Below are 56,448 nucleotides of genomic sequence, written 5' to 3'. Positions count from 1 at the left end.
CGTGTTTGGAGGGTTGTGGCTGGTTTGGCGCTCCAAACGAGGGGAAATTATCTCGCGTTTGGAGGGTTTACGGTTGTGCTGCGCTCCAAACGTGGGGAATTTGTCTCGCGTTTGGAGGGTTATTGCCTGTGCTGCGCTCCAAACGTGGGGAATTTGTCTCGCGTTTGGATGGTTGTGGCTGGTTTGGTGCTCCAAACGCGGGGAATTCATCTCGCGTTTGGAGGGTTTCTTAGCTTTTATCCACAATTGATATTTTTTCTTTTATCTCATTTTTTTGCACGTTAGTATCTTAGCTATGCCAAATTCTAACGATAAATCAGATCTTGCAAATAAAGACTTAAGTAGTAACTTAAGTACTAGCTTAAGCAGTAACTTAAGTAGCACTTTGCACAACAATCCAAGCGCTGGCTTGAGTTCGCTTGATATTGCGCTAAATGATGCCGAGCGCGAGGGTTCATGCCTAATGGCTTCGCAACTTTTGTGTCGCAATTCTATTCGCCATAATCTAAATGCTGGTGTTCTTGTTGAACCTTATTTTGGCTTGTATGCGCGCCGAGATTTTTGGCTTAATTTACCGCACAAAAAGCGCGTTACGCATATTGCTACGCGACTTGCCAAGAAGATAAAAATACGAGCGTGGAAGTTTACTGGCGAATCCGCCGCTGCTTTGTTGAATTTTGAGACGGTTGGTGTGAAAAGCCATGCTGAACCAATAAAAATATATGTTTCATGCCCGTATGCGGATAAGCATATTGCCAAGCATAATAATTACGTTCGCAGATTCTCAAAAAATCAGCTTTGCCGTGTGCATTTGCCAGATATTATTGAGGATGATTCTGGTATTTGCCTTGAGGAATATGATTACAAATGTGATGCTGTTAGTAAGAGCGCTCCTGCTGCTTCTGCTGCTGCTTCTTCTTCTGCTTCTTCTTCTGCTGCTTCTTCTTCCACAAAATCGAATAATGATCAGCTTTCAAAGATGCCTAAAACGAATTTCGGTCACATTCCAACTTTGCACGAAGAGGCTCTACAGCATGTTGCGAGCATTTATAACGTTTTGTTTGTTTGTGCTTGGAAGCTTTCTTTCCGACGCGCGTTGCCAATTTTTGATTCTGCAGCGCGGAATGGTATAGATCTTAAGAAAGTTTACCGAGTTTGTAGTGAGTTTTACGCGGATTTTCGTGAGCAGTTTGATGCAGCAGATTTTCAGGATGTTCCGTACATGAAGCAGAAAAATTCGTGTCTTAAATATGTTAATGAATGTGATGTTTTGTCTAGGCTTTGTTTGCTTTGTCAGCTTGCTGACGGTAAGAGTGAGAATGGCGGCGAGTCATTGGCGCGTGCGGCTATGATTGAGCTTGGGTTTGTGCGGCCGCAATTGCAGCGGGAGTTTCCTAATTTCAATAATTCCAAATGGCCTTATAGGGTTGATTTTGCATGGGAGACTGGCGGAAAGCTGATTGTTGCTGAATTCGATGGTGCTGATAAGTATTTGGTTAATTCTGGGCGTGGTTTGGAACATACTGCTTCAAGTCTGGGTGATTATGGTTCGTTGGGCGATGATGGCAGTGCTGATTATGATGAATCTATTTTGCTGCATTATGATAGATCATCTGTGCTTCGTGAGCGTGACAGAGAGCGTCATTTGCTAAACTGTGGAGTTGATAAAATAGTGCGTTTTGATTTTTCGCATGTAGTTGACCCACCTGCGCTTGAGAAGCGTTTGCTGGATTCTGGAGTTCCAAAGGCTTTTATTTGAGTTTCGTAAGCGAGCTTTTAAGTGCTAGCGTTTTCTCGCGTTTGGATGGTTGTGGCTGGTTTTGTGCTCCAAACGCGGGGAGTTTGTCTCGTGTTTGGAGGGTTTGGTGTGGTGTTTTGCTCCAAACGTGCGCAACTTATCTCGCGTTTGGAGGGTTATTGCCTGTGCTGCGCTCCAAATGTGCGCGACGACCTGCCGAAGCGCTTAAAGCGTAGCGCGCGAAGGCAACTCGGAGCGGAAACTCGCTTGAGTTGGAAGTCCAGTGGACTTCCAACGCGAGTTTCGTAAGCGAGCGCTTATAGCGCGAGTGTTGTCTCGTGTTTGGAGGGTTTGTGGTTGTGTGGCGCTCCAAACGCGGGGAGTTTGTCTCGCGTTTGGAGGGTTCTGTCTGGCGTTTTGCTCCAAACGCGGGGAAATTTTCCGGCGTTTGTTGTCGATTTGCTGTTGCACGCGCATATAAAACTTGGCGCATCCTCACGTTAGGCTTGAGATTATGACTGACGCTTTATTTTTGCTAGATACTGACCACGATAATGCTCCCGTGCTTGCAGACGGGATTGAGGAAGGATGGACGCTTACGCTTCCTTCCAGCGTAAAACGCCACGCAATATCCGCTATGCGATTGGCAGAAGGCGACGCTTTGCAGCTTTCTGACGGCAAAGGCTTGCGAATTCACGCAACTGTTACGGATGCGGAAAATGGTTTAGTTCGAGTTGATGCGTTCACTCGAGAAGCGCGTCGCACTACGCGTCTTGCGCTGGTGCAGGCTTTAGCAAAAACCGGTCATGATGAGCAAGCAATCGACATGGCTACGCAAATTGGCGTGGATGAAGTGATTCCTTGGTGTGCGGATCGTTCGATTGCGAAGTGGAAACCTGGCCGCACGGATAAGCGTTGGAATCAGGTGTTGCAGGCTGCTACAGAGCAGTCTCGAAGGGCGTGGATGCCTGAGCTTCAAGAATGCGTGTCCAGTAAGCAGATTGTTGCAATATGTAGGCGTGCGTGCGTTTATGGAAACCTAGTAGTGGTATTGCATCAGGATGCAACCGACTGCTGGAGCCAAATCGAGCAAGCTGTAAACACTCTTACTGAGCGCTGCTTGGATGATGGCAAGGAGCGCACTGTTTACGTGCTTGTTGGCCCAGAAGGCGGAATTAGTGACGACGAGGTTTCGATGTTTGTTGACGCTGGAGCTAAAAGCTGCGTTTTGGGTAGCAATATTTTGCGCGCATCTACCGCAGGGCCTGTGGCGCTTTCGCTTCTTTCGCGCGCTTTAGGCCGATACGAATAATCGCATAAATCGTATCTAAAAGTGCTAATAATTGTGTAAAATAGTAAGAAGCATGTCGATTGCTTTTGGCTTAAGGCATTGATTTTATTTAGTAGCAAATAGGGGAGAAACCATGAGTGATATCACTTACCATACTGATCCAGATTGCATTTTCTGCAAGATTATTGCCGGCGAAATCCCAAGCAGCAAAGTTTATGAGGATGATTCGGTAGTTGCGTTTAAGGATATTAATCCGCAAGCAAAAGTGCATGTGCTGATTGTGCCGCGAAATCACTATAAGAATGTTGCTGAGCTTGCTAGCAAATCTCCTGAAACTTTAGCTCATATTGCTGGAGTCGCGCAAAATATTGCTAACGACGCGTTTAATGGAGATTACAGGCTTGTTTTTAACACGGGTCTTGGCGCTGGTCAAACAGTATTCCATGTTCACGCGCATGTGCTTACTGGCGAAAAGCTTGTAGAAGGCAGCTTGTAAATCGTGCAAAGTTACGTGTTTTGCGCAAAATCTAAAGTAAGTGCATCGCTGCAAGAATAAAATTGCGAGAGGAATAACAAATAATCATGAGCATTGAAGTCATGAACGAAACCGTGTGGCAAATCGACGCTAAAATCTTCTCCGATCTTGGCATGTGGGTGTTGCAGCAAATGAAAGTAAGCACGCACTCCGATTTGTCAATCACTTTCGTTGACCCGGAGCCGATTGCTTGCTTGCATGAGCGTTGGATGAATTTGGAAGGCCCAACTGACGTTATGAGTTTTCCAATGGACGAGCTTACTCCTGGAAGCGATGAGAAGGTTTCCGAAGGCATGCTTGGCGACTTGGTGATTTGCCCGTGGGTTGCGCAGCAGCAGGCGCTTGCTGCAGGGCATAGCACTATGGAAGAAATGCTTCTGCTTAGTATTCACGGAATTTTGCATTTGCTTGGCTACGATCACACAACTCCGGAAGAAGAAAAGCAAATGTTTGGTTTGCAACGCCAGCTTTTGCTTACTTTCTTTGCGGCGCGTTCTGGAGAATTGTATGACGCAACTCTTCCGGAAGATGCTGTGAACGAGCTTGAAAAATACGAAGCTGAGCATGATGAAAAAAGCAAAAATAAAAAGTAAGTAGCGAAATAAAATTTAAGTAGCGAAAACAAAAGTAAGTAGCAAAAATTGCATCATCTACAAACCAACTATCAGCTAGTAAAAGTGCGCTAAGAGCATAATTATGGAATATATTAAAGAGTTCTTTACAAATATCTTTACAAATATATCAGTACCAGCATTGCCATTGCATGTGTGGCTGGGATTGTTCGCATTAATCGTGCTTGCAATACTGCTGGTGTGGTTGTCTCTTGCAATGGCTGCCGCAGAAGGCGCGGTTCCTAGAGTTACGCGCGCAAGCTTGAACAATCTTATGATTGAAGCGCAAACTCACGACGACGAAATAAGCGCAATAGTGCGTATGCGCAAAATCGCAAGAATCCACCGCGTAAAAAAGCTTATTGCCGACCGTTACGCAACTTCTGGAGCTTGTGCGTTTGTGCGAGTGCTTTGCAATGTGCTAGATGGTGTGCTTGTGGCTGCTTTGGTTGCATTTTTTGGCGCTCCTCTTTTGGTAACTCTTATTGTTGGAGTTGTGGTTTCGGTAATTGTTGCTGTTATTTCTATGCTTGTGCGTCCGCGCTCTGTGGGTGCAGCGCAGCCTGTGGCAAAGTTGATGCGACTTTCGAGAATTGTGTCGATTGTTGTTGCGATTAATCCTTTGGTGCGTTTTGCTAGCGATGCGGACGTTACTTCTAGAAAAAAGCATGTTGATCTTTCTGACGATGAGGCTTTGGAAGATATTCAGCTTGATCAAGCGAAGGCAAGTATTGATCGTCTTGTGGAAGCAAACGATTTTGATCCGGAAGTTTCGGAAATGATGCGCAATGTGCTTACGCTTTCCGACACTTTGACTCGCGAAATCATGGTTCCTAGAACCGACATGATTTGCGTAAAAAGCGACGAAACGCTGGAAAATTTCTTGAAATTATGCTCTCGTTCCGGATTTTCTCGCGTTCCGGTTATTGGCGATTCCGTTGACGATTTAGTTGGCGTTGCTTATTTAAAAGACGCAGTGCGCGCTACCGTGTTTAATCCTGCGGCTTCTTCTAGAGCTGTTGACACGATTAGCCGCGACCCTATGCTTGTACCTGAGTCGAAGCCGGTTGATGATTTGTTCCACGAAATGCAACGCATTCGCCAGCATGTTGCCGTTGTTGTTGACGAATACGGCGGTATTGCGGGCTTGGTGACGATTGAGGATGCTATTGAGCAGATTGTGGGCGAGTTGGAAGATGAGCACGATCGCACGCAGCACGCGGATCCGGAAGAAGTTAGCGAGGGCGTGTGGAAGATGCCTGCTAGAACGCCGATTGCTGATTTGGAAGATATTTTTGAAGTCCATATTGACGAAGACGATGTGGACACTGTGTTTGGCTTGCTTACGAAGCTTCTTGGTAACGTGCCGATTGTTGGCTCTAGTGCTGTTACTAGAGGCTTAAAATTAACTGCTGTGGATTCAGCCGGTAGGCGAAAGAAAGTTTCAACTATTTTGGTTGAGCGCGATGTTAAGGGTCTTGAGGAGCCTAAAGATGAGCAGGATGAAAATAGTTCTGCGCAAAAGACTTCCACGAGTAAGCAAACGAACGCGCTTATGCAAGCTAGTACTATGAAACAAACGAATTTATTGAAATAAAGAATTGGACGGTAAAAGTGAACGATATCGACGATATGAACGATATGAACGATATTGACGAAGTAAACGATATGAACGAAGTCGATATGAACGAAGAAAACGAAGTCGACAACGCAGCAGATTTCGACGACGAGATGTTTGCGAATCTCGATTCATCAACACACGCAACAATCCAAGCTCCCGATTTTCACGGCTATCGCTCCGGTTTCGTAGCAGTAGTAGGCAGGCCAAACGTTGGAAAATCAACGCTTATGAACGCTCTTATTGGCACGCAAATCGCCATAGCGTCATCTCGCCCAGAAACTACGCGCAAGGCAATTCGCGGAATTGTCACAACCGAAAATGCGCAAATGGTGCTGGTTGATACGCCTGGCATTCACCGTCCGCGAACTCTTCTTGGCCAGCGCTTGAATGACATTGTTGACGAGTCTCTTTCGGATGTTGACGCAATAGCATTTTTGCTTCCAGCAGACCAGGAGATAGGTCCTGGAGATAGGCGAATTTTAAGCCGACTTCGCTCCGATTTTGCTAAAAAGGACGCGTCTGGAAACTGGATTTGGAAAGTTCCGCTTATAGGTATTGTTACGAAAATTGACACGCTTAGCCGAGATGAGTTAGTTGCGCATTTGCTTGAAATTCAGCAATTTGCTGATTTTACGGATATTGTGCCAGTTAGTGCGTTGGAGCGCGACAATGTTGACGAGGTTAAAAAAGTTTTGATTCAAAACTTGCCGGAAGGCCCTCAAATGTATCCTGAAGATCAGCTTAGTGAGGAAAGCCCGTCAGATATGATTGCGGAGCTTATTCGCGGCGCATTTTTGGAAGAGTTGGACGATGAGCTTCCGCATTCTTTGGCAGTAGTTGTTGACGATATTTGCTACCCGAATGAAGATGAGGAAACGCAGTATGATGACAACAAAGCGCACGTGCTTGTGTCGGTTTATGTTGAGCGAGATTCTCAAAAGCCGATTATTATTGGGCATCGTGCGGAGCATTTAGTTCGCGTAAAGAAGCGTTTGCGCACTGCGGTGAATCGCATTACTGGCACAAAAGCAGTGCTTGAATTGCACGTGAAGGTTGCTAAGGGTTGGCAGAGCGATCCGAAGAAGCTTGAGCGTTTAGGATTCTAAAAAATTAGTTTTCTAAAAAATACTGTTTTAAAAATTACTGTTTTAAAAATTACTGTTCTAAAAAAATGGGCGAAATGGATATTTACCACTTCGCCCATTTTGGTATTTATTTATAATCTATTACTTATTGTCTGGCGTAACGTCGTTAAGATCGATGTCAGACAAATCGAGGCTATCCCAATCGATTCCATCTAAGTCGAAGTCGTCCAAGTTGGAGTCATCAACATTAGTTTCGGCAGCAGCTGGTGTTTGCTTCTCGCTCGTTTGATCTGATGGAGTGTTATCCGTCAAATCAAGACCGCTAAAGTCGAAGTCGTCCAAGTTGAAGTCATCAACATTAGTGTTATCGGTTGTTGCATCCGGCTTAGCTGGGGTAGTAGCGTTCGCGTCGGAGTCATTCAAGTCGATTCCACTAAAGTCGAAGTCGTCCAAGTTGAAGTCATCAACATTAGTGTTATCGGTTGTTGCATCCGGCTTAGCTGGGGTAGTAGTATCCGCGTCGGAGTCATTCAAGTCGATTCCACTAAAGTCGAAGTCGTCCAAGTTGAAGTCATCAACATTAGTGTTATCGGTTGCATCCGGCTTAGCTGGGGTAGTAGTGTCCGCGTCAAGGTCGCTCAAGTCGAAGTCGTCCAAGTTGAAGTCATCAACATTGGTGTTATCGCCAGACTCGCTTCCGCCTTCATCACCGCCAGCGCCTGCGCCACCGGATGGCACATCTTCATCTGGCACAACTGGTGCAGGTGGTACAACAGGAGGCACTACTGGTGGCACAACAGGAGGCTTTACTGTTTCTGGTGCAACTTGTGCAAGAGTATTAGAAAGATTGCTTGCAGACGTGCTAAGCTTTGAAGCGGTAGAAGCAAGAGTGCTAGACTTCGTGCCTAGTTCGCCAGCGAAAGTAGTAAGACCACTAATTGCGCCGCTAAACTTCGTAGCGTATGCATTCTTAACTGCTTCATCCGTAACTGATGCATTAAACTTAATTTGTGCATCAGTTACAGTCTTCTGAATGTTTGCAATAGTAGTCTTTGCTTTTGCTACAACTTCCTGAGCAGTCTTAACCTTAGCTTGAGCAGTTGCTACAGCAGTTTGAGCAAGCTTAATCTTCTCAACAACAGCGTCTTTCGCAGCTGTAACAGCTTTCGTTGCCTTTGTTAAGGTTTCGCCAGCAGTCGTGGCTACTCCTCGCAATCTGATAAGTTCAGTTTCTGCTGTTTGCTTAGTTGACTTGGCAGTTTCAAGCTTGCCCTTTGCATCGCTAACCTTGTTAGTAGCTTTGTTAACTTCCTCAGTTTCAGTTTGAAGCTGAGTTGTAAGCTTACCAATCTTTGTATTCAGATCACGTACCTTATCTTCAGCTGTTTGAAGGTCAGTATCAGCCTGTTTCTTTGCGGCTTCAGCACGTGCAACAGCCTTAGTTGCTTTATCAAAATTGGCTTGAGCGGTTTCAACAGCCTTAGTAAATTCGCCATCAACTTTCTTTTGCTGTTGTTCGGCAGCCTTGCGAGCTTCTTCAGCATCCTTCTTGGCTTGTGCAGCCTTTGTACTCAACTCTGTTGCGGCTGTTTGCAAGGCTTGAAGCTCGCCCTGAAGCTTACTAATCTTCTGATTGCGCTCATTTTCGCCTAGCTTGGCAGCTTGTTGAGCCGCCTGCTTAGCCGCTTCGTACGCATTCTTAGCAGCAGTCCAAGCTTTCCTCAGCTCCTCAGCCTTCTTAGCAGTATCATCCTTTGCTTTATTCGCAGCAGCAGAATCCTTCATCGCTTTCTTAAAGTTCTTCGATGCTTTGGCAATATTATTTTCCAAAGCGTCAATAGCTGCGCGTTCAGTAGAAGACATATTAGACTTTGCTTTCAAAGCATCATACTTAGCGTCGAACACTGCCATATTTGCGATGTTTGCCTCAGCGTTTAGATGATTCAGCTTATCAGCTGCGTCGCCATCTAGTGCATGAGTGGTGCTTTTAACCGTGCCGGCATATGCATTGAGGAGATTAGTGTACTCATCTATGCTAATTGAGCTTTCGCTATTCCCATGCCACACAGCAACATCCTGATAAGCGTCGTTGTCTTTCCTTTTAGCAATATCTGCTTTAGCAAAACCTGAAGCAAAGTTATCGTCTTGGGAGAAGTTAGTGTAGTGGCCAACTGCAGACCCAAACACATCTGTTACGTGTCCATCTGTGTCTCCCTCAAACAGCTTTGTGTTAGGATGATCATTAAAATACTGACCAAGATCTGTGCGATGCTCTTTGAGTATTTGCAAGCCTGTAGCAGTAAGCTTGTAATCTTTATCTTGCAACTTCCACTTGCCAGCAGATATGGCGCCATCATAGATTTTCTTTTCCAGGTCATACCATCCGTCAACAGCATTGTGCAACTCGCCGCTGTCATAACTGCATGTAAGATGACCAGTATCTGTCTTGCATTTTCCAAGATCCTGCTTCTTCCTATGAGGATCATAGTTGTTATAATCTGCATCCCAAGCAAGATTTTCTGCAGAATGACGATACGGATGCGTATTCAACTCTTTCTTGCCATTAGCACCATGTTCAGCGTCGTGGTAAGCAGCATGATCCATAGTTGCTGCAGAGTAGAAGGAGTGAACGATGCTTTCCGCAATAAGAGTTAGACGCACTTTAACGGTTTTAAGGCCTTTAACGTCATTCTGACGATGATCGTCAAGAGCCTTGTAGTAGGTTGCTGCCTGCTTCATATTCTCCAAAGAGTCAGCGCTACCAACGCGACCCAAACCAGGCTTTACCAAGTCGTTATACCAAGTTGGGGCTTCATCGGTGTATGCTGGCCATTCATATCCTTCCATTCCTTGCACAGGCCTACTAGGAACGTTAACTGTTTCACCCTTCATAATCTTTTGAGCGCGCTGAGCATCCGCAATAAGATCAGCGTTCTTGTTTGCTTTCTTGCTTTCAGTATCAATCACATACTGCAAGAACTTGTAGAAGTCAGACTTCTGCTCCACTGGAGTATCATCCTTAGGAGCGTTCTTATCTGCTGCATTATAAGCTGCTGCTTTCTTAGCAGCTTCACCTTCAGCAGTATCTATAACTTTATAATGATTTGTATAATAGACAGAATTCTTATTTTGCAGCGCTTGCTCTGCATTGGTGAGTTCTTGTCCTCTAGGAGTGATTGCATCATGAGCTCTTTGAGCTTCATTAGCTTTTGCATCTGCTTCGCCTTGAGCTGTATTATAAGCCTGTTCAGCTTCATTTGCTTTCTTCTCTAGGTCTTTTACTTCGGGATTTGTTGCTCCGGAGCCAGCAGCGTTCAGATTAGCTATGTCTTTTTGAATCTTTTCCTGCTGTTGTGTATTTTCTTTTACCTTTTGATCAGCTTCTTTTTGTTTTTGCTTTTTTTGATCAGCCTCGCCAGAAAGCCTATCTGCTTCTCCCTGAGCATCCTGCTTATCTTTCTTAGCTTTTTCAAGATTGGTATTGAAGGTATCTAGCTTGCCTTGTTCGGTAGTTACATTTCCTTCAGCTTTAGTCTGTTCTGTTGTTTTAGTTTGAACGTCTTTGTTTGCAGTTCCAAGCTCGCCTTCAGCTTTGCCTTTTTCTTCTTTAGTTGCTTTCAGCTTATTTTCAGCAGTCGTCTGATTTTCTGTTTCTTGATCAAATACAGTTTGCTTAGCTTTAACATCTTTGTCAGCATTATCTACCACAGTCTGTTGATCGCTAACTTTTTTATCGGCATCTTTTTTCTGTTCTTCATCAGTTTTAGCTTCAGCCTTCTTACCCTCTAACTCACCCTGCGCAGTGGTTACAGCATTATTAGCTTTTTCAGCCTCGCCATTAGCAGTATTAGCTTCGCTTACAGCCTTATTAACTTCATTAGTAACTGTTTCTTTCTGCTCGTTAGCATCATTGATAACTTTATCAGCCTCTTTTTTGGCTTTATCTACGGTGCTTTCTCCCTGCTGCACTGCAGGAGGATTTGCGCCAGAAGCTGGCGGATTAGATGGTGGAACAGTTGCGGCGTTTGCTACATTTGCCATTCCGAAAAATGCAAGGGAGCTGGCACCTAAGGAAATTGCGACTGCAAGTTTTGCGTTCATAATTAACCCTTCTCTCGAGCTTGAGGAACTTAACTATTTTTTACGCGAACTGCAGGTCAAGCATTAATGCGAGTCTTACAATCCGCACTTAAATTACATCATACAGTATATTCTTAACTGGGGGGGGGGGTTCAAGTTTCTTAATGCGTTTTTCTTTTAATGTGGCGCGAGTTTCTTTTTATTTTTGCGCAAGTTTTGGCGACTTTTCTTTGGCGTGTCGGTGCGGTAGCAGTGTGCGGAAATAATAAAAAAGCTGTGCAAAGCAGAAACCTTGCACAGCTTAATTTTTTATTTATTAACTAAATAATTAATCAGATAATGAAAGCGTCGAGTCCATCTGCATTAGAAGTTGTTACTGCAGGTGCAGGAGAAGCAGTTGGAGCTTTTGCTGTTGCTGCTTCTGGAGCGCTCGTATCATAATCCTGCAAATCAATGCCTGAAAGGTCAATGTCATCTGCGTTGGTGTCTTTGCTGGAAGAATCAGCGCTTGTGGCATCGCCTAAAAGATCAACTTCTTTTGACTTGCTTTGAGTGTTTTCGTTTGGAACGTCTTCAAGAACTGACCAGTCGAAGTCGGAGAAGTCATATGCGTCTGGTTTTACTTCAGGTGTTACTTCTGGAGTTACTTCAGGAGTTATAGCTGGAGTCAACTCTGGAACGTCTTCAAGAGCTGACCAGTCGAAGTCGGAGAAGTCATATGCGTCTGGTTTTACTTCTGGAGTTACCTCTGGAGTTACCTCAGGAGTTACTTCTGGGGTTATAGCTGGAGTCAACTCTGGCACGTCTTCAAGAACTGACCAGTCGAAGTCGGAGAAGTCATAGTCTTCAGGAGTTACCTCTGGGGTTACATCTGGGGTTACCTCTGGTGTTACTTCAGGGGTTACTTCAGGTGTCACTTCTGGGGTTGTTCCCGGAACGTCTTCAAGAACCGACCAGTTGAAGTCGGAGAAGTCATAGTCTTCAGGGGTTACATCAGGAGTTACCTCAGGAGTTACCTCTGGAGTCACCTCAGGAGTTGCAGGCTCAGGAGTTGCAGGCTCTGGGTTTGCAGGCTCTGGGTTTGCAGGCTCTGGATTTGGAGTTACTGAACCAGCTTTGCCGCTTAAGTAGTTGTTAATAAGCTGTTCGTACTCGTCAACGGTGAAAGGAGCGTCATCCATCCTAGCATTCCATGTAGCAATGCTACGGTATGCTGTGCTAATGTTTCCGGTTGTGAAGCCCATTGACTTAAGCGAATCATCGATGAAGTTCGTATAATGTCCAACTTCTTCTGCTGGTGGCTCCTCACCTCTTGCCTTGTACTCGTCGTAAATCTTCTTTTCATTAGTAATCCACTGCTTCATTGCGCCGGTCATAGTTTCAGGAGTTGTGCCACCGTTGTATGTGCCGTCGCCGTAATCAGCCCAAGCCAAGTTTTCGAAAGACTGATAGTGCATGGCGTGAGCGCGTTGGTTTGCAGAGAAGAAGGAGTCATTAATTGACCAAGCTGTCAGCTTAAGGCTTACGCCCAGAGGATTTAATCCGCGGCTTTGGCGGTAAGTGTTAAGCGCGCGCATATACGATATAGCATTCTTTAAGCGAGTAGTGGAATCAGGGTATTCTTCGCCCTTTCCAAGCGTCACTTTTGAATCATACCAGTCTGGCTTATCCATTTTGCCGGTCAAAGTTTCGTATGCGTCACGAGCATCGTTGCGCTGTTCTTGCGTAAGAGAAGAATCGTTCATTGCGCTCTTAAAAAGCCCAGCAGCTGTTTGTTCTACGCTACTTTGTTGAGTTGTATTAGTTTTACCTGGTGTAGCTAAGCCGGTAGGATAGTCATCTCTATTGTCTGGTCCAAAATTTACGTTCTTGTTAAACCCAGTTGATGTTTTATCGTATTCACTTGCGTATGCGCTATTTGCTGCAAATCCAAACATTGAAATAGATGCGCCAGCAAGAATTGTAGCTATGCTTGCAGCAGTAAGCTTTTTGGAAAAAGCATTCATAGATTTTGTAGTTTTTTTAACCATAATTATATTCTTTCTCTTTGTAGGATTACACCCATACTCGCAATATTTTAATCAGACTATGGAACAGTGTAAACGAATTTGATTTTATAGGTTATTTTACATTTTGTTTGCTTCGTCATTCATTCATGTGGATACTCGTGTGGTAGAGATTTGAGATTTTTCGCACTGAACGAAGGCGGACGTCAGAGCCGAAGGCTGCTGACAAGCCGAGCGAAGAAGAAAAATCGAAAAATCTCTGCGATAAAACACGGTTATTAAAGATTAAACACGCAGAGTTTGGGGAATTTCTCTACGAGCAATAAAAGAGGACTGAGGAAGCAACGTTCTTTTAAGAACAAAGCAGACAGTAAACTCTTTAACAGCTAGAGCGACGAAGGACGGGAACTTGCGAGGAGAGAAATTCCCCAAAACTCGCGCCACATTAAACAAAATATAAAGCAAACTATAAAATTTACCCCGCGTTTGAAGAGCTTAAAATTTTAAAACTTTCCAAAAGCGGGGTAAAGCTTAGATTCTAATTTAATAACTATTTTTTGCGCGAAGTATACATTTGCGTATTAAGAAGCGTTGCGTAACGCTTGATAACGCGCGGTCGAATAATCTTCATAGACGCTGTCATTAAGCCATTTTCTTGAGTAAATTCTTCCGGCAAAATAATGAACTTTCGCACAGATTCAGCTCTAGACACGCCTTCATTAGCAATATCAACAAACTTTTGTACTTCGGAACGAACCACAGCGTTACGAGCGGCTTCTTCCATACTCATGTTTGCGTCTAATCCCTTTACTTTAAGCCAGTTACGCAAGGTTTCTTCGTCTAAAGCAATAAGAGCGGAAATAAACGGACGCTTATCTCCAAGCACAAGAGCTTGAGAAACTATTTCGCAACGCTTAATAATCTCTTCAATAGGGCCAGGAGCAACGTTTTTACCGCCGGCTGTAATAATCAAATCCTTCTTACGGCCGGTAATATAAAGCATGCCTTCGTCGTCAATTCGGCCTAAATCACCAGTAGCATACCATCCATCTTCTGTAAACGAAGTTTCGGTTGCTTCATCATTCTTGTGATACTTCTTGAATACGCAATTTCCTTTAATCTGCACTTCGCCGTCGGATGCAATTCGCAACGTAAAAGCTGGGAATGCAATACCAACAGAGCCTTCGCGGAAAGGAACTCCAATAGGAGTGAATGCGCATGGGGCAGTGGTTTCTGTAAGACCGTAGCCTTCGTAAACAGGAACGCCTGCGCCGCGGAAGAATGCAAGAAGTTCCGGATCAAGTGGAGCGCCTCCCGCAACAATCCAACGCGCGCGCCCGCCAAGAGCTTGGCGAAGAGGACGGTAAACAAGAGGATCGTAAGCTGTGCGACGAGCTTTTGTAAGAGCTTTTGCGTCGCCAAAATCTTGAACTTCCTTCATGTACTGCTGTGCTGTAACAACAGCGCCTTGGAATGCTAAGCCTTTAGCGCCATGTCCTGCTTTTTGCGAAGCAGCATTATAAACTTTTTCAAGCACGCGAGGGACCACAATCATAACCGTAGGTTTTGCAATTTGCAAATCGGAAATTAATGTAGAAATGCCTTGAGCAATGTAAATTCGCAAATTACTTGCAACAACAATGTAGTTGATTGCGCGAGCAAAAGAGTGCGCTTGAGGAAGGAACAAAAGCACGGAACCATCTTTTTCACTAAGCAATTCTGGCAAATAAACAGGAAGATTTAATGCCGTGGTGCAGTAGTGTTCGTGCGTCATTTCCACGCCCTTTGGTGCGGCAGTAGAGCCGGAAGTGTACACAATAGAGCACAAATCGGTTTTCTTTACGGAGTCAATTCGAGCATCCAATTCGTCGTCGCTAACTGAGTATCCGAATGCTTGAAGTTCAGCTAATCCGCCTGTTTCAATGCAAATAATTCGTTCCAAGCTTGGGCATTCTTCAATAGCGCCTTCTGCTTTATCTCGCATGTCGGTAGTGCCAACAATAAGGAATCTGGAATCGGAATTATTAACAATATTTCGAATTTGCTCTGCTGAATCAGTGTCGTAAATAGTAGCGAGCACGCCGCCGCAAGCCATAACCGCAGCATCCGCAACATCCCACTCGTAGGATGTTTTGCACATAAGTGCTATGGAATCTCCCTTATTTAAGCCGTAGTGCATTAAGCCTTTTGCGGTGTCTCGCACTTCTTTAAGGAACTGGTTTGCGGTTTTTGTGACCCACTCATTGTTTTCTTTGTAAGTGTAAAGAGGCTCGTCGCCCATTCTTGCTGCACGATCTGCATACAAGTCGTAAATGCTTGTGCCTTCGTCTAAAGGCGCGCCGCTTTCTGTTTTAGTAGTAAGTAAGCCAGTTTCCGGGTCAATAAACGTGGTTGTTGGCATTTGCGCACCCCACTCGTCTACGCGTGGAAAATGCGGCTTTTGCGAAAGTAGAGTATTCGATGCTGAATCTTGCTCTTCTTTTATAAAATCTGCTTCGCTTGTGCGGTCATCGCTGACTGGGTGTGCGAAATTACTTCCAATGCGCAATGCTTTACGAGCAAGATTAAATGCTTGCTGTTGGAGTGTGTTAAAGACAGACACATCTGCTCCTTCATCATGCCAAAATGGCTTTTTAAAACGCACGTGGTGTAGTGCGCTTAGTACTGCTATATATAATAATCGTTTGTGTGTTCAATAGACAACATTGTCGGTTTGTGTGCAATTTTATTTTTTAAGTCTCCACATGTCGTTATACTAGAAAAGTTGCTTTGGCGAGGGAATATGCTGACGGCTGTTAGCAAAGTTCCGTTATCGACTGGGCTGATGCCACCTATGGTTTTCGGCGCGTCGGTGCGCCTGAAGCTGGATTTAAAAACAAAACTATCCAGACCATAAGGAGACCGATATGGCTACAAAGATTACTCTTGAAGGCGAAGTTCGCAACGAGTTTGGTAAGGGCGTTGCTCGCCGCTTGCGTGTTGCAAATTTGATTCCAGCAAGCCTTTACGCTGGCGGTGCTGATCCAGTACACGTTACTCTTCCAATGCGTGAAACCACTTTGGCTTTGCGTCACGCTAACGCTTTGTTCACTATTAAGTTCGGCAATGAATCTCGCATTGCTGTTGTTAAGGACGTTCAGCGCAACCCTGTTAAGCGCATTGTTGAGCACATTGACTTCTACGAAGTTAAGGCTGGCGAGAAGATTGATGTTGAAGTTCCAGTCTTCGTTGAAGGTACTCCAAAGGGTGCTGCTGTTGCATTCGTTGACGTTCAGGAGCTTAAGGTTCGTGCAGACGTTGCCAACTTGCCAGAGCGCATTGTTGTTAATGTTGATGGCTTGACCGACGGCACCAAGGTGTTCGCTAAGGACGTTAAGCTTCCTGAAGGCGTTGAGCTCGACATGGATGGCGAAGAATCCGTCGTCAGCGTTACCGTTCCTGAAGATGCTGCTCCAGCCGAGGCTGCTGCTCCTGCTGCAGATGCTGCTGCCGCTGCTCCTGCCGCAGCTGCTGAAGAAAAGTAAGCTTGCTTAATTTATAAAAAATATTTCAAGTATTTTTAAGCCGCATGAGTTCAATACTTATGCGGCTTTTTGCATAAAAATCAACGTGTCTTCTTAATAAAAATTTCGCTTTCTTAAAATATTTCTTAAAATATTTCTTAAAAATTTTGGCGTGTAAGATTTGCTAAAAGCAAGAATCGTATTAATCTATACGTTAATTGCCATAAAAGCAAGCATAAATAATACAGATAGAAAAGAGACATAATGGCTGATTTAGAAATCGCTCCAGAGTTTTCTGATGCCTATGAATCCGATGATCATAGCAATCCTGCTCTGTTGAACAAATTGGCTGGCAACTTTGAAGTTCTGCCTAACGATAATCCAGTTTCGGATGCAAAGCGTAATGAACTTATTGATAAGCCTGCTTTCGGTCAGATTTTCTCCGACAATATGGTTCACATGTCTTGGACTAAAGGCGAAGGATGGTCTGATCGTCGCGTAGAGCCTTACGGACCATTGAAGATGGATCCAGGCGCATCCGTTTTGCATTACGCTCAGGAATGCTTCGAAGGTTTGAAGGCATACAAGCGCGCCGACGGCTCTATTTGGCTGTTCCGCCCAGATATTAACGCTGCTCGTTTCCAAAATTCTGCTAAGCGTTTGTATTTGCCAGATCTTTCTATTGACGACTTTATTGGTTCTGTTGCAGCTTTGGTAAAGCGAGATAGGCAGTGGGTGCCAAGCCGCCGCGAGTACACTCTTTACATGCGTCCATTCATGTTTGCTTCCGAGCCGTTCCTTGGTGTGCGCGAAGCTCACGAGGTTGAATATTGCGTTATTGCTTCTCCATCCGGCCCATACTTCAAGGGTGGTTTGAAGCCTGTTAGCATTTGGGTTGAAGATCAGTGGTTCCGCACCGGCCCTGGTGGTACCGGTTTCGCTAAGTGCGGCGGAAATTATGCTGCTTCCTTGCTTGGTGAATACAAGGGTATTGAGCATGGTTGCGAGCAGGTTTGCTTCGTGGATGCTGCAACTAAGACTTACTTGGAAGAGCTTGGCGGCATGAACATGTTTGCGCTCCACAAGGATGGCCATTTGGAAACTCCATCTCTTACTGGCAGCATTCTTCCAGGCGTTACGCGTCGTTCTTTGATTCAGCTTGCTAAAGAGGCTGGCCATGATGTTGTTGAAACTATGATTCCGCTTCAAGGCTTGCTTGACGACATTCGTTCCGGCGAAGTTACGGAAGTCTTCGCTTGCGGTACTGCTGCAATCATCACGCCAATTGGTCGCTTTAAGTCAGATGACTTCGATCTTAAGGTTTCTGACGGTGGCGTTGGCGAGTTGACTCAGGCTTTGCGCGACGAGCTTCTCGGCATTCAGCTTGGCGATGTTGAAGACAAGCACAACTGGATGTGGAAAGTTTGCGACTAATTTAATTGGCGCGTCGCACTCTATGTATGTAGATTCATATGTAGGTGCGGCGCGCTATTTATTTTTTTGTTTATTTTGCTATTTATTGTTTCGAAGGGGTAATTTGTGGAAGGCGCATTAGGGGATAACATCTTCTTTCTAATAGTCGAATACGTTGCTGTGGGATGCTGCGGAATGGTTGGCGGCTTGTGGGCTATTCGTAAAAAGTACGATGTTTTTGCCATTATTACCACTTCTTGGATTACTGCGTTGGGTGGCGGAATTGTGCGCGATGTTTTACTTGGAGCGCTACCGCCAGTTGGAATTGCAGATCACGGTTTTGTGATTGCTGGCTTACTTTCCGGCATAATTGTTGCTGTTGCGCATCCGGAGATCGATAAATGGCGTTGGTTTATGCTTACGATTGATGCGCTCGCGTTGGGATTATTTGCTGTAAATGGCACAGCAAAGGGCTTAGATTTTCACATGTCGGGCACGACTTCAGTATTTTTAGGAATGGCAACCGCTTTGGGAGGCGGTTTGATTCGCGACATGATTTTGAACCAAGTTCCAGTTATTGTGCGAGATAAGCATTGGTACGCTGTTCCGGCTGCAGTTGGTTGCGTTCTTACGGTTTTTGTAGTTAAAGCAAAACACGCTGGTTTCTTTGGCGTAACTGTTGAAATTATTTTAGATATGCTTATTGTTGCGCTGGTAGTTGCAATGCGCTTGCTATCTGTAAAATTTGACTTGACTTTATTCGGCGCAATGAATCGCACGGAGCCTATTAAAGTGCGTGGTCCGAAAATTCGACGTAATAAAATAAATAAGCGGAAATAAGCGGAAATAAGCGGAAATAAGCGTCGCCACTAAAAGCTAAAAAATAATCCCCAGCACCAATTGGCACTGGGGATTTTCCTTACATGCTGTGTTATGCAGTTACCTGCACAAACTTCACAGAGCGTTAATCGCTACAGCAAGACCAGACTTGCGGTTTGCAGCCTGATTCTTGTGAATCACGCCACGGCCTGCAGCCTTGTCGAGCTTCTGAGCTGCGACTGCGAAAGCGGCCTCTGCAGCAGCCTTATCACCAGCGGTGATGGCTTCACGAGTAGCACGAATAGCGGTTTTCAAAGCAGACTTTACTGCTACGTTACGCTTGTGTGCCTTCTCGTTAGTGAGAACGCGCTTCTTCTGCGACTTAATGTTTGCCACTGTTACTCCAAACGACGTTTGCTATATAAGGACATACAAAGCGTAAGCATATCATGCTTATTGGATAACTTTATTAGTTTCTTTGTTTTGGGTGTTCCTGCTTAATGTGGCGCGAGTTTTTCCGGCTTTTGTTCCACTAAATTAGGGTAGTAGAGTTGGTAAGATTGATTACTTGCGTAGCTTGCGCAATTTAATACTATCCGCGTATTTAGTAAGGAGATGCTTGCTTTGATTACACCGCATAACCAGCCAGGATTTACGGATCAGTCGTTGATACGCAATTTCTGCATTATTGCGCATATTGATCACGGCAAGTCTACTGTAGCTGACCGCATTTTGCAGCTTTCCGGAATCGTTCCGGAGCGCGAAATGCGCGACCGCTTCCTTGATCGCATGGATATTGAGCAAGAGCGCGGAATTACTATTAAATCGCAGGCTGTTCGAGTGCCGTGGACCTTTGAAGGCAAAGAGTATTCGCTCGGCATGATTGATACTCCTGGTCACGTCGATTTTACTTACGAAGTTTCTCGCGCGCTTGCAGCATGCGAAGGTGCTGTATTGCTTGTTGACGCAACTCAAGGCATTGAAGCGCAGACGCTTTCTAATCTTTATATGGCAATCGACCACAATTTGACGATTATTCCTGTGCTTAACAAAATCGACTTGCCAAGCGCAGAGCCAGACAAGCATGCTGAAGAAATCGCGGGCTTAATCGGATGCAAGCCGGAGGACGTTCTACGCGTGTCCGGTAAAACCGGCGAAGGTGTTAAGGACTTACTTGATCAAATCGTGTTGGAAGTTCCGTCTCCAACCGGAAATCCTTCTGCTCCTGCTCGCGCGCTTATTTTTGACTCCGTCTACGACTCGTATCGCGGAATCGTTACATATATTCGTATGGTTGATGGCGAACTTAAGTCGCGCGAAAAGCTGCATATGATGGGAATCGGCATGACGCACGATCCTATTGAAATCGGCGTTATTAGCCCAGATATGACTCCAACTAAAGCGCTTGGAGCGGGCGAAGTTGGATACGTAATTACTGGCGCAAAAGACGTAAGTCAATCTAAAGTCGGCGACACTATTACAAGCGCCGCAAATCCAGCATCAGAACCTTTGGACGGCTACCGCGACCCTAAGCCTATGGTTTATGCGGGCTTGTTCCCAATCGACAACGCGCAATTCCCGGAACTTCGAGATGCTCTTGACAAGCTAAAACTTAACGATGCTGCTCTTCTTTACGAACCAGAAACGTCGGTTGCTTTGGGCTTCGGCTTCCGTTGCGGATTCTTGGGTCTTTTGCACATGGAGATTGTTTCCGAGCGTTTAAGCCGCGAGTTTGGCTTGGATCTTATTTCTACCGCTCCTAACGTAACTTACGACGTTACTAGCGAAGACGGCAGCGAGCATCACGTAACGAATCCTAGCGAGTTTCCGGAAGGCAAAATTAAGCGCATTATTGAGCCGATGGTTGCGGCCGATATTATTACGCCGAAAGAATTTATTGGTGCTGTAATGGATTTGTGCCAGGAGCATCGCGGAGAAATGGGCACAATGGAATACATTAGTGCCGACCGCGTGGAAATGCACTACAGGATTCCTCTTGCAGAAATCGTTTTTGACTTCTTCGATCAGCTTAAAAGCCGCACAAAAGGTTATGCTTCGCTGGATTACCACGAGGATGGCGAGCAGTCTGCTGACCTTGTGAAAGTTGATATTCTTATTCAGGGAGATAAGGTTGACGCTTTTAGCGCGATTGTGCACCGAGATAAAGCTTATTCTTACGGCGTTATGATGACGAAAAAGCTTCGCGGTCTTATTCCTCGCCAGCAGTTTGAGATTCCAATTCAGGCTGCAATCGGCTCTAGAATTATTGCTCGCGAAACTATTAGTGCGCTTCGAAAAGACGTGCTTGCAAAATGCTACGGTGGCGATATTACGCGTAAACGTAAGCTTCTTGAAAAGCAGAAGGCTGGTAAGAAGCGCATGAAGATGCTCGGACACGTTGAAGTTCCGCAGGAAGCCTTCGTTGCGGCTTTGGCTACGGACGATAGCGCAAACGATCGCGATACTAAAGATAAGATTCGCGCTGCGCAAAAGTCTGAAGGATGAGTTTAGAGTTGGATGCTGAATTAAATAAATCAGCTATGCAAACTACGACTATGCCTTTTGAAGTGTACGTGCACGTGCCTTTTTGCTTGCGCCGCTGCGGTTATTGCGATTTTAATACGTATACTGCGCGCGATTTGGGTGAGGGTGCAAGTCGCGAAGGCTATGCTGACGTTGCGATTCAAGAGATGCGTCTTGTTAAAAAATGGCAGGAATATCACGGAATTTTCGAGCCTGAAGCGCAATCTGTTTTCTTTGGCGGCGGCACTCCAACCGTTCTTAAAGCGCAAGATTTAGTGCGAATTTTGCAAGAAATACGCAACTTATGGGGACTGTCTAAAAACGCAGAAATAACTACTGAAGCAAATCCGGATACTGCAGACGAAAAGTATATTGAAACGCTTGCTGAAGGCGGATTTACAAGAATATCTTTTGGAATGCAATCGGCTGTGCCGCACGTTTTAAAAACTTTGGATCGCACGCATACTCCAGAAAATGTTGCGCGAGGCGTAAATGCAGCAAACGTATGCGGTTTGCGCTCAAGCGTTGATTTGATTTATGGCGCTCCAGGGGAGAGCCTATACGATTGGCGAAAGTCAGTAGAAATGGCTTTGAGTCTAGGAGTAAACCATATTTCCGCGTACGCGCTAACAGTTGAGCCGCGCACAAAAATGGGTCGTCAGATTGCTGCCGGAACTATTCAAGCGCCTGATGATGACGACGAAGCTCAAAAATACGAGTTAGCAGACGAGCTTTTTAGCGATGCTGGCTTAAAGTGGTACGAAATTTCTAACTGGGCGCGCCCTGGTTTTGAATCTCAGCACAATCTTGGCTACTGGCGAAATATTGATTGGGCTGGAATTGGCCCTGGAGCGCACTCGCACTACAATGCTGCAAATCACATTAGTAAACAAAGCATGGATGATGACGCTTCTTTAGTTGATTCAAACGAGTTTTACAACTTGCGTGCATGGGATATTTTGCATCCAAAACGTTGGGCTCAGGCTATTAACGCAGGTAACGTGCCGTGGCAAAACTACGAGTGCATAAATAGCGAGGATGCGCTAATTGAAGAAGTAATGCTTGGCCTTCGTATTAAAGAAGGGCTTGATGTTTCGCAATTATGTTGCAAAATGCGCGAAAATTGTAGAGAATTTGACGATACTTATTTGCAAAAAGCTATAAAAGAAGCTATTGAAGAATCTCTTGCAACGTTTAGCGAAAATCGTATAGTAGCAACGCGAAAAGGCAGACTACTTAACGATTTATTAATAGAAAGAATTGTTGAAGCTTGCCAAAATGGGCTAGATATGCGCTAAAATATTGCATATTGTGTGAAATTCAGTGCGGAAAGGAACGATTATGCCGAATCGAAAAGAGCGTCGTGCTAAAGCAAGGAATGCTCGCAGGGGTATTCCTTCTCAATATGATGAGACGAAAGGTCGCGCGCGCGGCGGCATGATTGATGAATATGACTTGCAGGAACGTTCGCGTAGGCTTAAAGAGCGAGGAGCTGGCCCTTGGAAGCCAACGTCTAATGTGACGGCTGAAGAGGAGAAGATTGCTAAAAACGTTCAGCGCGCTGAATCTGGAGATGATACTTTAAATGCAGTTCGCAAGGTTATTGGCGTGTGCTCTTGGGCTGTGCTTTTGCTTTCTGCGTTTGCGTTCTTGGTAATTATGTGGCTGCCAAGCCAGCCGATTGCGCTTGTTATAACTATTGCAGTGCTGTTTGAGCTAGGCGTGTTTGGCTTGTTCTTTAGCTTTAGCAACGCAAAGCGCAATCCGCATCTTGACGAGCACGGCACAGCGCTTTAGGTTGATTTAGCTAGATTTAGCTAGATTTAGATTGATTTAAGTGCGCTTATAAATTTTTAATAATTAAGATGTGCGCTGACGACCTGCTTGAGCGCTTTAGAGACCCTAACGCAGAAAGTGTACTGCGTTAGGGCCTTTTGTTGGTGATCTTCGGACATTCGTGCATTACGGTTTCTGCGTTACGGTCTCTAGTTGCCGATTATTCGACCTTGGTGCAGATTGCGTTCTGCGCGCGTGTCTGAAGACCGGCGTTATTCGACCTTGGTGTAGTACGGTTTCTGCGTTACGGTCTCTGGTAGCTTGTTTTTGGACCTTCGTGCAATTACGCAATAGGATGCTTAACGTAGTAGTCGTGAATCGACTGCTTCGAAATAATCTCTTCGCTGCCTTTATTTTCTGGTACACCTTTTCGCGCTTGAATCCAAGGCATTTCCTTGTGTGTTCTTTCGCTAAGTTCTTCGCCACTTAATCCGCCAAGCTCGTTACATACAGTTTTAATTATTTCTATTTGCGATTCTTTTAGCATTACAGCTCGCTCGTTCATTGTTAATAGCAAGCTGGAACTACTAATAATTAATCTACCTCGGTGACGTTTAAATAATTCAAGCGAAACAGGACCGTTTTTCCACGCTTCAAAATCTTCCGGGAATAGTGATAATCCGGTAGTTGCAAGACTATGAGCTTGTGCATAGTAGGTAAGTTTTTGCAACTTCATTGTTGTCATTGGACCCATTATTTCCAATATTTTTAACGCTATGTTTATTATGCTCATTTTCCTTCACCTCACATAGAACAATCACATAGAGCAAATAAATTAATATGGATTCTATGGAAGGCAAAAATTAGCGTCAATAGAATTGAAAAAATGTGGATAACTTTTTCCTATGCACTTTTTGCGCAATTTCGTGCGCAATTTTGCGTGAATTTCGTGCGCAATTTCGTGCGCAATTTTGTGCGCTTTATTACATTATCTAATTTTTAGAATCAATAAGCGTATACCCATGCTTTACAAGCACAGACTTGAGTTGCGTAAGATAAGCGAGCGAGGCTTTTGAAAGCTTCGTACGTTCGTTTGTAATCCAGCCAACAAGCATAGTATCGTCGCATTCAAGCGGAATTGTAACGATTTTCTCGTTATTCAAATCGCCGTTATCAATGCCAGTGCAAACAGTGTATCCATTCAATCCAATAATAAAGTTCAAAATGGTAGCGCGGTCCGAAACGTTGATTTTCTTAGGTGGGCGAGTAGGCCACACTGCTTCTTCCGCAAAGAAGAAGCTTCCTTCTTCTCCCTGCTCATATTGAATAAACGGATAAGGCTTTAAATCATCCAAACTTAAGCTTTTACGCACAGCAAGCGGATTGTTCCTTGAAAGAAAAACGTGCAATTTTGCGCGGAAAAGTGGGTGGAATTCCAAATGTTTTTCGCGAAGAAGCTTTCCTATTACGTCTTTGTTGTAGTCGGAAAGATAAAGAATTCCAAGGTCTGCGCGCATATCGCTTACTTGCTTAATAATATTTTTGGTGCGCGTTTCGCGAATAGAAAATTCGTATTCGTCGGAATGAATGCTGCGAATCATTTCAACGAATGCTTCGACTGCAAACATGTAGTGTTGTGTTGCAACGCTGCACAATTGTGGGCGAGGCTTTGCGCTTTTGTAGCGTTCCTCGAGCAAATCCGCTTGTTCGATTACCTGCCTAGCGTATGTTAAAAACTCAGCTCCGTCGGCAGTTAGCGCAATTCCTTGAGTTGATCTTGTAAAAATCTCAATATTAAGCTCTCTTTCGAGCTCTTTTACAGAAGAGCTTAACGCAGGTTGTGAAATATATAGCGCTCGTGCTGCTTCATTCATTGAACCGCAGTCAACGATTTTTACAATATATTTCAGTTGTAGCAAAGTCATTTTGAGCTTCTTTCGTGCGCTAGCAAAAGTTGAGATATCAATCAAAAATTACGTAAAACAAACCGCTAACGAATGTACCAAGAGGTATCGGCATAGCACTAACTATTGCTTAAATCTCAACTCCTAAATCTCAACTCCTAAATCTCAACTCCAATCGATGCCAAATCTTTACGCGCTTGGTCGGCTGTAGTAAAAACGAAACCGTGCATTCCAACAGCATGAGCTCCGTCAATATTTGCCGGCTTATCGTCGAAGAATACTGTTTGCTCGGCTTTAAGCCCAAATCTACTCATTGCAAGCTCAAAAATTTCAGGCTGCGGCTTATGTAAATGCTCAACTCCAGAAATAATCGTTCCTTGCAAAAGCGTTGAAAGCTCCGGGAATTTTTTAAGCGCCAACGGAAAAGTTTCGCTAGACCAATTCGTAAGACCCCAAACTCCGTATCCAGCTTTTCTTAAATCGTGAAGCAAATCAACCATTCCAGGCATCATGCGAGTCAAAACTTGATCATAATGCGCGCAATACCAGCGGAAAGCGCACGCAAGCTCGCTTCCAAAACGGCGCTCGTATTCTGGCATAAGGTCTTTTAGCAGCTCTCCGCCGTCCATTCTGTCTTCAAACTCGTAGAATCCTGCTAAATCATCTTTGCCAAAACTTCCATTAGGGCAGATTGTGTCAACTAAATGCGGAAACTGTTTTTGCAAGCAATTTCGGCAATTCCACTCGAGTAACACTCGGCAGTAATCAAACATAACGTCGCGTATTTCAACATTTTGTGCGTTAGTCATTTCGCATTCCTTTTCATTTCTTTTGATATTTCGCGCTACCTCATGCGCGCTACCTCATATTTATAAGAAGCTCAAAAACGTACGGAAGTGCGCTAATTATGTCGCTTGCCACAATCGGATGTTCCAAAGCTAACGGATCTTTTGATTTTAATATATCTTGCACAATTTGAGTGCAGTTATTTTCGCCGCTACTTCTTGATGCAAATACTGCCGCAATTCCGTGAATTATTGCGGCGCTTGCTGCAATAAACGCGTAGTTTCTGCCGCTTTCGTCTTGTTTTTCGCGTTGCGCAAGTAACGCTCCAAGAATTCCTGCTAAAACATCTCCAGACCCAGCAGTCGCAAGCCAAGCTGGACCGTATTGAGCAATATATATTGGAAGATGCAAATTATTCGGCGACGCAACTGCTGTTGTAGCTCCCTTAACAAGCACGGTTGCTCCCGTAAGATCTGCCGCTTTTTGAGAGTATTCAACAGGATTTTGCAATATTTCCTGAGCGCTTATTTTTAAATCGTATCTAGCAAAAAGTGAGCTTAATTCTCCTGCGTGAGGAGTTAATATTACTTTCGCGCAAACTTTTTTAGGAAGCAGATCTAAAGCGCCTGCGTCTACGCATATTGGCGGAAGTGAGTTTTGTGATTGCAATTCAATATTGCTTGATTTGCTTTCGTTTGATTTGCTTTCGCTTTCATAGTTTTTAAGTATGTTCGCAATTTGTTCTCTTTGCGCTTGTGTGCTTTCGCTATTGCAATGTTCGGCATCCGGTATGCCAGATCCGACTGTTATTGCGTCAAGTTTTCCGCTTAATTGTTCTGACGCAACTACTTCGGGGGATGCTTGTAATACTAAGTTTTGCGCTCGCAAAGGTCCTGCGTAGCGAACCATGCCAATATTGCTTTTTGCTCCAGCTCGCGTGCTTAATATTGCGGCTCCGGGGTACTCGTTTGATCCGGTAATTACTCCCAGCACGCCTCTTGAATACTTATTGCTCGATTGATTCGGTATTTTTAAGCATTGACTGGCATCTTTTGTTGCTAAATTCACAAGTGGACTCATATATATGATTGTAGTCGGCGTATTAGTCAGCGTACTAGTCAGCGTATTAGTCAGCACATACACTATTTTTCGGCAGATTTCAAGAAAAATCGCGATTATAGCAGACTAAAATTTTGCGACACGCACTTTTATAAAAAAATAAAGAAATTTTTGACATATTATTGACCCTCGTGCATATTTTTTCTATGCTATAAGCGTTATTGCGAATGATTATTTTTTTCATGAGCGAATTTCATGAGTACCTCTCACAATCAAAAACCCTGCAATAACAGTAAAGATTCCTGAAAGGAACGAGTGTGAAAACATCACGAATGTTCGCAACTGTTGCGGCGGTTGCATTGTTAGCAACTTCTATGAGCGCTTGCGGCTCAGCAAAAACTGCCGAAAACAAGTCTCAAGGCAAACAAGTAAATGTTGTAGCAACTACTACTCAAATTTGCGATTACGTAACGCAAATCGCTTCTACTGCCGATGCAAATTCCGGCTTAAGTCTCAACAAAACCGATTCCCAAGGTAAGAAGTCTGTTATTGGCGCTCCAGCAAACAAAGCAAAGTCAACAATCAATTTGACTTGCTTGCTCGCTCCAAATGCTTCTGCTCACGAGCACGAAATGACCCCTGGCCAGTCTAAGGCTCTTTCTAAAGCTGATTTGATGCTTGTTTCCGGTGTTGATCTTGAGCACTTCTTGGATGAAGCTGTAAAAGCAACCGGCTTCAAGGGCATTATGGGCGTAACTTCCGGTATTCTCACTGCAGACGAAATTAAGGATCCAAAGGCAGAGGCTGCTAAAGAAAAGAATCTTCCTTACAAGGTTGACCGCGGTATTGCTAAGGTTCATGCCGAAAAGTGGCCATTCCCTCCAGAGGAAGGCGAAAAGGAGCCTGAATTCCAGTACGATCCACACATTTGGACCAGCACTAAGAACACTATGATTCAGGTTAAGAATATTGGTGAATTCTTGGGCAAGGCTCTTCCTGCAAGCAAGTCGATTTTTGACGAGCACGTTGAAAAGTTCGTTAAGTCTTTGACTGATTTGGATGCTTGGGCAACTGAAGCTTTGAACAGCGTACCTCAGGAACATCGCGTTCTGTTCACTTCTCATGACGCATTCGGTTACTTCTCTCGCGACTACAATGTAAAGTTCATTGGTGCAGCGCTTTCCGACTTCAACAGCCAGCAGGATGCTACGGCTGATCACATTAAGAAAGCTGCTGAAGATGTGAAGAAGTCTGGTGCTGTGGCAATCTTTGCAGAAAATTCCAACAATTCCAAGTCCATTAAGGCTGTGGCTTCCGCTGCAGGTGTTAAGGCTATTATTGGCGACGACGCGCTTTATGGTGATTCCTTGGGACCAGTTGGTTCTGCTGGCGAAACTTATATCGGCTCTATTGTGCACAATGTTGAAACATTGGTAAAGGCTTGGGATGGTAAGGTTCCAGACCTTCCAGAGTCGGTTAAAGCTGCATTAAAAAAGTAATTTCGTAAAAGCGAAATATCGTAAAAGCGACTTTCGTAAAAACGAAATATCGTAAAAACGAATTTCGTAAAACGACTTTCGTAAAAACGAATATCGTAAAAGCGAAATACGAAATTAAAATGCAAAATTAAAATACTAAAATTAAAAAGACTGGAAATATAGTGAATAAGAGCGTCCTTGCAATGGAAGATTGCAACCTAGCCTACGGTTATAAAACTGTAGTAACTGGGCTTAATGGCAATGTGGAAGCTGGGGAGGCTTTGGCTTTAATAGGTCCTAATGGTTCTGGAAAAACAACGTTTTTGCAAGCCATTATTGGTATTGTGCGCGTGAGCCACGGCGAATTGCGTATGCCAAAAGCTTTGTCAATTGGTTACGTGCCGCAACAAGTTGATTTGGATTTAACATTCCCAATCACAGCGCGTCAAGTTGTTGCTATGGGCTTAAGTAGACAAACTGGATTCCTCGGCTTGCTTAAAAAAGATCAGAAAAAAGCCGTTGAGGACGCTCTTAATCATGTTGGATTGCTTCATCGTGCGGATGTTCGATTTGGCGATCTTTCGGGCGGTCAGCGTCAGCGCATTCTTCTTGCGCGCGCTATTGTTGCGCATCCGACGCTTATTTTGCTTGACGAACCTTTTAACGGTCTTGATGAGCCAAATCGTCGCGAACTTCTTAATATTATGAAAGCTGCAAAGCAAGAGGGAATAGCTTTCGTTGTTTCTACTCACGACTTAGTTATTGCGGATGCTATTTGTGAAAAAGCGTTGCTTTTGGCAGGTCGCCAAGTTGCTTTTGGCCTTCTTAAAGAAGTTATGACGAAAGAAAATATTACTTGCGCATACGGTGGAAGTGTGCCTGCTGCTTCTGCAGGACTTACGCTTTCTAAAATTGCGGAAGGCTGATACTCATGCTCGCCGAATTAGTTGAATCGTTAAGACAAGCTTTGGAGCCAATTCCCGGCTTCGACTTTATTGCGTCTGCACCTTATATTTTCCGACCGTTTTGCCTTCTTATAGTTCTTTCTATAGCTAGCGGAATCGTAGGCGTATTCGTAAACTTACGATGCGCGGAATTTAATGCGGAAGCTATAGTTCACGGAATTTTCCCCGGAATTGTGGTTGGAGCTTTGTACGGCGGAATTGATCGCATTATTCCAGGAGCTGCAATTTGTGCAGTATTTTTGGTTGCAGCATTGGTGTGGGCTTCTCGTTCGGCTAAAATTAACGAATCTGTTATTGCTACGGTTCTCACAACTTTCTTTGCTCTCGGCGTAGTAATCTCACTTAAAAAAGGTGATATGTCTGGTCAGCTTGAAGCGCTTATGTTTGGCAGGCTTCTTGACGTTACTGACGAACGTATGACTCAAGCTATGTGGATTTGTTTATTTGCAATTATTGTGCTTATTGCAACTTGGAAGCAGCAAACTATTGTTGCTTTTGACCGCGCAAGCGCGCCTTTAATGGGTGCTAACACTTTACTTGTAGATATTGTGCTAAACGTTGGTATTGCAGCTGTTGTTGTTTCTGCATCTTCTGCAGTTGGCGTGCTTCTTGTTATTGGATACCTTATTATTCCGGGCGCTAGCGCTCGCTTAGTTTCTCGCACAGTTTCTCGCATGGTTGCGGTTGCTATTGCGGTTGGTGTTGCTGGCGTTGTGCTTGGAATGTATGTTATGAATCTTGAGCTGGATCATCCTATTTCTCCTCAAGCTGCAATCGCTTTAAGCATGTGCGCAATGTTTGTTGTTGTGCTTATATTGCGTTGGGCTTTTCGGTTTGTTTCTTCAATAATTTGCGCGAATAAAAATTGCGAAACTTGCGAAACTTGCGAAACTTGCGAAACGTTAGAATCTTGCGAATCTTGCGAATCTCACAATTCGCACAATTCAATCGAAAAAAGTTAGGGGGCTTAAATGGTAAGTATTTGGCAAATTATTGCGCTCCCAATTGTTGAAGCGATTGTAGTTGGCGCGTTATGCGGTTTCGTAGGCTCACTAGCTCTTCTAAATCAACGCATATTCTTTACAGAATCTATTACGCACGCAGCTTTTCCAGGAGCTGTTCTTGGCGTAGTTTTAACTTCTATTTACACAATAGATCAAAACGTGCTGTCTCTTGGATTGTTCGTAGGTGCTGCATTTGCATGCGTTGTGCTTTCTTTCGTAATGTATGCGCTTTCGCGTATTAAAGGTATTTCTTCGCAAGCTGCAGCAGGAATTACTCTTACTGTTGGTTTTGCTAGCGGATACTTTTTGAATAAGTGGTTTGCTCCATTGCCTTTGCGTATTGAAGGATTTTTGACTGGATCTTTGCTTAATTGCACTCCTGCAGACGTGATTTCAGCAGCTGTAGCTTTTCTGCTTGTTTTAGGATTGTGGATTTTTAACGCAGCTAATCTTGTGCATTGCTCATTCGATCCGATTAATTACCGCGCTTCCGGCGGAAAAGCTGGGTTTATACAAGGAATGGTTTTAGCTCTGATTATTGTAACAGTTTCTGTTATTATTCCAGCAGTCGGAACCGTTGTTTCAGTATCTCTTATTGCTGCTCCTGCAGCAGCATTAAAGGGAAGAATCGCGTCTATTAATAAGTTTGTGCTAGCTTGCGTAATTTCGTCTATTTTAATTGCGCTTACTGGCTTGGCACTTGCTGTAATATTAAAGCTTTCAGCAGGAGGCACTATTGCTATTTGTGCTGGAGCTTTCTTCTTAATTGTTAAATTTGGCGAATGGCTTATTTTTAATTTGCGTAAGTGCAAATCTGTTGCAGCATAGTATTTAAGTCTTAAGTGTGTCCTAAAGTATCAATGAATTGCGCGTGAAAAATGCGCGCGATTGACGTCGTTTTTGCGCGTTTTGTTTATTATTTAATCGCGTAAGTTTTATCGACGCCACACAAGTCCAGGTCTGCACATTAGTAACGCAAGACCCCGATAGAAAAGGACAATTATGGCTGAAAATACCATCTCCATCACCGTAAACGAGGAACGCAAGGAGGTGGATGCAAGCTTCACTGGCGTTGAACTTTTCGCGGAAGATAAAAATATTATTGCCGTGCGTTTAAATGGCGAGTTGCGTGATTTGTACACGCCTCTTCATGACGGCGATACCGTGGAATCAGTAGCACTTGATAGTGAAGATGGCATCGCAATCATGCGTCATTCCGCTACTCACGTGATGGCTCAAGCTGTTCAAGAAATTCGACCAGACGCAAAGTTGGGCGTAGGTCCTGTAATTAAAGACGGCTTCTACTACGATTTCGATGTTGATACTCCATTTACGCCGGACGATTTGAAGCAAATCGAAAAGCATATGCAGCGCATTATTAAAGAGTCTCAAAGCTTCCGTCGCCGCGTTGTAACTGAAGACGAAGCGCGAGCTGAAGAAGCAAATCAACCTTATAAGTTGGAGTTGATTGGTGACAAAGAAGCTGCTCTTGATCCTGCTGCCTCTGGCGAAATCAGCAAGCATGAGCTTAGCATGTACGACAATGTGGATCGCGAAGGAAACAAGGTTTGGAGCGATTTGTGCCGCGGACCTCACCTTCCAAACACGCGCTATATTAAAGCTTTTAAGCTTGAGCGTGTAGCTGCAGCTTACTGGCGTGGCTCCGAGCAGAATCCTATGCTTCAGCGCATTTACGGAACTGCATGGCCAAGCAAGGAAGAGCTTAAGGCTTACACAACTCGTATGGAAGAGGCTGCTAAGCGCGATCACCGCAAGCTTGGCCAAGAGATGGATTTGTTCTCCTTCCCAGATGAGATTGGTCCAGGCTTGGCAGTGTTCCATCCAAAGGGTGCTGCAATTATTAACGCAATGGAAGATTATTCGCGCGAGCAGCATCGCAAGCATCACTACAGCTTCGTGCAAACTCCGCATATTACTAAGGGCGGCTTGTACGAAACTTCCGGCCACTTGCAGTGGTACAAGGATGGTATGTACCCTCCAATGAAGCTTGACGAAGAGCGTGACGAAAACGGTAACGTAACTCGCCAAGGTGCTGACTACTACTTGAAGCCAATGAACTGCCCAATGCATAACTTGATCTTCAAGTCTCGTCAGCGTTCTTATCGTGAGCTTCCTTTGCGCTTGTTCGAGTTTGGTACAGTGTATCGTTACGAAAAGTCTGGCGTTGTGCATGGCTTAACTCGTGTGCGCGGCTTGACTCAGGACGATTCGCATATTTATTGCACTCGCGAGCAAATGCGCGACGAGTTGAAGAGCTTGCTTAACTTTGTGCTTGGTCTTCTTAAAGACTTCGGTTTGAACGACTTCTACTTGGAGCTTTCCACTAAGGATGAGCACAAGTTCGTTGGTTCCGACGAGATTTGGGAAGAAGCAACTAACACTTTGGCTGAGGTTGCTAAAGAATCTGGTTTGGAACTCGTGGACGATCCAGGTGGAGCTGCATTCTACGGCCCGAAGATTTCTGTGCAAGCGCGTGACGCAATCGGCCGCACTTGGCAGGTTTCTACTATTCAGCTCGACTTCAACTTGCCTGAGCGCTTTAAGTTGGAGTACATTGCAGCTGACGGTAGCCACCAGCGCCCGGTTATGATTCACCGCGCACTCTTCGGATCCATTGAGCGTTTCTTCGCTATTTTGCTTGAGCATTACGCAGGCGCGTTCCCAGCATGGTTGGCTCCAGTTCAGGTAACTGGTGTTCCTGTTGCGGACGAGTTTGCTCCACACTTGCAAAAGTTTATTAGCGATTTGGAAGAGAATATGGTTCGTTGCGAAATGGACAGCTCTGACGATCGCTTTGGCAAGAAGATTCGTAACGCTTCTAAGTCTAAGGTGCCTTTCACTTTGATTGCTGGCGAAGAGGATGTGAACAATAATGCTGTGAGCTTCCGCTTCCGCGATGGTAGCCAGTTGAATGGTGTTCCAGTTGCGCAAGCTAAAGAGTGGATTTTGTCCATTATTAAGCAGCGCGTTCAGGTGAATACTGCCGAAGATTTCGAGCGCTACACTAAGTAACTTAAGTTAGGTAACATAAACGCTAACGTAAGTTTCTGTGTAATGAATCTTAACTAAAAAAGCCCGCACTTCTTAACGTTGTGTGGGCTTTTTTATATCTAAATCTCTACACCGTTATTTTCTCAGTTCGTTGACTGAGTTTTTAACGGTGTTTTGCTTATTACCGTTATTTTCTCAGTTCGTTAGCTGAGTTAGTAACGGTGTTTTGCTTATTACCGTTATTTTCTCAGTTTGTTGACTGAGTTTTTAACGGTGTTTTGCTTATTACCGTTATTTTCTCAGTTCGTTGACTGAGTTAGTAACGGTGCTTGTATCTTCTTACAGCCGCGCGGTTACTATAAGAATGTTGATTGAACACAAGTTTTACTTGCGATTACGCTAGGAAGGTTGATTCAATGTTGGAATCATTGCGAAGCGGCTTTAAGCGAGTTATTGCTCCGGTTGCAAAATTGCTAGTTCGACTAGGCGTAAGCGCTAACGCTGTAACAGTTGTTGGTACGTTAGCAGTAGTTGTTACAGCTTTCGTAACAGCTTTTACGGGCCAACTTATTGCAGGAACCATATTGCTTACAATTTTTGTACTTGCGGATGGCTTGGACGGCTCTGTTGCTGCACTAACTACAGGCGGCACAAAATTTGGAGCATTTCTTGACTCAACTCTTGATCGCATTGCAGATTGGTCTCTTTTTATGGCGTCTTGCATTTGCTTGTACAAAGCTAGTAACAAAAGTGTTTGCATGTGGATTCCGTACGTAATTGGAATGTCACTAAAATACGCAGGATTATTTAGTTGCATGATTGCGCTTATGGCAGCTTTCGTAACTTCGTATGCTCGCGCTCGCGGACAGTCAATTTCGGTTGATCCTAAAATCGGATTGATTACTAGAGCGGATCGTGTTGCAGTAATACTTATTTCTATGGGATTATCTGGTATAACTAATCAACTTTTTTGGTTAAGTTGCGCTATGATATTGCTTGCAATTGGTGGAATTGTAACTGTTATCCAACGTATTTTTGAAGTAAAGCAAGGTCTTCAACAAAAAGATAAGTAAAATTGTCGCGAAAGCGCAATAAAATCGTTTCGTTTGATTAACTGTACATTTTAGGAGTATCATGTCAGGTCATTCCAAGTGGGCGACCACCAAGCATAAGAAGGCCGCTATCGACGCAAAGCGCGGCAAGCTTTTTGCCAAGCTTATTAAGAACATTGAAATCGCTGCACGTTTGGGCGGTGGCGATCCTGATGGTAACCCTACGTTGTACGATGCCATCGTTAAAGCTAAGAAGGCTTCTATGCCTGCCGATAACATCAAGCGCGCTGTTAAGCGTGGCTCTGGTGAAGAAGCTGGCGGCGCCAACTATGAGGAGATTGTTTACGAAGGTTACGCTCCTGCAGGCGTTGGCTTGATTATTGAGTGCCTTACCGATAACCGCAATCGTGCTGCTGCTGACGTTCGTTCAACTCTTACCAAGGGCAACGGCTCTTTGGCAACGAGTGGTTCCGTGAGCTTCAACTTTGAGCGTAAGGGCTTGATTGAGGTTCCATCCGAAGGCGTTGATTACGATAAGCTTTTTGAAGTTGCAGCTGAAGCTGGTGCCGAAGATGTAGCTGACGATGGTGACGTGTATTCCGTTTACACTGGTTCCAGCGATTTGGTTACTGTTCGTAAAGCTTTGCAGGAAGCTGGTTTCGACTACGATTCTGCAGATATTGTTATGCATCCAAATAACGAAGTTGAGTTAAGTTTGGAAGATGCTCAAAAGGTTTCTCGTTTGATTGATAATCTCGATGACCTTGATGATGTTCAGAATATTTACAGCAACTGGACTGCATCTGATGAAGTTATGGCTCAGCTTGAGGAAGATGAATAATCTCCTATGATGATTTTGGGCGTTGACCCCGGGCTTACGCGCTGCGGGGTCGGCGTGATTGAAGCCGGCGTTTCACGTCGGCTTTCTTTTATTCACGTCGATGTTTTGAGATCTGAACCTAATCTTTCTCAAGATTTGCGTTTGCTTAAGATTTATAACGGCTTAGTTGAAAAAATTGAGCGTTTTTCGCCGGATACTGTTTCTATTGAGCGAGTTTTTGCGCAGGAGAATCTAAATACTGTGCTTGGCACTGCACAAGTTGCAGGTCTTGCTATGCTTGCTGCAGCTCAGCGCAATATTCCAGTAGCGTTGCATACTCCTACTGAGGTTAAGCTTGCTGTTGCTGGGGATGGTAAAGCGCAAAAGCCGCAGGTTGAGCGCATGGTTGCGCGTCTCCTTGGTCTTAATGTTTTGCCGACTCCTGCGGATGCTGCAGATGCTTTGGCTCAAGCTATTTGCCACGCTCTTCGTCCTTCTGGCGCTTTGCAAGGTGGCGAGCGCGAGCAGCATTTAACTCCTGCTCAAAAGCAGTGGGCTTTAGCTCAGCAAGCGGCTATGAAGGGTAAGTCTGTCTCTCGAGGCATGTAGGATAGCAATAGAACATCTGTTCTACTGCAATTGTTTTTGCGTTAATCGTTTTGTTGCAATTGTGGTAGATTTTTGGGTGACTTTTAAAGTCTTTAGAATGCGAAGGTGAGCGCTTATGATTGGTATGCTTGTTGGTCAAGTTGTGTCAGTTGATTCTCGTACTGCGCTTATTGTTGTTTCGGGAGTTGGCTACGAAACTTATATGTCTTCTCAAGATTTGTCTTCTTTGCATGAGGGTCAAGAAGTTCGTGTTTACACTTCAATGCAAGTTTCTCAAGATGCTTTAACTCTTTACGGTTTTACAACTCAAGCTGCTAAACGCATGTTTTTGCAAGTGCAAAAAGTTAGTGGCATCGGTCCTAAAGTTGCTCTTTCTTTGCTTTCAACTCTTAATGTTGATCGTTTAGTTAAAGCAATTTCTCAAGGGGATGTTACTGCTCTTTCTTCTGCTCCAGGCTTGGGTAAGAAGGGCGCTCAGAAGATTATTTTGGAGCTTAAAGGTTCGCTTGATTCTGCTTTATTGGCTAGTGATAATAGCGATAATAGTGATGCTTCTAAGTTGCAAAATGAGATTTTTGATTCCGGCAAGCAGTCTGTTATTGATGGTCTTGTATCTCTTGGTTGGCGTCAATCGGATGCTCAAAAAGCTGTTGAACAAGTTTGCGCTGAAAATAATATTGTTACTCCTGTAACTGAAGCAGATATGCCTAATATTTTGCGCATGGCATTAACTTTGTTAGATAGGGGTAGATGATTATGTTGCTTAAAAATAAAGTATTGGGGGAGTTGAAGTGAGTGATGAATATACTTCTGCAGTAAATACTGGTGTTGCTGAAGAATCGTTGCGAATGGTTTCTTCATCTTCTTTAAGTAACGAACAGTTAAGTGATGAGGAGCTTCGTCCGCATGCTTTAGAAGGTTTTATTGGCCAGCCTGTTTTAAAAGCGCAGCTGCAACTATTTTTGGATGCTGCAAAAAAGCGCGATGTGCCGCCTGATCACATGCTTTTGGCAGGCCCTCCAGGTTTGGGAAAAACCACTCTTGCAATGATTGTTGCTAATGAGCTTCAAGTTCCTATTCGTATTACTTCCGGCCCTGCTATTCAGCATGCTGGTGATTTAGCATCTATTCTTAGCGCTTTGGATACTGGCGAAGTTTTGTTTATTGACGAAATTCACCGTCTTCCGCGCGCTGCAGAAGAGCTGCTTTATATTGCGATGGAAGATTTTCGTGTTGATGTTATGGTTGGCAAAGGCCCTGGAGCATCTTCAATACCGTTAACTCTTCCACGTTTTACAGTAGTTGGTGCTACTACTCGTGAAGGTATGCTTCCTTCTCCATTGCGTGCGCGTTTTGGTTTTACAGCTCACCTTGATTTTTACCCTCATGAAGAGCTTGAAAAACTTATTGAGCGTTCTGCTCAAGTTCTTGGAATTAGGCTTAAAGATCAAGCAGCAAAAGAGCTGTCTTTGCGTTCTCGCGGTACTCCTCGTATTGCGAATCGTTTGCTTAGGCGCGTTCGAGATTGGGCTATTGTTCACGATTTGGATTATGTGAATCATGAGGCTGTTGTTGAGGCTTTAGCTTTGTACCAAATTGACACTCAAGGCTTAGATAGGCTTGATATTGCAGTGCTTAAAGCTATGGTTTGTCAATTTAATGGCGGGCCGGTTGGTCTTAATAATTTGGCTGCAATGGTTGGTGAGGAAGCTGAAACTGTTGAAACAGTTTGCGAGCCGTATTTGGTGCGTGAAGGATTCCTTATACGAACTCCTAAAGGCCGCGTTGCAACTAGTAAAGCTTGGCAACATTTGGGCTTAGAAGCGCCTCGTAATGTCAGTGAGCTATTTTAAAATTATTGTTTTGGACGGCATTTCGTTCGTCTTAGGGTTGGACACTTAAGGAGTTTACTGTGCCTCAATTTTTCCAGCAGTATGGCATGCTTATTGCGCTTGTTGTAGTTATGGTTGGTATGATGTGGTTCCAGTCTCGTAATGCTAAGAAGCGTCAGGCTGAAATGCGTTCTTTCCACGATTCTTTGCAACCGGGTACTGAAGTTATTACTATCGGCGGAATTATCGGCAAAATTGTGAGCGTCGATACTCAGTACGAAGAGATTGTTATCGATTCCGAAGGTAGCTTGATGCGCCTGTCTTTCCGCGCTGTAAATAGGGTGTATGTGCGTCCAGCATTTATTAGTGATGAAGAAGCTGAAGCAGCACAAGCGGCTGAGGCTAACGAATCTGAATCTAATGCAGAATCTTCGGAAACTAAAGAATCAGTAGAAGCTGCAAATACTGCAAATACTGAAAACGCTGCAGAATAAAAGCTAGTAAAGCTTTTAATAAATTTTATAATTAAAAATTTTAAGTCGTGATGTGTGAAGTTTATTGCTTCATACATCACGCGAATATGGAAATTCTTCCTTACATATTTTAAATAAACATCTTGCGAAGAAAAGAACGCTAGCATTATGACAACAACGGATATTACGCCTAAATCGTTGAAAACAGTAAGTAAAGAGGACACTGAGTATCTTGCTTCCTTAATTCGTACTGTTCCAGGATTCCCAAGTCCTAATATTACATTCCGTGATTTTCTTCCAATATTTGCTGACGCTCGTGCTTCTCGTATTCTAGTTGATTCTTTAGTTGACGCGTTGCCGGTTCCAGCTGATTCAATTGATCTTATTGCAGGTCTTGAAGCTAGAGGTTTTCTTTTTGGCCCATTGCTTGCGTCTCGATTAGGCAAAGGTTTTCTTGCTGTTCGCAAAGCTGGTAAGCTTCCGCCTCCTGTTATTAGCGAATCTTATATGCTTGAATACGGTCAAGCTAGTATTGAAATTGAACATGATGTAATTAAGCCTGGTCAGCGCGTGCTTATTGTTGATGATCTTATCGCAACAGGTGGTACCGCAAAAGCTGCTGCAAATATTATTAATCAAGCTAAAGGAATTGTTGTAGGTTTCAGCTTTGTTATTGAACTTACTGGCATTAGCGGAATGATTGATTTAGCTGATTATCCTTGCAGTAGTTTAATGACTATGCCAGCGTAAAAATTAAGTAATAAGTTTTATAGTTAGTACGATTAAATAACATAAATTTTGTACCTGTAGAATGGCATTAGGAAGGAGGCATTATGGTTGAAAAACTTAAGTCGTCCTTAATAAGCATGTTTAAAGGCGTAATAGTTCCTGTTATTACCATTTTTTCTTTCTCTCTTGTGCTTGTTCTGTTCTTGTCTCTAACTTTGCTTGTTATTTCGATTGAAGAAGGTACTGGCAATCTTTCCGATTCCGCTATGTCAATTACTTGTGCTGTTTTACTATTTGCTCAAGGAGTTGGACTTACTTTTGGAAATTGCGTTTTAACTATTATTCCTTTGGGTCTTACTATTCTAATAGTAACAACCTTAGTATGTTTAATACGTCACATTAAAGGCGGGCCTTTAGCTTACTTTAGTGGTTTTATAGTGTGGGTTTTCGCTAGTATTATTCTTTCTCAAAATACGAGCGTATCGTTACTAGATTCGCAAATTATTATTGCTTGCAAAACTGCTTTAATATATTTGTTATCTCTTGCTGTTGCTGTATTTCCTAAAAGCTCATTCTTTACAGTACTTAAAAAGAATTATCAAAAAATATGTCCTGAATGGATTAGGAAAAATATTACAATTCTAAAGCGCGCAGCAATTATTTTACTTGCGCTTTACGCGGCTGTAGCTGTAATAACTGTAATAGTTTGGATTTGCACAAGTGTTGGATCTGTTAATTCATTCTTTATAAAATTGGGTATGCAAAATGGGTCTAGAATTTTTACGACGATTGCATGCTTAATTTGGCTTCCAAATGTTGCGATTTGGGCACTATCTTGGATTTGCGGTTCAGGATTCAGCATTGGTAAAGTAGCATACTTTACAATGGTTGACGCTCAATATAAGTCTTTACCTCCTGTGCCAGTTTTTGGAATATTCCCTGAAGCAGTTAAAGATGTTTTGTACCGCACAGTGTTTTACGGAATAATTCCAACAATTTGCGTTATTACTATGCTCGTGGTGATTTTACACAAGCAAGGATGCTGCTTACGTTTGAAAAATATTAAAGATAAGTCGGAGCTAAGAGCTTTTGCTTTACGCGCTATAGAGTCGGGTAGCGTAAGCGTAGGTGTTGCAGCAGTAATAACAATTATTTGCACTATTGTTTTTGCTATTTCTAATGGCTCGTTAGGCGAATACAGGCTTGCGTCGGTTGGTGTAGATGTTATTGATAGCACGCGCGTAGTTGGGCATTTTACTCTTTATGCTGTTGCTATTGCGTGGGGGCTTTCTGTACTAGGCGTTTTGATTGCGGCTGTAGTGCCGTACGTTTTTGGGTTGATTCGTAACAGTTTCAATCATGGTACAAAAAGCTCGAAAGTAGAAAATCAAACTAAAGATGAGACTAAAACTCAAGTAGAGTCTAAGCCTAAAGCTGAGACTAAAACTAAAGTAGAGAAGCCTCAAGTAGAGAAGCCTCAAGTAGAATCTAAGACTCAAGCAGAGCCTAAGACTCAAGCTAAAGATACTAATCATGAGTCAGCAACAGTTAAAGCTTTGTATGCAATTAATTCTGGCTCAAAAGTATTTGGAAGCGTAGCAAAACGCGTTTTGAATAATAGCGCTCAAATAATTAATAAAACAAAATCTTATGTAAATAAGAATGCAACTGAAACTAAAGTTCCGCGTACTGCAAGTTCTAGCGCAACACCATCTTCTATAACTTCTTCTAATAGCAGTAAAAAAGATGCAGCCGCGCAAAAATCACCTTTGTCTTTGAAAAAAGCCGCTCCTAGAACGGTTTCATCAAAGGCCAAAAGAAAATAATTCCTCACCACTATTTAAGGAAGGACGACCACCGTGCAACAGACACAGAGCAAAGAATTAAACGCAAATGTGCTGATAACCACAGGGGAAAGGTCAATTCGCCGCGTGCTAGTTTCAGTTTTTCATAAAGAAGGACTTGAAATACTAGCAAACGCGTTTATTAAAGCTGGTACTGAAGTAGTGTCAACTGGTTCTACTGCTTCTAAATTAGCCGAGCTTGGTGTTAATGTTACTGAAGTTTCTACGGTTACTGGCTTCCCAGAAAGCCTAGATGGTAGAGTAAAAACTTTAGATCCGCATATTCATGCAGGAATTTTGGCAGATATGAATAATGCTGATCATGTAAAGCAGCTTGAAAACCTTAATATAAAGCCGTTCGATGCTGTGGTTGTTAATTTGTACCCATTTGTTGACACGGTTATGAGTGGTGCTGATAGTGACGCCATTATTGAGAAAATTGATATTGGCGGCCCTTCTATGATTAGGGCTGCTGCAAAAAACCATAAGTCTGTTGCTGTTATTACAGATCCTGCAGACTACCAGCTTCTTGCAGACCGTGTTTCTTCCGGCGAAGGATTTAGCTTAGAAGAGCGCGAATATCTTGCTGCTAAAGCATTCGAGCACACTGCTTCTTATGATGCTGCAATCTCTCAGTGGACTCAAAAAGCGTGGCCAAAGCCAGAAAGCCTTAACGCAAAAGATGTTGAAAACGAGTCTGAAAAAGCTGAAGCTGTGTTGCTTCCGGCAGAATATACGCGCACTTGGCATTTGGAGCATGAACTTCGCTATGGCGAAAATCCTCATCAGCAGGCTGGATTGTACGTTGACCCATTGCATAAGGGAGGGCTCGCTCAAGCTGAGCTTCTTGGCGGAAAGCCAATGAGCTACAACAATTATGTGGATGCGGATGCTGCTTGGCGTGCAGTTTGGGATTTTGCTCCACAAATTGCTGTTGCTGTTTGCAAGCATAATAATCCATGCGGTTTGGCAATTGGAGCAACGGCGGCTGAAGCTCATAAAAAGGCTCACGCTTGCGATCCTGTAAGCGCTTACGGTGGCGTGATTGCTGCAAACACTACGGTGACTTTGGAAATGGCAGAAAGCGTGCGACCAATTTTCACCGAAGTTATTGTTGCTCCAGACTATGAGCCTGAAGCTTTGGAATTGCTTCGCACAAAGAAGAAGAATCTTCGTATTTTGAAGGTTGCAACTCCTCCTGTTTTGGATTTGCAAGTGCATCCTATTGACGGTGGTGCGTTAGTGCAGTCGGCAGATAAGATTGACGCTTTTGGTGACAATCCTGAAAATTGGACTCTTGTTTCCGGGGATCCTGCTGATGCTAACACGTTACGTGATTTGCAATTCGCATGGCGTTCGCTTCGTTGCGTAAAATCTAACGCTATTTTGCTTGCGCACGATAATGCTACTGTTGGCATTGGCATGGGTCAGGTAAATCGCGTGGATTCTTGCCATTTGGCTGTTGAACGCGCTAATACTTTGGCAGATGGCGTTGAGCGTGCTAAGGGAGCTGTTGCAGCTTCGGACGCGTTCTTCCCATTTGCTGACGGCCCTCAAATTCTTATTGAAGCGGGCGTTAGCGCAATCGTTCAGCCTGGCGGTTCTATTCGCGACGAGGAAGTGTTCGAAGCTGCACGTTCTGCCGGCGTAACAATGTACGTAACCGGCACTCGCCACTTCTTCCACTAAATCTGCGTAAATTCGTAAATTTGCGAAATAAGTAAAATAATTAAATCATAAAGCACTTATGTCTCTTTCCCGAGATGTAAGTGCTTTTGTTTTATACTCTTACTATTTTGGGGTATAGGCCAAAAAGTGTGTAAAGCTAAGCTGATGGATATGCTGTGGAATAAGCTACACCCAAACACCGTTACTAACTCAGTCAACGAACTGAGAAAATAACGCTGACTCTCACCGCAGCAGATGCAAACGCCGGAGAAAAAACTCCCGGCAAATGTTCCAAAAAAACGGCCAACGCTCGCGCTATAAGCGCTCACTGCTGAGCTTGCACGGAAAGTCCACTGGACTTTCCGACTGAGCAAGCTCACGCTCCGAGTTGCTTTCGCGCGCTAAATCGCAGCGCTCAAGCAGATCGTCGCGCAAACGCGAGAAAAACTCCCGCAAATGTTCCACAAAACGTCAAGGCAGACTAGCAGAGACCATGACGCAGAACGCGTACTGCACCAGTGTCCGATAATCGACTACCAGAGACCATGACGCAGAACACCATCTGCACCAGTGTCTCAAAACAAGCTAAATGAGACACTAACGCAGTAAGCGTACTGCACCAGTGTCAGAAGAATGGCCAGTGCGCTAAATCGCAGCGCGAGATTTTAGGGATTAAGCCTTTTCTGAATTTGTGGCTGGGGGGGGGGGTGGGTAGTCTGGTAGAAGGTGCTATGTTGCGCTGATTTTGTGCAGCGTTGTGCTCTAGTTTAAATTCATTGAGAGCTATAAGAAGGTGCATATGATGAATAAAAAGTTTATAGCAACATTTGCTGCTGCAGCGATGTTGTGTTGCGTATGCAACGCTGGCGTTGCAGTGGCAGATGATAATACGTCTTTCCAGACGACTATCACACAATTGGTATCTAAATCGGATAATCATATCGATGCGTTAAAAGAGATTGTTAATGAGCAGGATGATGCTGAGCTGAAGCAAGATTTTGCTAGAGTACTGCCTTATACTGGTTCTGAAAATAAACAAAAAATTCAGAATGCTGTTAAAGTGATTGAAAAGTTTGAGAGAGATCTTGCTGCTGCAGGAGATAATCCTGATCAGGCTACGCTTAAAACGTTGCAAACTGAATATTATGCCGCGCAAAGTGCTGGGGATAATATTTTCACTGGCACCAACCACAATCGTCCAATGGCTGGGTTCCACGCACAATCTGATCCATTTACAGGTTATTCTGATTATTCTCGTTGGCTTGAAGAAGCTATGTCTTATGGGAAAGTTAGTGATGCCAATGCGGAAATCTTGAAACTTACAGGAATAAAAGCAAAGATTGCTGATCTTGCAAAGTCGATAAAGCTTCCTTATAAAAGCGATCCACAAAGTATTGATGATGACTATGACCGTCAATTTATGCGCGAAGAATTAGAGTTTTGGCATGATGGTGCGGCAGATGATACTAATTCTAAATATGTGGCTGCTAAATTAAAGTATTGGCGCAAACAAGTACAGATGTTTAAGAACTGGTTGAAAGATAAAGTTGCTAAATCAGCTCGCGGACTTGCTACTGATATGGAATATGACTTGGAATATAGAATATATCAGCTTAAATCCAAAGCCGGAGCAGCACTGAGTCTTCATGACGGCGAAGAGTATCTGAAGCAACAATTGCAAAAATACCATAATCTAGAAGATGCTTTCAGACATAATGTTACGGAATATAACGGCTTTGGTATAACACAGGATCAAAGTAGCACGCCGACTAAAGATCCTAACTTTGATTATGATGCTTATGAAAAGCTTGGACAACAAATTGAAGTTTTGAAACACAGCTCGGCTTATGAAGAGTTTTTCTCTAAATACCGTAATGTTGATAAAAATAAAGATAAAATGAGTCCTGAGGCTCGCGAACAGTATTTAGTAGATTACAAAAAGCACATGGACATTCAGAAGAATATATGTAAGTTAGAAGCGCAACGGGACGTTTTGGGTAGGTATCCAGAAGATTATAAGCTTACTGCCGATTCATATAAAGCGCGACCGGGTGCTATTTCTTACGCATACTTGCACTTGAAGTTTAAGAAGTATGTGCAACATCTACTTGACCAAGGAACAGATCTTAAACAATGGCTTAAGGATAATTACAAGGATTATCGTGCCATATTTAAGGAGCGCAAGAAAGAGTTTGGTGATGTATACAACGTACATAGAGATTCAGAGAAATACCCGAAGTATTTGGAATCGTACTTTAAGCAGCATCGTTATGAGTTTATTAGGGACTTGTTTGCTTCACGAGAATATAAAAAGTATGTGAAAGATGCGTTGAAAAACCATAAGACGTATGCAGAGATGATTCAGGATACTGAAGATTCCCTTAGGAACCTTAACAACGATGACATTGACGAGTTTAATATGCGTCAGCGTATTGATTTTATTAAGCATCTACAGGAATACGGCAATGATGATGAAGCTGCTGAGATGCTTGATACGGACGACTTGGTTTTGACTCCTGAACAGAAGTCGAGCGAAAGTGTTGCTCCAGTTGATTATAATAATAATTCGTTTGATAATTTTGGCTATAATTATAATAGAAAGAAGCAACACAACACTAATCCTGGTGGCGGTTCCGGTAACACTAATCCTGGCGGTGGCTCCGGTAATAATACTGGCAACACTAATCCTGGTGGTGGCTCCGGAAATAATACTGATAACACTAATCCTGGCGGTGGCTCCGGCAATGATCCTGACGGTAATAATCCTGAAGGAGGCAATCCTGGAGGCGGTTCCAACGGTGGTTCTGCCGGCGGCCCTACGAAGGATTCTGGCGATGATTCTGATGATTTCAACATCGACGATTTGAATTTGGACGATTTGAATTTGGATGATTTGAATTTGGATGATTTGAATCTTGATAATTTGAATAGCAAGCATACTCAGCCTGATAATTCTCAGTCAAAGAAGAATAAGTCTGATAATCCTCAGATCAACAATACTGATGTTGATGATTTCAACATCGATGATTTCAACATCGACGACTTCGATTTGGACGATTTAGATTTGAGTGATTTGGATTTGAGCAATTTCTATAATGATAATACTCAGTCCAATAATGCTAAGCCTAAGAAGAATAAGTCGGAAAATCCTCAGACCAACAATACCAATGTTGATGATTTCGATTTAGATGATTTCAACATCGATGATTTCAACATCGACGACTTCGATTTGGACGATTTTGATTTGGATGACTTGGATTTGAGTGACTTGGATTTGAGTGATTTCTAGAGCGATAATCCTCAGGCCAATAATGCTGAGTCTAAATAAACTGAGCTTGGCTATACCAAGGTTGTAGAAACTAAGTAATTATGTTCTTGCTGCTGTTGCGAATGTAGCAAGTGCATAAAACATGTAGGCGGTGTGGAGCGTATCCTCACCGCCTACTTAGTTATAGAGCTATAGCGTTGTAGTAATTGCCTTTGTGAGCTATAAGGTATAAACCAAGCCTCAACCCAAGCCAAGCCTCAAAACAAACCTAAACACCGTTACTAACTCAGTTAACTGACTGAGAAAGTAACGGTAATTGGCAAAACACTGTTAAAAACTCAGTCAACGAACTGAGAAAATAACGGTAATTGGCAAAACACTGTTAAAAACTCAGTCAGCGAACTGAGAAAATAACGGTAATTGGCAAAACACTGTTAATATCTCAGCTAGCAAACTGAGCTAGTAACACTCAAGCATTCGTACAATCCTTGCTTCAATGCTCTAGCAACTAAAGAAATAGCCCACATTCGATATAACATAATCTACTACCGTAAGGGTTATGGGCTTATTTTTTACACACTTTTTGTCCGGGTATCTAATGCGCAGAAAACAGATTCGATTACCGAAAAACACTTGTGTTGCAAGTCCTAAGACATGATTTCTTACACACTTTTTGTCCTATAACCCTAAAACTGTATAAACTATGTAAAACTGTATGAAACTGTATAAAACGACTTGTGTTTTATTATTGCGAGTTATGTATTATACAAGTATGACAGATAGCGAGCAGCAAGATAATAGCAATAAAACAGAGCATCCGTATGTGTCGGAAAAGACTGAAGGAAATCCTTACGCTGAGTGGATTGTGGGGATTATTGTTGCAATAAGCGCAGTACTGGCTTTTATTGGATACGCAATGGCCGCCACAGTTGTTATTTCTGCGACGGCCATCATGCTTGGAATTATGCGATTAATAATGCGTCAGCGTAGTTTATGGAAGGTTCGTTCTGTGAGTTTTGACGCTTTTATAAGCATTGCTCTTGGAATCGGCTTACTTGTAGAGTACGCTTCAATCGCATTTTTACTGTAAAAAATAATGTAGCAAACAATTGCATTTATTGCTTTTACTACTTTTATTGCAACTGTTTGCTACATTTATTACTATTTATTACTATTTTTTACTACTATTTATAATCTTCTTGGAAATTACTTAAGTTAGTAGCATCGCCCTGCAAATTATTAGCATTATTTGCTTGACTAAACGCAAAATTATATGAATTGTCACCATAATTTTGAGTTTCTACTGGAGTTTCTACTGGAGTTGCGATTGGATTCGCGACTTGAGTTTCTACCATAGCATTAGCAGCATTTTTTGCATGAGCGTAACCTGATTTGTTATGCTCAGAATTCGCAGAAGCTGTAAGTAATTTAGTGAGCAAAGTTACAAAACCAACAAGTGCCGCCGCAAAAATTGGAGCAATCCAGAAAGCCCACAATTGCGTATAAGGCTTAACTGCCAAATCGCGAGTAATCGTAAAAACAGCAATACCAGTGGATCTTGCAGGATTTAAGCCAGCTCCCGTAATTTGATAAGTCATAAAGGTTCCTGCAGCGTATGCAAGACCCATGCTAACTGCGTAATTGCTACGAGTTTTGCCATTATCCTTGGTTTGGCTAATTGCAGTAGCGATTATAAGTGCTGCTGCAATAACTTCAACAACAAAAGCAGTAATAATACCGAAGGAAGCATTCACAGTTTTTAACTGGCTCGCAGAAATAGAGCCATCTTCAAAACCGTTTACTACTGGCGCAAACCAATTAGCATCCTTAACTATTTGAGTTTGTGGCAAAATAAAAACGAACAACCCTGCAGCTGCGATTGCGCCAAGAACTTGCGCAACAATATAGCATAAGCCAGCAAGGTATGAAGTGCGTCCAGTAAGCATAGAAGCAACAGTTACTGCAGGATTAAGATGACCTCCAGAAATCTTAGACGCAATAATTGTTGCGGCAGCATAAGCAACTCCTGTGCTGATGGCAATCATCAAAACATTAATGCCATACATTGCTGTTGATAACGAATAAAGAGTATAAATAGCGAACATAGCAAACAAAGTTGCAACAAACTCTGTGACAACTCTAATAACAAGTGGAGATTGAGATTTTGATTGCGCAGAAGAGGTTTCTGGTACTTGAATCATAACTTTCCTTACTGTAGTTTGCGTTGCAAATGGTTGTTGCAACATAATAAAACCTATGTTATAGTAACACGGCTATGCCATACGGTAGCATAGAAAAACGTGGTATTTTTCTAATTTGTTACAATTTGCATAAATAACCACAAAATATACAAGTTTATAAATATAGAATTGCTTGCATTTAAACAGCTTAATTTGTATTTTTGAGCGAATAATCGCTTGCAATTCATGAGGTCACGTTGGGAGAACGATGCCAAACGCATATTCCCGCGCCGATCAGGCGCATTCATATGACAACAACGCCATTCGACTGCAGAAGCTACTTGCGGAAGCGGGATTTGGTTCAAGACGCAAATGTGAGGAAATTATTCTTGACGGGCGTGTTGAAGTAGACGACGAATTGGTTACAACACTTGGTACTAGAGTAGATCCAAAGCGCCAAAAAGTGCGCGTTGACGGATCTCGAGTAAAGTTCAACACAAAGCTCGTAACGCTAGCATTGCACAAGCCTAAGCGAGTGTTAAGCGCAATGGATGATCCAAAAGGTCGCTTTACTTTGCGAGACATTGTTGGCGACAAGTACGAGCGAATCTTCCACATGGGACGCTTGGATTACGATTCAGAAGGTCTTATTTTAATGACCAACGATGGCGAGCTAAGCCAGCATGTGATGCACCCAAAGTATGAGGTTGAAAAAACCTATATTGCAACTGTTGAAGGAAAAATCAACGGCATGGTTTGCCGCCGCTTGGTTTCTCAAGGCGTAAATCTTGAAGACGGTTGGATTAAACTCGACCGTTGCGCAATAATCGACCAAAATCACGACACAACTATGGTAAAAGTCGTTCTGCACTCTGGTAAAAACCGTATTGTTCGCCGAATTTTTGGTGCTGTAGGATACCCGGTAAAGCGACTAGTTCGCACGCAAATCGGCCCTATTAAATTAGGGGACTTAAAAGCTGGATCTTACCGTGTGCTTTCTCAAACAGAAGTGCGCTCGCTTTCTAAGGAGGTTGGCCTGTGATTTGTGTAGCAATTGATGGACCAGCAGGAGTAGGCAAGTCTTCTACTTCTCGAGCTTTAGCGCAATACTACGGTTTTGCGTATCTTGATACGGGTGCAATGTATCGTGCTGCTGCATGGTGGTGCATGCAAAAAGGCATCGACTTAAGTACTCAGCTTTCTTTAGATGATGAAGGTCAGCCTGTAAACGATGCTGATAGCGAACGTTTTAACCAAATTGTTGAAGCTGTTGGCGCTCTGTTTACTGAAGATCACGTAACTTTTAGTGTTGATCCAAAAAATCCTGTAGTAGTAATCGACGGTGAAGATATTAGCGAAGAGTTGCGTTCCAGCGAAGTTTCTTCTCACGTATCTACTGTTTCTTCAATTCCTGCAGTTCGCCGCATGCTTATTGCAGCTCAACGCGCATATATTTCTGCCGAATCTGCGGATGATTCTTTCTCTAAAGGTGAGGGAATTGTTGCGGAAGGCCGCGATATTACTACTGTTGTGGCTCCTAATGCTCAAGTTCGAGTGCTGCTTACCGCGCGTGAAGAAGTGCGTCAAGCTCGCAGAAACAAGCAGGAGACTAAGCAAGAAAGTTTGCAAAATAATGAATCTTCCGCAGAAGACGATATTCGTGCTCGCGACGCTAAAGATGCGAAAGTTACGAGTTTTCTATCTGCTGCAGACGGCGTAACTACGCTCGATAATTCAGATTTAACGTTTGAGCAGACGCTTGACGCGCTTGTTGAAATTGTTGATGACGCTATTGAGCAGGATGAGTACGACCGTTACGCTGCAAATCTTGAAGGCTACAATCTTGACGATGAAGATCGCGCTCTTCTTAGCGGAGATTTTGCACAACTGGACGAGAAAAAAGATTCTAAAGCTGTTGGCGTAATCGCTGTAATTGGTAGACCAAACGTTGGAAAATCAACTCTTGTAAACCGTATTTTGGGTCATCGTGTAGCTGTTGTAGAAGACACTCCTGGCGTTACGAGAGACCGCGTAAGCTACGACGCTGAATGGGCTGGAACCAATTTTAAGCTGGTAGATACCGGTGGTTGGGAAGCTGACGTTGAAGGCATTGATTCTTCTATTGCTCAGCAAGCTCAGGTGGCTGTACGTTTAAGCGATGCCGTGATTTTCCTAGTAGATGGTCAAGTTGGTTTAACAGCCACAGACGAGCGAATTGTTTCAATGCTTCGAGCTGCTGGAAAACCTATTACTTTGGCTGTGAACAAGGTTGACGACGCTAGAAGCGAATATTTGACTGCAGAGTTTTGGAAGCTTGGCATGGGTGAGCCTTACGGAATTTCTGCAATGCACGGCAGAGGCGTTGGAGACTTACTTGACGCAGCTCTTGCATCTTTAAAGAAAGCGAATAAAACTTCAGGATTCTTAACTCCAGACGGTCTTCGTAGAGTTGCTTTAGTAGGCAGGCCAAACGTTGGTAAGTCTTCTCTTTTGAACCATTTGGCTCACGAGGAGCGTGCTGTTGTAAACGACTTGGCAGGAACTACTCGTGACCCTGTTGATGAAGTTGTGCGAGTTGATGGCGAAGACTGGCTTTTTATTGACACTGCTGGTATTAAGCGCAGGCCGCATAAGCTTACTGGTGCTGAATACTATTCTTCTCTTCGAACTCAAGCTGCTATTGAGCGTTCTGAACTTGCTTTGATTCTTTTCGATTCTTCTCAGCCTATTGCAGAGCAGGATTTGAAAGTTATGAGCCAAGCAGTTGACGCTGGTCGCGCAATCGTACTTGTGTTTAACAAGTGGGATTTAATGGACGAATTTTCCAGGCAGCGCATGGAAAGATTGTGGAAGACTGAGTTTGAGCGTGTTACTTGGGCTGAGCGCGTGAATCTTTCTGCAAAAACAGGATGGCATACGAACCGACTTTCTCGCGCTATGAGAACAGCTTTAGATAGTTGGGATAAGCGTATTCCTACAGGCAAGCTCAACGCTTTCTTAGGACGTATTCAGTCTGCTCATCCGCATCCTTTGCGAGGCGGAAAGCAAGCGCGAATTTTGTTCGCAACTCAAGCTTCTACTAAGCCTCCGCGTTTCGTAATTTTTGCAACTGGATTCTTAGAGCACGGATACCGTCGCTTTATTGAGCGATCTCTTCGCGAAGAGTTTGGATTCGAGGGAACTCCTATTCAAATTTCCGTAAAAGTACGAGATAAAAAGAAGCGCAAGTAAAGCGAAAGTAAATCTCAACTAAGTCTCAACTAAAGCGAAACTAAAGTCGCGAATAAAGTTAAGTAGGAGCGTATATGGCTGGATTAGGCGAGTTAGCTCTTGATTTGCATCATGCTACTGAAGATGAGATTTTTCAAGCATTTGTTGATTGGGTTAAAGATAACAAGCATGTGGACTTATGGCCGCATCAAGAAGAATCCATTATGGATCTGCTTGCAGGAGACCACGTTATTTTAAACACTCCAACAGGTTCTGGAAAATCTTTAGTAGCGCTAGGTATGCATTTTGCAGCACTCGCAACAGGCAGACGCTCCTACTATACTGCTCCAATCAAAGCGCTCGTATCCGAAAAATTCTTCGATTTAGTTGCGATTTTCGGGCGAGACAACGTCGGTATGATTACAGGCGATTCGCATATTAACGCAGATGCTCCAATAATCTGCTGCACTGCGGAAATTTTAGCAAACCAAGCTCTGCGTGAAGGTGCGAATGCTGAAGTTGACTGCGTTGCAATGGACGAATTCCACTACTACGGAGACCCAGAGCGCGGATGGGCTTGGCAAGTGCCGCTACTTACGCTTCCAAACACGCAATTCTTACTTATGAGCGCAACTCTTGGCGACGTAACAGATATTGCGCAGCGCTTAGAAAAATCAACAAAACGAAGCGTTGATATTATTGCTGACGCGCCTAGACCAATCCCACTCGAATACGAGTACACAGATAAGCCTCTTGCAGCAACCGTAGAACTCTTATTTAACAAGGGTTTAACGCCAATCTACGTAGTTCACTTTTCGCAAGACGCAGCCCTTGAAACCGCGCAAGCGCTCGCAAGCACGGGAGTTTCAAGCAAAGAACAGCGAGATAAAATCGCTCAAGCAATTAAGGGCACAAAGTTTACTACAGGCTTCGGCAAGATCTTGCAAAGGCTGTTGCGCACTGGTGTTGGAGTGCATCACGCTGGAATGCTTCCGCGCTACCGAAGGCTCGTCGAACAGCTGGCTCAACAAGGACTTCTGCCAGTTATTTGCGGCACGGACACGCTCGGAGTTGGCATTAACGTGCCAATTCACTCTGTTGTGCTTACAGCTCTTACAAAGTTTGATGGAAACCATAGCCGCAAGCTTCGCGCTCGCGAATTTCACCAAATTGCAGGCCGCGCAGGAAGAATGGGTTTCGACACTGAGGGCTTGGTTGTAGCTGAGGCTCCAGAGTTCGAGATTGAAAACGCGCGCGCTATTGCAAAAGCCGGAAACGACCCTAAAAAGCTTAAAAAAGTTAAGCGTAAAAAGGCTCCAGAAGGTTTTGTTGTGTGGGGTGAGCCAACGTTTACAAAGCTTATTGAAAGCGCTCCTGAAACTTTGAATCCACACATGGTTGTAACGCATTCGATGGTTTTGAACGAAGTTACACAAGGTGGGGATGCTCGCGCTCGAGTCGAAAAACTTATTGAAGATAGTGCGCAAAAGCCGCAAGATAAAGAGAAATTGCTTGAAAGATGCAACGATATTTTCCAAACGCTTCTTGACACTCAAGTGATTGAACGCATAGAGCGTGCGGATGGTTCTTGCGATTATGAGCTTGACGTTACAATGCCTGAAGGCTTTGCGCTAGATCAGCCGCTTTCTCCATTCTTACTTGCAGCTTTGGAACTTCTGGACCCAGAGTCTCAAAGTTACGCGCTTGACGTAATTTCTATGGTTGAAGCAACTCTAGACGACCCTAAGCCTGTTCTTCGCGCTCAAGAGCGTAAAGCTCGCGATGCTGCAATGGCTGGCATGAAGGATGATGGCGTTGACTACGAGGAGCGCATGGAGCGTTTAGCTGAAGTTAGCTACCCTAAACCTTTGGAAGATTTGCTAGCTCCTGCTTTTGCGCAATATCGTAAGGATGTGCCGTGGGCGAACGACTACTGGATTAAGCCAAAATCTGTGCTTCGAGACATGGTAGAAACAGCATCCGATTTTACCGGCTATATTTCGCGCTATGGAATTGCTAGAAGTGAAGGAACGCTTCTTCGCTACCTTTCGGACGCTTACCGTTCGCTTGCGCGCACTGTGCCGGAAGATATGCTTAACGAGGAATTGCGTGATATTATTTCGTGGCTTCGTCTTGTTGTGCGCTCGATTGATTCTAGTTTGGTTGATGAGTGGGAGAGTGCAGGTGGCTCGGATGCTGAAGCTAATGCTGTAACTATGGCGGCTCCTGGAACTTCCGAGTCTGTGGTTGAAGATCGCAGGGGACTTATTGTGCTTATTCGAAACGCAATGTTCCGCCGCGTGCAACTTATGGATTTGGAAGATGCGGATGCTTTAGGAGAGCTTGATAAAGCTTGGGGTTACGGCGTTCACGAGTGGAATGATGTGCTTGACGATTACTACGACGAGCATGAGTATGTTGGTATTGATGCAAAGGCTCGAAGCGGCGACTTGTTTATTCTTGACGATTCGCTAGAAAAAAGCGAGCACTCGTGGAAAGTTCGTCAGATTATTGACGATTCGGACGGCGACCATAATTGGGCTATTACCGGCATTGTTGATTTAGATACGACTCAAGACGAAGGCGAAGTTGTGTTCTTCGATTACCAAGTTTCGCACGTCTAGTGTTGTAAACTGTTGTAAACTTGCTTTGGTTGTAAGTTCACATCATAATCGAACGTTTGTTCTATACGTATTGTAAGCTGGTATTTATGGAGCAGGATTTATTTGCAGCAAGTAACGCACCTAGCGATGTAACGCGTCCGTTAGCTGTGCGCATGCGACCGAGCAGTATTGACGACGTGCTTGGGCAATCTCATGTTCTAAAAGACGGTTCGCCTTTGCGAAGGCTTGCAAATCCGCAATCGAAAGGCTCTCTTACTGCTCCAAGTTCTGTTGTGCTTTTTGGTCCTCCGGGAGTTGGAAAAACTACGCTTGCGTATATTGTTGCTCGCCAATCCGGCCGCGTATTTGAAGAGCTTTCTGCTGTAACGTCTGGCGTTAAGGATGTTCGCGCAGTGCTTGATCGCGCGCACGAACGTTTAGTGAGCAAAGGTCAAGAAACAGTACTTTTTATTGACGAAGTTCACCGTTTTTCTAAATCTCAGCAGGATGCTTTACTTCCAAGCGTAGAAAATCGCGACGTAACTTTTATTGGAGCTACAACCGAAAACCCAAGTTTTTCAATAATTAAGCCGCTTCTTAGCAGATCTGTAGTAGTAAAACTTGAGTCGCTTAGCGTAGAAGATTTACATACGCTTATAGAACGCGCTATTGCAAGCGAAAATGGTCTTAATAATCAGCTTAAAATTGACGACGACGCAGTAGATTCTATTATTCGCTTAAGCGGTGGAGACGCTCGTAAAACTCTTACTATTTTAGAGGCTGCAGCAGGAGCAATAACAGGAGATGCTGCTTTGCAGCACGGCAAAAAGAAGCCTGTTATTACTGCAGATATTGTGTCTAACGTAATGGATGCTACTACTGTTCGCTACGACAAAGATGGCGACGACCATTACGATGTGATTTCTGCTTTTATTAAATCGATGCGTGGAAGTGACGTTGACGCTTCCTTGCACTATCTAGCGAGAATGCTTAGAGCTGGGGAAGACCCGCGTTTTATTGCTAGGCGAATTATGATTGCTGCAGCCGAAGAAGTTGGTATGGCAGCTCCTCAAATTTTGCAAGTAACTGTTGCTGCAGCTCAAGCGGTTGCTTTAATTGGCATGCCGGAAGCGCGTATTATTCTTTCCGAAGCTGTGATTGCTGTAGCAACAGCTCCTAAGTCTAACGCGAGCTACAATGCTATTAATCAAGCACTCAAAGATGTTGATGCTGGAAATATTGGTCAAGTGCCTCTTCATTTGCGAAACGCTCCAACTGCTTTAATGAAAAGCTGGGGTAATCACGAAGGCTACCAGTATGCGCACGATTGCCCGGATGCTGTAGCATCCCAACAGTATATGCCAGACGAGCTTGTTGGTCGCGAATACTATCATCCATCGAATCGTGGCTACGAGCACGATCTCACTCAGCGCTTATCTCAAATCCGCGCCATTCTTCACAAATCTGACGACAATAATTAAAGTAAAAAATTAAAAGGCTTCTTACAATTCTAAGAAGCCTTTTATTACAGTATTACTATTTTTTTTAAGTTACTTTTATTCTCGCACAAGCATAATGTGGTCAACGTTGTCGAGTGGGGATACGCGGAACAGCACAAAGCGATTGCCGATTACTTGCACAACTTCGGCGCCAAGCTTTTGAGCAAGAGCTTCAGCTGCTTCCTTAGCGCTTAATCCGGAACCATCTTGCACAGCGCACTTCATAAGCTCGTGGTACTGCATGGTTTCGTCTGCCTGCTTCACAGCCGCATCAGTAATGTCGTTCTTGCCAACGTACAAAAGTGGGCTTAGCGTATTAGCAAGCGCGCGAAGCTGCTTCGTTTGCTTTTTCGTCAATGCCATAAGGCGTCCTTTCAAATGCAAGTCTAATTAAGTTCAATCAAACAAAAGTATTGCATGAATTACATAAATGCTTAACGGATTATACAGTATATTGCGAATTATTGCATATTAAAATTATTCCATATTAAAAAATAAGTACTTTAATATTAAAAATTAATCGCAATAATCGCGCTTATAACACAAACCGTAATCGCCAATAGCAGCACATCTCTCGCGCGCACTTTCATCGTGTGCAAGTGAGACCTTGTTGCTCCCGGCGTGTAGCAGCGAGTGTCAAGCGCTAAAGAAAGAGTTTCTGAGTGCCGAATAACGCCTGCAAAAGCAGGAATTATAAGCGACGACATTGCGCGAATTCTTTTGCTAATCGAGCCATCTCGTATGCTTCCGCCTCTAGCAGTTTGAGCGTGCGCAACTTCTACTGCCTCGTTGGAAAGAGTTGGCAAAAATCGCAATGCTAGGCTCATAATAAGCGATATTTCCTGCGTTGGTATTCCAATAGTTTTAAGCGGTGAAAGTAAAGATGTGCAAGCTTCAGTTAGCATTGTGGGGCTTATTGTTATAACTAATACTGCGCCAATAATAATTACAAGCGAGAATCGTGTGGCAAATAGTATTGCGCAATGAATGCCGTCCTGCGTTATAATAATTGGCCCAAGTTTACAAAGTATTGTGCCTGTGCGAACGGCAAGAATATTTAGTAATCCGGAGAAAGTGAATACTGCGATAAGCATATGCAATGAAGATACAAGTTTTATAAATCGTATTTTTGCGGCAAGTATTAGTGAAAATGTTGCGAAAGCAAGAATAGCTAACTGCGCGTAGTGATTAATGCTAAAAGCGCTTAGCATAAGCATAAAGCAGGAGAGAAGCGTTATTCTAGGGTCAAAAGATGCAAGTAGCGAGCTTGCTTTTTCTTTCGTAATCGTTTCTTGCGTAATCGTTTCTTGCGCAAGTTTTTCGTGCTTACTTTTTTCTTGCGCTGATTTCTTTTTATCTTCTAAACTTTCATTATTCTTTGCTTTTAGTGTTACTAATCTTGCTCCTAAAGATTTTGCTTCTTGAAGATTATGCGTAATCATAACTATTGTT

43 protein-coding genes (1 of these 43 cut by a window edge) are annotated in these 56,448 nt (G+C 43.7%); 32 read left to right on the top strand and 11 right to left on the bottom strand.

Going from position 1 to position 56,448, the window contains the following annotated elements; all coding sequences use genetic code 11:
• Positions 1 to 295: 295 nt before the first annotated feature.
• The 6 genes from ACTJLE_RS04600 (at position 296) to era (ending at position 6,902) form a co-directional block, all read left to right on the top strand.
• Entirely contained in the window at positions 296 to 1,759 is a 1,464-nt protein-coding gene (locus ACTJLE_RS04600) for a hypothetical protein (protein WP_481267620.1), read from the top strand.
• A gap of 493 nt (positions 1,760 to 2,252) precedes the next feature.
• On the top strand, positions 2,253 to 3,050 hold the full coding sequence (locus ACTJLE_RS04595) for a 16S rRNA (uracil(1498)-N(3))-methyltransferase (protein WP_481267619.1): 798 nt from the start codon (positions 2,253 to 2,255) through the stop codon (positions 3,048 to 3,050).
• 112 nt (positions 3,051 to 3,162) lie between these two features.
• Complete coding sequence (locus ACTJLE_RS04590; RefSeq protein ID WP_481267618.1) at positions 3,163 to 3,525, top strand: histidine triad nucleotide-binding protein; 363 nt, start codon at positions 3,163 to 3,165, stop codon at positions 3,523 to 3,525.
• A gap of 86 nt (positions 3,526 to 3,611) precedes the next feature.
• A complete protein-coding gene (ybeY, locus tag ACTJLE_RS04585) occupies positions 3,612 to 4,157 on the top strand; it encodes an rRNA maturation RNase YbeY (RefSeq protein WP_481267617.1) in 546 nt (181 codons plus the stop codon).
• Positions 4,158 to 4,260: 103 nt separating this feature from the next.
• Positions 4,261 to 5,772 (top strand): hemolysin family protein, encoded by a 1,512-nt coding sequence (locus ACTJLE_RS04580; RefSeq protein WP_481267616.1) that lies wholly within the window; start codon positions 4,261 to 4,263, stop codon positions 5,770 to 5,772.
• Positions 5,773 to 5,816: 44 nt separating this feature from the next.
• Complete coding sequence (gene era, locus ACTJLE_RS04575; RefSeq protein WP_481267631.1) at positions 5,817 to 6,902, top strand: GTPase Era; 1,086 nt, start codon at positions 5,817 to 5,819, stop codon at positions 6,900 to 6,902.
• A 120-nt stretch (positions 6,903 to 7,022) separates the two neighbouring features.
• On the opposite strand, the gene ACTJLE_RS04570 is transcribed toward era, so the two are convergent.
• The 3 genes from ACTJLE_RS04570 to ACTJLE_RS04560 form a co-directional block, all read right to left on the bottom strand.
• Positions 7,023 to 10,982 (bottom strand): hypothetical protein, encoded by a 3,960-nt coding sequence (locus tag ACTJLE_RS04570; protein ID WP_481267615.1) that lies wholly within the window; start codon positions 10,980 to 10,982, stop codon positions 7,023 to 7,025.
• Positions 10,983 to 11,293: 311 nt separating this feature from the next.
• On the bottom strand, positions 11,294 to 12,991 hold the full coding sequence (locus tag ACTJLE_RS04565; RefSeq protein WP_481267614.1) for a CAP domain-containing protein: 1,698 nt from the start codon (positions 12,989 to 12,991) through the stop codon (positions 11,294 to 11,296).
• A gap of 526 nt (positions 12,992 to 13,517) precedes the next feature.
• Positions 13,518 to 15,569 carry an AMP-dependent synthetase/ligase gene (locus ACTJLE_RS04560; protein WP_481267613.1) on the bottom strand — a complete coding sequence of 684 codons (2,052 nt, stop codon included), beginning with the start codon at positions 15,567 to 15,569 and terminating at the stop codon, positions 13,518 to 13,520.
• Positions 15,570 to 15,873: 304 nt separating this feature from the next.
• Between ACTJLE_RS04560 and ACTJLE_RS04555 the strand changes: the two genes are divergently transcribed.
• The 3 genes from ACTJLE_RS04555 to ACTJLE_RS04545 all read left to right on the top strand — a co-directional run bounded on the left by ACTJLE_RS04555 (position 15,874) and on the right by ACTJLE_RS04545 (position 18,723).
• Positions 15,874 to 16,491 carry a 50S ribosomal protein L25/general stress protein Ctc gene (locus tag ACTJLE_RS04555; protein ID WP_481267612.1) on the top strand — a complete coding sequence of 206 codons (618 nt, stop codon included), beginning with the start codon at positions 15,874 to 15,876 and terminating at the stop codon, positions 16,489 to 16,491.
• Between the two features lie 243 nt (positions 16,492 to 16,734).
• The gene (locus tag ACTJLE_RS04550; protein WP_481267611.1) at positions 16,735 to 17,904 is read left to right on the top strand and encodes a branched-chain amino acid aminotransferase; all 1,170 of its coding nucleotides are present in this window, start codon (positions 16,735 to 16,737) and stop codon (positions 17,902 to 17,904) included.
• Positions 17,905 to 18,009: 105 nt separating this feature from the next.
• Positions 18,010 to 18,723, top strand: a complete 714-nt coding sequence (locus ACTJLE_RS04545) for a trimeric intracellular cation channel family protein (RefSeq protein WP_481267610.1) — start codon at positions 18,010 to 18,012, stop codon at positions 18,721 to 18,723.
• 114 nt (positions 18,724 to 18,837) lie between these two features.
• Here ACTJLE_RS04545 and rpsT read toward each other — a convergent pair whose 3' ends face one another.
• The gene (gene rpsT / locus ACTJLE_RS04540; RefSeq protein ID WP_119487141.1) at positions 18,838 to 19,098 is read right to left on the bottom strand and encodes a 30S ribosomal protein S20; all 261 of its coding nucleotides are present in this window, start codon (positions 19,096 to 19,098) and stop codon (positions 18,838 to 18,840) included.
• A gap of 228 nt (positions 19,099 to 19,326) precedes the next feature.
• Between rpsT and lepA the strand changes: the two genes are divergently transcribed.
• Genes lepA through ACTJLE_RS04525 form a run of 3 tightly spaced genes read left to right on the top strand, consistent with a single transcriptional unit; the run spans position 19,327 to position 23,022 of the window.
• Positions 19,327 to 21,207 carry a translation elongation factor 4 gene (lepA, locus tag ACTJLE_RS04535; RefSeq protein WP_481267609.1) on the top strand — a complete coding sequence of 627 codons (1,881 nt, stop codon included), beginning with the start codon at positions 19,327 to 19,329 and terminating at the stop codon, positions 21,205 to 21,207.
• Positions 21,204 to 22,523: a radical SAM family heme chaperone HemW gene (gene hemW, locus ACTJLE_RS04530; protein ID WP_481267608.1), complete on the top strand. Its 1,320-nt coding sequence runs from the start codon at positions 21,204 to 21,206 to the stop codon at positions 22,521 to 22,523. The genes lepA and hemW overlap by 4 nt, the downstream gene beginning before the upstream one ends.
• Positions 22,524 to 22,566: 43 nt before the next feature.
• Positions 22,567 to 23,022, top strand: coding sequence for a tripartite tricarboxylate transporter TctB family protein (locus ACTJLE_RS04525; protein ID WP_481267607.1), 456 nt, complete (start codon positions 22,567 to 22,569; stop codon positions 23,020 to 23,022).
• A 322-nt stretch (positions 23,023 to 23,344) separates the two neighbouring features.
• On the opposite strand, the gene ACTJLE_RS04520 is transcribed toward ACTJLE_RS04525, so the two are convergent.
• The 4 genes from ACTJLE_RS04520 to ACTJLE_RS04505 form a co-directional block, all read right to left on the bottom strand.
• The gene (locus ACTJLE_RS04520) at positions 23,345 to 23,746 is read right to left on the bottom strand and encodes a Panacea domain-containing protein (protein ID WP_481267606.1); all 402 of its coding nucleotides are present in this window, start codon (positions 23,744 to 23,746) and stop codon (positions 23,345 to 23,347) included.
• A gap of 247 nt (positions 23,747 to 23,993) precedes the next feature.
• Positions 23,994 to 24,926 carry a LysR family transcriptional regulator gene (locus tag ACTJLE_RS04515; protein WP_481267605.1) on the bottom strand — a complete coding sequence of 311 codons (933 nt, stop codon included), beginning with the start codon at positions 24,924 to 24,926 and terminating at the stop codon, positions 23,994 to 23,996.
• A gap of 137 nt (positions 24,927 to 25,063) precedes the next feature.
• Positions 25,064 to 25,714, bottom strand: coding sequence for an HAD family hydrolase (locus ACTJLE_RS04510; RefSeq protein WP_481267604.1), 651 nt, complete (start codon positions 25,712 to 25,714; stop codon positions 25,064 to 25,066).
• Between the two features lie 49 nt (positions 25,715 to 25,763).
• A complete protein-coding gene (locus ACTJLE_RS04505; RefSeq protein WP_481267603.1) occupies positions 25,764 to 26,771 on the bottom strand; it encodes an ADP-dependent NAD(P)H-hydrate dehydratase in 1,008 nt (335 codons plus the stop codon).
• 296 nt (positions 26,772 to 27,067) lie between these two features.
• Between ACTJLE_RS04505 and ACTJLE_RS04500 the strand changes: the two genes are divergently transcribed.
• From ACTJLE_RS04500 to ACTJLE_RS04425, 16 genes are all read left to right on the top strand, one after another.
• A complete protein-coding gene (locus tag ACTJLE_RS04500) occupies positions 27,068 to 28,249 on the top strand; it encodes a metal ABC transporter substrate-binding protein (protein ID WP_481267602.1) in 1,182 nt (393 codons plus the stop codon).
• A 182-nt stretch (positions 28,250 to 28,431) separates the two neighbouring features.
• Entirely contained in the window at positions 28,432 to 29,154 is a 723-nt protein-coding gene (locus ACTJLE_RS04495; protein ID WP_119487149.1) for a metal ABC transporter ATP-binding protein, read from the top strand.
• Positions 29,155 to 29,159: 5 nt separating this feature from the next.
• Positions 29,160 to 30,155 carry a metal ABC transporter permease gene (locus ACTJLE_RS04490; RefSeq protein WP_481267601.1) on the top strand — a complete coding sequence of 332 codons (996 nt, stop codon included), beginning with the start codon at positions 29,160 to 29,162 and terminating at the stop codon, positions 30,153 to 30,155.
• Positions 30,156 to 30,164: 9 nt separating this feature from the next.
• Positions 30,165 to 31,025: a metal ABC transporter permease gene (locus ACTJLE_RS04485; RefSeq protein WP_481267600.1), complete on the top strand. Its 861-nt coding sequence runs from the start codon at positions 30,165 to 30,167 to the stop codon at positions 31,023 to 31,025.
• A 174-nt stretch (positions 31,026 to 31,199) separates the two neighbouring features.
• Entirely contained in the window at positions 31,200 to 33,230 is a 2,031-nt protein-coding gene (gene thrS / locus ACTJLE_RS04480) for a threonine--tRNA ligase (RefSeq protein WP_479856976.1), read from the top strand.
• Positions 33,231 to 33,625: 395 nt separating this feature from the next.
• On the top strand, positions 33,626 to 34,282 hold the full coding sequence (locus ACTJLE_RS04475; protein WP_481267630.1) for a CDP-alcohol phosphatidyltransferase family protein: 657 nt from the start codon (positions 33,626 to 33,628) through the stop codon (positions 34,280 to 34,282).
• 61 nt (positions 34,283 to 34,343) lie between these two features.
• Positions 34,344 to 35,102: a YebC/PmpR family DNA-binding transcriptional regulator gene (locus ACTJLE_RS04470; protein ID WP_481267599.1), complete on the top strand. Its 759-nt coding sequence runs from the start codon at positions 34,344 to 34,346 to the stop codon at positions 35,100 to 35,102.
• 6 nt (positions 35,103 to 35,108) lie between these two features.
• Complete coding sequence (ruvC, locus tag ACTJLE_RS04465; protein ID WP_481267598.1) at positions 35,109 to 35,690, top strand: crossover junction endodeoxyribonuclease RuvC; 582 nt, start codon at positions 35,109 to 35,111, stop codon at positions 35,688 to 35,690.
• Positions 35,691 to 35,805: 115 nt separating this feature from the next.
• Positions 35,806 to 36,444, top strand: a complete 639-nt coding sequence (ruvA, locus tag ACTJLE_RS04460) for a Holliday junction branch migration protein RuvA (RefSeq protein ID WP_481267597.1) — start codon at positions 35,806 to 35,808, stop codon at positions 36,442 to 36,444.
• Positions 36,445 to 36,538: 94 nt separating this feature from the next.
• Complete coding sequence (ruvB, locus tag ACTJLE_RS04455) at positions 36,539 to 37,543, top strand: Holliday junction branch migration DNA helicase RuvB (RefSeq protein ID WP_481267629.1); 1,005 nt, start codon at positions 36,539 to 36,541, stop codon at positions 37,541 to 37,543.
• Positions 37,544 to 37,602: 59 nt separating this feature from the next.
• Positions 37,603 to 38,016: a preprotein translocase subunit YajC gene (yajC, locus tag ACTJLE_RS04450; RefSeq protein ID WP_481267596.1), complete on the top strand. Its 414-nt coding sequence runs from the start codon at positions 37,603 to 37,605 to the stop codon at positions 38,014 to 38,016.
• 147 nt (positions 38,017 to 38,163) lie between these two features.
• Entirely contained in the window at positions 38,164 to 38,745 is a 582-nt protein-coding gene (locus tag ACTJLE_RS04445; protein ID WP_481267595.1) for an adenine phosphoribosyltransferase, read from the top strand.
• 83 nt (positions 38,746 to 38,828) lie between these two features.
• Entirely contained in the window at positions 38,829 to 40,550 is a 1,722-nt protein-coding gene (locus ACTJLE_RS04440) for a cell division protein PerM (RefSeq protein ID WP_481267594.1), read from the top strand.
• Positions 40,551 to 40,583: 33 nt separating this feature from the next.
• Positions 40,584 to 42,257 carry a bifunctional phosphoribosylaminoimidazolecarboxamide formyltransferase/IMP cyclohydrolase gene (gene purH / locus ACTJLE_RS04435; protein ID WP_481267593.1) on the top strand — a complete coding sequence of 558 codons (1,674 nt, stop codon included), beginning with the start codon at positions 40,584 to 40,586 and terminating at the stop codon, positions 42,255 to 42,257.
• A gap of 778 nt (positions 42,258 to 43,035) precedes the next feature.
• Positions 43,036 to 45,525: a hypothetical protein gene (locus ACTJLE_RS04430; protein WP_481267592.1), complete on the top strand. Its 2,490-nt coding sequence runs from the start codon at positions 43,036 to 43,038 to the stop codon at positions 45,523 to 45,525.
• A 751-nt stretch (positions 45,526 to 46,276) separates the two neighbouring features.
• Entirely contained in the window at positions 46,277 to 46,594 is a 318-nt protein-coding gene (locus tag ACTJLE_RS04425; protein ID WP_481267591.1) for a DUF3017 domain-containing protein, read from the top strand.
• Positions 46,595 to 46,688: 94 nt separating this feature from the next.
• On the opposite strand, the gene ACTJLE_RS04420 is transcribed toward ACTJLE_RS04425, so the two are convergent.
• A complete protein-coding gene (locus tag ACTJLE_RS04420) occupies positions 46,689 to 47,705 on the bottom strand; it encodes an MIP/aquaporin family protein (RefSeq protein ID WP_481267590.1) in 1,017 nt (338 codons plus the stop codon).
• A 247-nt stretch (positions 47,706 to 47,952) separates the two neighbouring features.
• Between ACTJLE_RS04420 and ACTJLE_RS04415 the strand changes: the two genes are divergently transcribed.
• The 4 genes from ACTJLE_RS04415 (at position 47,953) to ACTJLE_RS04400 (ending at position 54,978) form a co-directional block, all read left to right on the top strand.
• Entirely contained in the window at positions 47,953 to 48,726 is a 774-nt protein-coding gene (locus tag ACTJLE_RS04415) for a pseudouridine synthase (RefSeq protein ID WP_481267589.1), read from the top strand.
• Entirely contained in the window at positions 48,723 to 50,915 is a 2,193-nt protein-coding gene (gene der / locus ACTJLE_RS04410) for a bifunctional cytidylate kinase/GTPase Der (RefSeq protein WP_481267588.1), read from the top strand. Before ACTJLE_RS04415 ends, der begins: the two co-directional genes overlap by 4 nt.
• Before the next feature lie 74 nt (positions 50,916 to 50,989).
• Complete coding sequence (locus ACTJLE_RS04405; RefSeq protein WP_481267587.1) at positions 50,990 to 53,518, top strand: DEAD/DEAH box helicase; 2,529 nt, start codon at positions 50,990 to 50,992, stop codon at positions 53,516 to 53,518.
• Between the two features lie 86 nt (positions 53,519 to 53,604).
• Positions 53,605 to 54,978 (top strand): replication-associated recombination protein A, encoded by a 1,374-nt coding sequence (locus ACTJLE_RS04400; protein WP_481267586.1) that lies wholly within the window; start codon positions 53,605 to 53,607, stop codon positions 54,976 to 54,978.
• A gap of 75 nt (positions 54,979 to 55,053) precedes the next feature.
• Here ACTJLE_RS04400 and ACTJLE_RS04395 read toward each other — a convergent pair whose 3' ends face one another.
• On the bottom strand, positions 55,054 to 55,359 hold the full coding sequence (locus tag ACTJLE_RS04395; protein WP_415700014.1) for a YhbY family RNA-binding protein: 306 nt from the start codon (positions 55,357 to 55,359) through the stop codon (positions 55,054 to 55,056).
• A 146-nt stretch (positions 55,360 to 55,505) separates the two neighbouring features.
• Positions 55,506 to 56,448, bottom strand: partial view of an energy-coupling factor transporter ATPase gene (locus ACTJLE_RS04390; protein ID WP_481267585.1) — the 3' end only. The gene runs 1,448 nt beyond the window's last position; only the last 943 of its 2,391 coding nucleotides appear in the window; its start codon lies off the right edge, out of view — the gene reads right to left on this strand; the stop codon is at positions 55,506 to 55,508.

Source organism: Gardnerella sp. CCPDSM, assembly GCF_056754715.1.
The sequence above is the reverse complement of the archived record's forward strand: the minus strand, read 5'-3'. Positions and strand labels throughout refer to the sequence as shown.

Excerpts from the sequence above, each read along its gene's own strand:
- ACTJLE_RS04600 (WP_481267620.1), top strand. The coding sequence starts at position 296 with ATGCCAAATTCTAACGATAAATCAGATCTTGCAAATAAAGACTTAAGT.
- ACTJLE_RS04595 (WP_481267619.1), top strand. The coding sequence starts at position 2,253 with ATGACTGACGCTTTATTTTTGCTAGATACTGACCACGATAATGCTCCC.
- ACTJLE_RS04590 (WP_481267618.1), top strand. The coding sequence starts at position 3,163 with ATGAGTGATATCACTTACCATACTGATCCAGATTGCATTTTCTGCAAG.
- ybeY (WP_481267617.1), top strand. The coding sequence starts at position 3,612 with ATGAGCATTGAAGTCATGAACGAAACCGTGTGGCAAATCGACGCTAAA.
- ACTJLE_RS04580 (WP_481267616.1), top strand. The coding sequence starts at position 4,261 with ATGGAATATATTAAAGAGTTCTTTACAAATATCTTTACAAATATATCA.
- era (WP_481267631.1), top strand. The coding sequence starts at position 5,817 with ATGAACGATATTGACGAAGTAAACGATATGAACGAAGTCGATATGAAC.
- ACTJLE_RS04570 (WP_481267615.1), bottom strand. The coding sequence starts at position 10,982 with ATGAACGCAAAACTTGCAGTCGCAATTTCCTTAGGTGCCAGCTCCCTT.
- ACTJLE_RS04565 (WP_481267614.1), bottom strand. The coding sequence starts at position 12,991 with ATGGTTAAAAAAACTACAAAATCTATGAATGCTTTTTCCAAAAAGCTT.
- ACTJLE_RS04555 (WP_481267612.1), top strand. The coding sequence starts at position 15,874 with ATGGCTACAAAGATTACTCTTGAAGGCGAAGTTCGCAACGAGTTTGGT.
- ACTJLE_RS04550 (WP_481267611.1), top strand. The coding sequence starts at position 16,735 with ATGGCTGATTTAGAAATCGCTCCAGAGTTTTCTGATGCCTATGAATCC.
- hemW (WP_481267608.1), top strand. The coding sequence starts at position 21,204 with ATGAGTTTAGAGTTGGATGCTGAATTAAATAAATCAGCTATGCAAACT.
- ACTJLE_RS04525 (WP_481267607.1), top strand. The coding sequence starts at position 22,567 with ATGCCGAATCGAAAAGAGCGTCGTGCTAAAGCAAGGAATGCTCGCAGG.
- ACTJLE_RS04520 (WP_481267606.1), bottom strand. The coding sequence starts at position 23,746 with ATGACAACAATGAAGTTGCAAAAACTTACCTACTATGCACAAGCTCAT.
- ACTJLE_RS04515 (WP_481267605.1), bottom strand. The coding sequence starts at position 24,926 with ATGACTTTGCTACAACTGAAATATATTGTAAAAATCGTTGACTGCGGT.
- ACTJLE_RS04510 (WP_481267604.1), bottom strand. The coding sequence starts at position 25,714 with ATGACTAACGCACAAAATGTTGAAATACGCGACGTTATGTTTGATTAC.
- ACTJLE_RS04505 (WP_481267603.1), bottom strand. The coding sequence starts at position 26,771 with ATGAGTCCACTTGTGAATTTAGCAACAAAAGATGCCAGTCAATGCTTA.
- ACTJLE_RS04495 (WP_119487149.1), top strand. The coding sequence starts at position 28,432 with ATGGAAGATTGCAACCTAGCCTACGGTTATAAAACTGTAGTAACTGGG.
- ACTJLE_RS04490 (WP_481267601.1), top strand. The coding sequence starts at position 29,160 with ATGCTCGCCGAATTAGTTGAATCGTTAAGACAAGCTTTGGAGCCAATT.
- ACTJLE_RS04485 (WP_481267600.1), top strand. The coding sequence starts at position 30,165 with ATGGTAAGTATTTGGCAAATTATTGCGCTCCCAATTGTTGAAGCGATT.
- thrS (WP_479856976.1), top strand. The coding sequence starts at position 31,200 with ATGGCTGAAAATACCATCTCCATCACCGTAAACGAGGAACGCAAGGAG.
- ACTJLE_RS04475 (WP_481267630.1), top strand. The coding sequence starts at position 33,626 with ATGTTGGAATCATTGCGAAGCGGCTTTAAGCGAGTTATTGCTCCGGTT.
- ACTJLE_RS04470 (WP_481267599.1), top strand. The coding sequence starts at position 34,344 with ATGTCAGGTCATTCCAAGTGGGCGACCACCAAGCATAAGAAGGCCGCT.
- ruvC (WP_481267598.1), top strand. The coding sequence starts at position 35,109 with ATGATGATTTTGGGCGTTGACCCCGGGCTTACGCGCTGCGGGGTCGGC.
- ruvA (WP_481267597.1), top strand. The coding sequence starts at position 35,806 with ATGATTGGTATGCTTGTTGGTCAAGTTGTGTCAGTTGATTCTCGTACT.
- ruvB (WP_481267629.1), top strand. The coding sequence starts at position 36,539 with ATGGTTTCTTCATCTTCTTTAAGTAACGAACAGTTAAGTGATGAGGAG.
- ACTJLE_RS04445 (WP_481267595.1), top strand. The coding sequence starts at position 38,164 with ATGACAACAACGGATATTACGCCTAAATCGTTGAAAACAGTAAGTAAA.
- ACTJLE_RS04440 (WP_481267594.1), top strand. The coding sequence starts at position 38,829 with ATGGTTGAAAAACTTAAGTCGTCCTTAATAAGCATGTTTAAAGGCGTA.
- ACTJLE_RS04430 (WP_481267592.1), top strand. The coding sequence starts at position 43,036 with ATGATGAATAAAAAGTTTATAGCAACATTTGCTGCTGCAGCGATGTTG.
- ACTJLE_RS04425 (WP_481267591.1), top strand. The coding sequence starts at position 46,277 with ATGACAGATAGCGAGCAGCAAGATAATAGCAATAAAACAGAGCATCCG.
- ACTJLE_RS04420 (WP_481267590.1), bottom strand. The coding sequence starts at position 47,705 with ATGATTCAAGTACCAGAAACCTCTTCTGCGCAATCAAAATCTCAATCT.
- ACTJLE_RS04415 (WP_481267589.1), top strand. The coding sequence starts at position 47,953 with ATGCCAAACGCATATTCCCGCGCCGATCAGGCGCATTCATATGACAAC.
- ACTJLE_RS04405 (WP_481267587.1), top strand. The coding sequence starts at position 50,990 with ATGGCTGGATTAGGCGAGTTAGCTCTTGATTTGCATCATGCTACTGAA.
- ACTJLE_RS04400 (WP_481267586.1), top strand. The coding sequence starts at position 53,605 with ATGGAGCAGGATTTATTTGCAGCAAGTAACGCACCTAGCGATGTAACG.
- ACTJLE_RS04395 (WP_415700014.1), bottom strand. The coding sequence starts at position 55,359 with ATGGCATTGACGAAAAAGCAAACGAAGCAGCTTCGCGCGCTTGCTAAT.